Source organism: Streptomyces cynarae (assembly GCF_025642135.1).
Classification (GTDB): domain Bacteria; phylum Actinomycetota; class Actinomycetes; order Streptomycetales; family Streptomycetaceae; genus Streptomyces; species Streptomyces cynarae.
This window is the reverse complement of sequence record NZ_CP106793.1, coordinates 7,508,134-7,564,817: the sequence shown is the minus strand read 5'-3', so window position 1 is coordinate 7,564,817 and position 56,684 is coordinate 7,508,134. Positions and strand designations below refer to the sequence as shown.

At 70.8% G+C, this 56,684-nt stretch carries 49 protein-coding genes and 2 pseudogenes (1 of these 51 running past the window's edge); 31 read left to right on the top strand and 20 right to left on the bottom strand.

Annotation, left to right across the window (positions count from 1 at the left end):
• Positions 1-17: 17 nt before the first annotated feature.
• Complete coding sequence (locus N8I84_RS34100; protein ID WP_263233331.1) at positions 18-341, bottom strand: plasmid stabilization protein; 324 nt, start codon at positions 339-341, stop codon at positions 18-20.
• A gap of 289 nt (positions 342-630) precedes the next feature.
• Here N8I84_RS34100 and N8I84_RS34095 point away from each other — a divergent pair, with 289 nt between their 5' ends.
• Positions 631-1,047, top strand: coding sequence for a spore wall synthesis regulator SsgD (locus tag N8I84_RS34095; protein WP_263233330.1), 417 nt, complete (start codon positions 631-633; stop codon positions 1,045-1,047).
• A gap of 111 nt (positions 1,048-1,158) precedes the next feature.
• Here N8I84_RS34095 and N8I84_RS34090 read toward each other — a convergent pair whose 3' ends face one another.
• The gene (locus N8I84_RS34090) at positions 1,159-2,001 is read right to left on the bottom strand and encodes an isocitrate lyase/PEP mutase family protein (protein WP_263233329.1); all 843 of its coding nucleotides are present in this window, start codon (positions 1,999-2,001) and stop codon (positions 1,159-1,161) included.
• 370 nt (positions 2,002-2,371) lie between these two features.
• On the opposite strand from N8I84_RS34090, the gene N8I84_RS34085 reads away from it, so the two are divergent.
• The 4 genes from N8I84_RS34085 (at position 2,372) to N8I84_RS34070 (ending at position 6,817) form a co-directional block, all read left to right on the top strand.
• Positions 2,372-4,000, top strand: coding sequence for an ABC-F family ATP-binding cassette domain-containing protein (locus tag N8I84_RS34085; protein WP_263233328.1), 1,629 nt, complete (start codon positions 2,372-2,374; stop codon positions 3,998-4,000).
• Between the two features lie 107 nt (positions 4,001-4,107).
• On the top strand, positions 4,108-4,884 hold the full coding sequence (ddaH, locus tag N8I84_RS34080; RefSeq protein ID WP_263233327.1) for a dimethylargininase: 777 nt from the start codon (positions 4,108-4,110) through the stop codon (positions 4,882-4,884).
• Positions 4,885-5,141: 257 nt separating this feature from the next.
• Entirely contained in the window at positions 5,142-6,116 is a 975-nt protein-coding gene (locus N8I84_RS34075; RefSeq protein ID WP_263233326.1) for an acyl-ACP desaturase, read from the top strand.
• 233 nt (positions 6,117-6,349) lie between these two features.
• Positions 6,350-6,817, top strand: coding sequence for a hypothetical protein (locus N8I84_RS34070; RefSeq protein WP_263233325.1), 468 nt, complete (start codon positions 6,350-6,352; stop codon positions 6,815-6,817).
• Positions 6,818-7,119: 302 nt separating this feature from the next.
• On the opposite strand, the gene N8I84_RS34065 is transcribed toward N8I84_RS34070, so the two are convergent.
• Together N8I84_RS34065 and N8I84_RS34060 are read right to left on the bottom strand one after the other, a co-directional pair.
• On the bottom strand, positions 7,120-7,335 hold the full coding sequence (locus N8I84_RS34065) for a hypothetical protein (RefSeq protein WP_181139054.1): 216 nt from the start codon (positions 7,333-7,335) through the stop codon (positions 7,120-7,122).
• Positions 7,336-7,388: 53 nt separating this feature from the next.
• On the bottom strand, positions 7,389-7,640 hold the full coding sequence (locus tag N8I84_RS34060; RefSeq protein WP_263234972.1) for a WhiB family transcriptional regulator: 252 nt from the start codon (positions 7,638-7,640) through the stop codon (positions 7,389-7,391).
• Between the two features lie 335 nt (positions 7,641-7,975).
• Between N8I84_RS34060 and N8I84_RS34055 the strand changes: the two genes are divergently transcribed.
• A complete protein-coding gene (locus tag N8I84_RS34055; protein ID WP_263233324.1) occupies positions 7,976-8,776 on the top strand; it encodes a VOC family protein in 801 nt (266 codons plus the stop codon).
• Positions 8,777-8,983: 207 nt separating this feature from the next.
• Positions 8,984-10,204, top strand: a complete 1,221-nt coding sequence (locus N8I84_RS34050; protein WP_263233323.1) for a glycoside hydrolase family 64 protein — start codon at positions 8,984-8,986, stop codon at positions 10,202-10,204.
• An 8-nt stretch (positions 10,205-10,212) separates the two neighbouring features.
• Here N8I84_RS34050 and N8I84_RS34045 read toward each other — a convergent pair whose 3' ends face one another.
• The 3 genes from N8I84_RS34045 to ligD form a co-directional block, all read right to left on the bottom strand.
• A complete protein-coding gene (locus tag N8I84_RS34045) occupies positions 10,213-11,250 on the bottom strand; it encodes a LacI family DNA-binding transcriptional regulator (RefSeq protein ID WP_263233322.1) in 1,038 nt (345 codons plus the stop codon).
• A 71-nt stretch (positions 11,251-11,321) separates the two neighbouring features.
• On the bottom strand, positions 11,322-12,269 hold the full coding sequence (locus N8I84_RS34040; RefSeq protein WP_263233321.1) for a multicopper oxidase domain-containing protein: 948 nt from the start codon (positions 12,267-12,269) through the stop codon (positions 11,322-11,324).
• A 210-nt stretch (positions 12,270-12,479) separates the two neighbouring features.
• Entirely contained in the window at positions 12,480-13,526 is a 1,047-nt protein-coding gene (gene ligD / locus N8I84_RS34035) for a non-homologous end-joining DNA ligase (protein ID WP_263233320.1), read from the bottom strand.
• Between the two features lie 75 nt (positions 13,527-13,601).
• Here ligD and N8I84_RS34030 point away from each other — a divergent pair, with 75 nt between their 5' ends.
• A complete protein-coding gene (locus N8I84_RS34030; protein WP_263233319.1) occupies positions 13,602-14,672 on the top strand; it encodes an ATP-dependent DNA ligase in 1,071 nt (356 codons plus the stop codon).
• A 243-nt stretch (positions 14,673-14,915) separates the two neighbouring features.
• Here the strand turns inward: N8I84_RS34030 and N8I84_RS34025 are convergent, their stop codons facing one another.
• Both N8I84_RS34025 and N8I84_RS34020 read right to left on the bottom strand, forming a co-directional pair.
• A complete protein-coding gene (locus N8I84_RS34025; protein ID WP_263233318.1) occupies positions 14,916-15,248 on the bottom strand; it encodes a hypothetical protein in 333 nt (110 codons plus the stop codon).
• A gap of 176 nt (positions 15,249-15,424) precedes the next feature.
• A complete protein-coding gene (locus tag N8I84_RS34020; RefSeq protein ID WP_263233317.1) occupies positions 15,425-15,889 on the bottom strand; it encodes a MarR family winged helix-turn-helix transcriptional regulator in 465 nt (154 codons plus the stop codon).
• A gap of 223 nt (positions 15,890-16,112) precedes the next feature.
• Between N8I84_RS34020 and N8I84_RS34015 the strand changes: the two genes are divergently transcribed.
• The 8 genes from N8I84_RS34015 to N8I84_RS33980 all read left to right on the top strand — a co-directional run bounded on the left by N8I84_RS34015 (position 16,113) and on the right by N8I84_RS33980 (position 23,490).
• Entirely contained in the window at positions 16,113-16,895 is a 783-nt protein-coding gene (locus N8I84_RS34015; RefSeq protein ID WP_263233316.1) for a CoA transferase subunit A, read from the top strand.
• Positions 16,895-17,539, top strand: a complete 645-nt coding sequence (locus N8I84_RS34010; protein WP_263233315.1) for a CoA transferase subunit B — start codon at positions 16,895-16,897, stop codon at positions 17,537-17,539. Before N8I84_RS34015 ends, N8I84_RS34010 begins: the two co-directional genes overlap by 1 nt.
• Positions 17,536-18,777 carry a thiolase family protein gene (locus tag N8I84_RS34005; RefSeq protein ID WP_263233314.1) on the top strand — a complete coding sequence of 414 codons (1,242 nt, stop codon included), beginning with the start codon at positions 17,536-17,538 and terminating at the stop codon, positions 18,775-18,777. Before N8I84_RS34010 ends, N8I84_RS34005 begins: the two co-directional genes overlap by 4 nt.
• A gap of 19 nt (positions 18,778-18,796) precedes the next feature.
• Entirely contained in the window at positions 18,797-19,570 is a 774-nt protein-coding gene (gene pcaH / locus N8I84_RS34000; protein ID WP_263233313.1) for a protocatechuate 3,4-dioxygenase subunit beta, read from the top strand.
• Positions 19,571-19,576: 6 nt separating this feature from the next.
• Positions 19,577-20,182: a protocatechuate 3,4-dioxygenase subunit alpha gene (gene pcaG / locus N8I84_RS33995; RefSeq protein ID WP_263233312.1), complete on the top strand. Its 606-nt coding sequence runs from the start codon at positions 19,577-19,579 to the stop codon at positions 20,180-20,182.
• Positions 20,179-21,510 carry a 3-carboxy-cis,cis-muconate cycloisomerase gene (gene pcaB, locus N8I84_RS33990; protein ID WP_263233311.1) on the top strand — a complete coding sequence of 444 codons (1,332 nt, stop codon included), beginning with the start codon at positions 20,179-20,181 and terminating at the stop codon, positions 21,508-21,510. The genes pcaG and pcaB overlap by 4 nt, the downstream gene beginning before the upstream one ends.
• Positions 21,507-22,634, top strand: a complete 1,128-nt coding sequence (pcaDC, locus tag N8I84_RS33985) for a bifunctional 3-oxoadipate enol-lactonase/4-carboxymuconolactone decarboxylase PcaDC (RefSeq protein ID WP_263233310.1) — start codon at positions 21,507-21,509, stop codon at positions 22,632-22,634. Before pcaB ends, pcaDC begins: the two co-directional genes overlap by 4 nt.
• A gap of 64 nt (positions 22,635-22,698) precedes the next feature.
• Positions 22,699-23,490: an SDR family NAD(P)-dependent oxidoreductase gene (locus N8I84_RS33980; protein ID WP_263233309.1), complete on the top strand. Its 792-nt coding sequence runs from the start codon at positions 22,699-22,701 to the stop codon at positions 23,488-23,490.
• Between the two features lie 61 nt (positions 23,491-23,551).
• Here the strand turns inward: N8I84_RS33980 and N8I84_RS33975 are convergent, their stop codons facing one another.
• A complete protein-coding gene (locus tag N8I84_RS33975; RefSeq protein ID WP_263233308.1) occupies positions 23,552-26,236 on the bottom strand; it encodes an ATP-binding protein in 2,685 nt (894 codons plus the stop codon).
• A gap of 423 nt (positions 26,237-26,659) precedes the next feature.
• On the opposite strand from N8I84_RS33975, the gene N8I84_RS33970 reads away from it, so the two are divergent.
• On the top strand, positions 26,660-27,709 hold the full coding sequence (locus tag N8I84_RS33970) for a DUF2510 domain-containing protein (protein ID WP_263233307.1): 1,050 nt from the start codon (positions 26,660-26,662) through the stop codon (positions 27,707-27,709).
• Positions 27,710-27,884: 175 nt separating this feature from the next.
• Here N8I84_RS33970 and N8I84_RS33965 read toward each other — a convergent pair whose 3' ends face one another.
• Complete coding sequence (locus N8I84_RS33965) at positions 27,885-28,499, bottom strand: TetR/AcrR family transcriptional regulator (protein ID WP_263233306.1); 615 nt, start codon at positions 28,497-28,499, stop codon at positions 27,885-27,887.
• Positions 28,500-28,702: 203 nt separating this feature from the next.
• Here N8I84_RS33965 and N8I84_RS33960 point away from each other — a divergent pair, with 203 nt between their 5' ends.
• Both N8I84_RS33960 and N8I84_RS33955 read left to right on the top strand, forming a co-directional pair.
• Entirely contained in the window at positions 28,703-29,530 is an 828-nt protein-coding gene (locus N8I84_RS33960; RefSeq protein WP_263233305.1) for a phosphatase PAP2 family protein, read from the top strand.
• Positions 29,527-30,474, top strand: coding sequence for a DMT family protein (locus N8I84_RS33955; protein ID WP_263233304.1), 948 nt, complete (start codon positions 29,527-29,529; stop codon positions 30,472-30,474). Before N8I84_RS33960 ends, N8I84_RS33955 begins: the two co-directional genes overlap by 4 nt.
• Before the next feature lie 67 nt (positions 30,475-30,541).
• Here N8I84_RS33955 and N8I84_RS33950 read toward each other — a convergent pair whose 3' ends face one another.
• From N8I84_RS33950 to N8I84_RS33935, 4 genes are all read right to left on the bottom strand, one after another.
• Positions 30,542-31,513, bottom strand: coding sequence for a phospholipid scramblase-related protein (locus tag N8I84_RS33950; protein ID WP_263233303.1), 972 nt, complete (start codon positions 31,511-31,513; stop codon positions 30,542-30,544).
• A gap of 53 nt (positions 31,514-31,566) precedes the next feature.
• Positions 31,567-33,618: a phosphocholine-specific phospholipase C gene (locus N8I84_RS33945; RefSeq protein WP_263233302.1), complete on the bottom strand. Its 2,052-nt coding sequence runs from the start codon at positions 33,616-33,618 to the stop codon at positions 31,567-31,569.
• Between the two features lie 248 nt (positions 33,619-33,866).
• Positions 33,867-34,943, bottom strand: a complete 1,077-nt coding sequence (locus N8I84_RS33940) for an NAD(+)/NADH kinase (RefSeq protein WP_263233301.1) — start codon at positions 34,941-34,943, stop codon at positions 33,867-33,869.
• A 544-nt stretch (positions 34,944-35,487) separates the two neighbouring features.
• A complete protein-coding gene (locus N8I84_RS33935) occupies positions 35,488-36,504 on the bottom strand; it encodes a zinc-dependent alcohol dehydrogenase family protein (RefSeq protein ID WP_263233300.1) in 1,017 nt (338 codons plus the stop codon).
• Here N8I84_RS33935 and N8I84_RS43225 point away from each other — a divergent pair.
• Both N8I84_RS43225 and N8I84_RS43220 read left to right on the top strand, forming a co-directional pair.
• Positions 36,433-37,422 (top strand): annotated as a pseudogene (locus N8I84_RS43225) (helix-turn-helix domain-containing protein); the annotation flags it as partial. The gene N8I84_RS33935 and the pseudogene N8I84_RS43225 overlap by 72 nt on opposite strands.
• Complete coding sequence (locus N8I84_RS43220; RefSeq protein ID WP_390899070.1) at positions 37,307-37,582, top strand: MmyB family transcriptional regulator; 276 nt, start codon at positions 37,307-37,309, stop codon at positions 37,580-37,582. The pseudogene N8I84_RS43225 and the gene N8I84_RS43220, both read left to right, overlap by 116 nt.
• A gap of 147 nt (positions 37,583-37,729) precedes the next feature.
• Here N8I84_RS43220 and N8I84_RS33925 read toward each other — a convergent pair whose 3' ends face one another.
• Positions 37,730-39,112: a condensation domain-containing protein gene (locus N8I84_RS33925; RefSeq protein WP_263233299.1), complete on the bottom strand. Its 1,383-nt coding sequence runs from the start codon at positions 39,110-39,112 to the stop codon at positions 37,730-37,732.
• Positions 39,113-39,850: 738 nt separating this feature from the next.
• Here N8I84_RS33925 and N8I84_RS33920 point away from each other — a divergent pair.
• The 9 genes and pseudogenes from N8I84_RS33920 to N8I84_RS33880 all read left to right on the top strand — a co-directional run bounded on the left by N8I84_RS33920 (position 39,851) and on the right by N8I84_RS33880 (position 52,102).
• Positions 39,851-42,202: a sialidase family protein gene (locus N8I84_RS33920; RefSeq protein WP_263233298.1), complete on the top strand. Its 2,352-nt coding sequence runs from the start codon at positions 39,851-39,853 to the stop codon at positions 42,200-42,202.
• Between the two features lie 136 nt (positions 42,203-42,338).
• Positions 42,339-43,055, top strand: a complete 717-nt coding sequence (locus N8I84_RS33915; RefSeq protein WP_263233297.1) for a GH12 family glycosyl hydrolase domain-containing protein — start codon at positions 42,339-42,341, stop codon at positions 43,053-43,055.
• A gap of 641 nt (positions 43,056-43,696) precedes the next feature.
• Positions 43,697-46,006 (top strand): beta-L-arabinofuranosidase domain-containing protein, encoded by a 2,310-nt coding sequence (locus N8I84_RS33910; protein ID WP_263233296.1) that lies wholly within the window; start codon positions 43,697-43,699, stop codon positions 46,004-46,006.
• Positions 46,007-46,105: 99 nt separating this feature from the next.
• Positions 46,106-47,527: a non-reducing end alpha-L-arabinofuranosidase family hydrolase gene (locus tag N8I84_RS33905; protein ID WP_263233295.1), complete on the top strand. Its 1,422-nt coding sequence runs from the start codon at positions 46,106-46,108 to the stop codon at positions 47,525-47,527.
• 96 nt (positions 47,528-47,623) lie between these two features.
• Positions 47,624-49,270: a glycoside hydrolase family 27 protein gene (locus tag N8I84_RS33900; protein WP_263233294.1), complete on the top strand. Its 1,647-nt coding sequence runs from the start codon at positions 47,624-47,626 to the stop codon at positions 49,268-49,270.
• A 188-nt stretch (positions 49,271-49,458) separates the two neighbouring features.
• Positions 49,459-49,656: pseudogene (locus tag N8I84_RS33895) on the top strand (LacI family transcriptional regulator); the annotation flags it as partial.
• Positions 49,657-49,926: 270 nt separating this feature from the next.
• Positions 49,927-50,991 (top strand): aromatic ring-hydroxylating dioxygenase subunit alpha, encoded by a 1,065-nt coding sequence (locus N8I84_RS33890; protein ID WP_263233293.1) that lies wholly within the window; start codon positions 49,927-49,929, stop codon positions 50,989-50,991.
• Positions 50,988-51,170 carry a hypothetical protein gene (locus N8I84_RS33885; RefSeq protein ID WP_263233292.1) on the top strand — a complete coding sequence of 61 codons (183 nt, stop codon included), beginning with the start codon at positions 50,988-50,990 and terminating at the stop codon, positions 51,168-51,170. Before N8I84_RS33890 ends, N8I84_RS33885 begins: the two co-directional genes overlap by 4 nt.
• A complete protein-coding gene (locus tag N8I84_RS33880; RefSeq protein ID WP_263233291.1) occupies positions 51,167-52,102 on the top strand; it encodes a PDR/VanB family oxidoreductase in 936 nt (311 codons plus the stop codon). The genes N8I84_RS33885 and N8I84_RS33880 overlap by 4 nt, the downstream gene beginning before the upstream one ends.
• A 40-nt stretch (positions 52,103-52,142) precedes the next feature.
• Here N8I84_RS33880 and N8I84_RS33875 read toward each other — a convergent pair whose 3' ends face one another.
• From N8I84_RS33875 to N8I84_RS33860, 4 genes are read right to left on the bottom strand one after another with little or no spacing between them, the layout of a single operon-like run.
• Entirely contained in the window at positions 52,143-52,958 is an 816-nt protein-coding gene (locus N8I84_RS33875; protein WP_263233289.1) for an ABC transporter permease, read from the bottom strand.
• Positions 52,959-53,007: 49 nt separating this feature from the next.
• Positions 53,008-53,898, bottom strand: a complete 891-nt coding sequence (locus N8I84_RS33870) for an ABC transporter permease (RefSeq protein WP_263233287.1) — start codon at positions 53,896-53,898, stop codon at positions 53,008-53,010.
• Between the two features lie 9 nt (positions 53,899-53,907).
• Positions 53,908-55,113 carry an ABC transporter substrate-binding protein gene (locus N8I84_RS33865; protein WP_313884312.1) on the bottom strand — a complete coding sequence of 402 codons (1,206 nt, stop codon included), beginning with the start codon at positions 55,111-55,113 and terminating at the stop codon, positions 53,908-53,910.
• Between the two features lie 41 nt (positions 55,114-55,154).
• Positions 55,155-56,192 (bottom strand): ABC transporter ATP-binding protein, encoded by a 1,038-nt coding sequence (locus tag N8I84_RS33860; protein ID WP_263233285.1) that lies wholly within the window; start codon positions 56,190-56,192, stop codon positions 55,155-55,157.
• A 104-nt stretch (positions 56,193-56,296) separates the two neighbouring features.
• Between N8I84_RS33860 and N8I84_RS33855 the strand changes: the two genes are divergently transcribed.
• On the top strand, positions 56,297-56,684 hold the 5' portion of the coding sequence (locus N8I84_RS33855) for a FadR/GntR family transcriptional regulator (protein ID WP_263233283.1). It continues 368 nt past the right edge of the window; the window shows 388 of its 756 coding nt (coding positions 1-388); the start codon lies at positions 56,297-56,299; the stop codon falls past the right edge of the window.

Below are 56,684 nucleotides of genomic sequence, written 5' to 3'. Positions count from 1 at the left end.
GACCCCCCGGACCGCCGTCACTTGCCCAGCGCGCGCTGAAGCTCGCTCTTGTTCATGTCCGAGCGGCCGCGGATGTTGCGCCGCTTGGCCTCCTCGTACAGTTGGTCGTACGTCTGCCCCTGGGAGCCCTTGCCCGAGCGCTGTCCGCCGCGCTTGGCGGACGACTTGTCCTGGGTGGACGTGCGGCTCGCGGTCTTGGACTCACCGGAACGGGCGCGCTCCTTGTTCACGGTCCGCGCCGCGATCTCCTTGGCGCGTCCCTCGCCCTCCCCGCGGTCGCGCGCGCTCTCCTTGATGTGCTCGTACTGTCGTTCCCGCTTGGGGCTCGAGCCGCGTGGCATGACCGTCACTTCCTCTCCGAATGCGGTGCTCCCCGAGTACCCCTTTCGCCGCGGTTCACCGCCACCACCCGCCCGGGAACCGAACGCGCGTACGCGGTGTCCTCTCCGGTGTCCCGGAGACCGCGGGACACCGGAGTGATCGCCCTCACCGTGCGCCGTCCGGTGGCATGGACTCGGTGACAGAGGTCACTCGCATTTCATGTGCACGGATTGGCCGATTCCATCGTCTCTTCAAGTGCCTGGCCTCATCCGCCCGAAGTCCGTCCAGCCGTCACAAGGGAGCAAGGCGTTGTCGACCGTCATCGAGCAGCCCGTGGAGGCCCGTCTCGTCGCTGCCGCGCCGCGCATGCAGAGCATTCCGGCCGTGCTCCACTACGACCGGAGCGACCCGTTCGCCGTCCGCATGACCTTCCCCGCCCCCGCCACCCTGGAGGGTGTGGAGGTGTGCTGGACCTTCGCCCGCGAACTCCTCGCCGCCGGCCTGGAGGGCCCGGAGGGGCACGGGGACGTCCGGGTGCGGCCGTACGGCTACGAGCGCACCGTCCTGGAGTTCCACGCCCCGGAGGGCACCGCCGTGGTGCACGTCCACTCGGACGAGATCGAGCGCTTCCTGCAGCGGACCACCGAGCTGGTGCCGGTGGGTCTGGAGCATCTTCAGGTCGACCTGGACCACGACCTCGCGGAACTGATGCGGGACGCGTGCTGAACTCCTCGGTGCGCCCGCTCGCCGTCCTTCGGTCCGACGTCGCGTGCGGGTCGTCCGTGGCCGGTCGCGCCCGGTCGGCGGAGCCGGACACGGTCACAACCCCGCATCCCTTCAGGCCTTCTGGCTGCTCCCGCCCAGCAGCCCGTTGAGCTCGCCGTAGTCGAGGCCGGCGGCCAGTGCGTCGTACGTTCCCGCGTCGAGCAGCTCCCTTGCGGCGCGGCGGACCAGGGCGTGGGCGGCCTGTGCGATGCCCGAGCCGACGCTGACCCGGGCGACGCCGAGGGCGGCCAGTTCGGCCACCGCGGGCGCGCCCGGGCCGGCCATCACGTTCAGCGGGCCCTCGATGCCCTCGGCGAGTGCCTTCACCGTCACCGGGTCGACGGCCCCGGGGACGAAGACGCCGTCCGCTCCGGCGGCGAGGAACGCGGCTGCCCGCTCCAGGGTCTCCTCCAGGCCTCCGGCGCCGCGCAGATACGTGTCGACGCGCGCGTTGACGAACAGAGGCACCCCGGCCGCCTCGGCGGCCTCGCGCGCGGCGGCGATGCGCGCCGCCTGCTCGGCGACCGGGCGCAGCGAGGCGCCGCCGCCGTACAGGCCGTCCTCGATGTTGACGCCGACGGCGCCCGCCGCCAGCACCGCCCTGATCGTGGCGCCGACGCCCGCGGCGTCATCGGCGTACCCGGTCTCGACGTCCGCGCTCACCGGGACGCGCACCGCGTCCGCGATCCGGGTAAGGGCCGCGAAGGCGTCGCCGCCGGAGAGGCGGTCGCCGTCGGCGGCGCCCAGCTCCCAGGCGAGCCCGGCGCTCGTCGTGGCGACGGCCGCGGCCCCCGCGTCCTCGACGAGCCTCGCGCTGGCGACGTCCCAGACGTTGGGCAGCACGAGCGGACGACCGGGCACATGCAGGGAACGGAAGGCGAGGGCCTGCTCACGCGGCGAGGTCTTGTTCGTCATGCGGACGAGTCAACCAACGGGCGGGGGCCGGTGGCTGGCGGAAATCCGACATGCGGGTAGGGCGGACGACAAGGGCGAGGGACCGGGGGCGCCCTCCGCGCATTTAATTGCGTTGACGCTCTCCCGAGCCCCTCGTACGGTGTTCAACGCTTCTGTTGCCGCCGGGAGGAGAAGGACGTTGCTCGTCTGAGGTCTTGAGACACCGCGTCGCACAGCACTGCCCGTGTCTGTGTGCGTCGCGTGCGACCTCGGCGTTCGAGCCGTCCTTTCGGTGCGGAGCTTCCTCTTCCCTCCGTTCGCGGACCGTCGCCTCATGCGGTGTCTCACACGCGTTGCCCGACACCCGCCCCTGAGCAACCGCGAGGCCCGTATGTCATCTTCCATCACCTGCACCTCCCTTTCCTTCTCCTGGCCCGACGGCACCTCCGTCTTCGAGGACCTCCAGGTCGCCTTCGCCGCCGGCAGGACCGGGCTCGTCGGAACCAACGGATCTGGGAAGTCCACCCTGTTGAAGCTGATCGCCGGCGAACTCACCCCGGCTTCGGGCACCGTGCGCGTCACGGGAGAGGTCGGCCATCTGCCGCAGAACGTGACGCTCGACACCGCCCTGCGGGTCGACGAGGCCCTCGGCATCGCCGCCCAGCGCGCCGCGCTCCACGCCATCGAGGCGGGCGACGTGGCGGAGGAGCAGTTCACGACCGTCGGCGACGACTGGGACGTGGAGGAGCGCGCCGAGGCGATGCTCGGTGAACTCGGCCTCGGTCACATCGGGCTGGACCGCACCATCGGCGAGGTCTCCGGTGGCGAGTCCGTCCTGCTGCGGCTGGCCGCGCTGCTGCTGCGCCGCCCGGACGTGCTGCTGCTCGACGAACCCACCAACAACCTCGACCTGTACGCGCGCAGACGGCTGTACGCGGCGGTCGAGTCCTGGCCGGGGCTCATGGTCGTGGTCAGCCACGACCGGGAACTCCTCGACCGGGTCGACCAGATCGCCGATCTGCGCGTCGGGGAGGTCACCTGGTTCGGCGGCACCTTCTCCGCGTACGAGGAGGCACTGGCCGTCGAACAGGAGGCGGCCGAGCGCATGGTGCGCGTCGCCGAGGCCGATCTGCGCAAGCAGAAGCGCGAACTGGTCGACGCGCAGGTGAAGCTGGCGCGCCGCAAGCGGTACGGGCAGAAGATGTGGGACAGCAAGCGCGAACCGAAGATCGTCATGGGGGCACGCAAACGGGCCGCACAGGAGTCGGCGGGCAAGCACCGTCTTCTGCACGAGGAGCGGCTCGCCGAGGCCAGGGAAAGACTGGACGAGGCGGTCGAGGCGGTCCGGGACGACGACGAGATCCGCGTCGACCTGCCGTACACGGCGGTACCGCCGGGGCGGTCCGTCCTGACGCTCCTGGACCTGGAGCTGACGTACGGCGCCCGTGTGCAGGGGGGCCTGGAACTGCGCGGTCCCGAGCGGATCGCGTTGATCGGGCGCAACGGCGCGGGCAAGACCACGCTGCTGCGCACCATCGCGGGCGAGTTGGACCCGGTGGCGGGCGAGGCGACGGCGCATGTGCCGCTGCGCTTCCTGCCGCAGCGACTCGACGTCCTGGACGACGGGCTGACGGTGGTGCAGAACGTGGCCCGGTTCGCACCCGCCGCCACCAACAACCGGATCCGGGCACGCCTGGCCCGCTTCCTGTTCCGCGGCACCCGGGCCGACCAGCCGGCCGGAACCCTGTCGGGTGGCGAGCGCTTCCGCGCCGCCCTGGCCGCGCTGATGCTCGCCGAGCCCGCGCCGCAGCTGCTCATGCTGGACGAGCCGACCAACAACCTCGACATGGCGAGCGTGCGGCAGCTCACCACGGCCCTGGAATCGTACGAGGGCGCGCTGATCGTGGCGAGCCACGACCTGCCGTTCCTGGAGTCGATCGGCATCACACGCTGGCTGCTGCTCGACGGAGAGCTGAAGGAGACCACGCCGGAGGCCGTCGGGGAGCCCGACCGGCCCTGACCGGAAAGGCACCTGGTCCGGACGGGGCCGAAACCCGGGGCTTTGTCCCCGGGTTCCGGCCCTGCATGATGGCGGGCGACATCATCAGCCGAGACGGAGTCCCGCACGTGCCCAGCAAGAAGGCCCTCATCCGCCGACCCAGCCCGCGCCTGGCCGAGGGGCTGGTGACCCACATCGAGCGGGAGAAGGTCGACGTCGATCGCGCGCTCGAGCAGTGGGAGGCGTACGCGCGGACGCTGCGCGAGCACGGCTGGGAGACGATCGAGGTCGAACCGGCCGACGACTGCCCGGACTCGGTGTTCGTCGAGGACACGGTGGTGATGTACAAGAATGTCGCACTGATCACGCGACCGGGCGCCGAGTCACGGCGCGAGGAGACGGCGGGCGTCGAGGAGGCCGTGGCCCGGCTGGGCTGTTCGGTGAACTGGATCTGGGAGCCGGGCACCCTCGACGGGGGCGACGTCCTGAAGATCGACGACACGATCTACGTCGGCCGCGGCGGACGCACCAACGCGGCCGCCGTCCGGCAGATGCGCGCGGTGTTCGAACCACTGGGCGCCCGAGTGGTCCCGGTGCCCGTCACGAAGGTGCTGCACCTGAAGTCGGCGGTCACCGCGCTGCCCGACGGAACGGTCATCGGCCATGTGCCGCTGGTGGACAAGCCGTCGCTGTTCCCGCGCTTCCTTCCGGTGCCGGAGGAGCCCGGGGCGCACGTCGTGCTGCTCGGCGGCGACAGGCTGCTCATGTCGGCCGCAGCGCCGAAGACGGCGGACCTGCTCGCCGACCTCGGTCATGAACCGGTCCTGGTGGACATCGGCGAGTTCGAGAAGCTCGAGGGATGTGTGACGTGCCTGTCGGTGCGGCTGCGGGAGTTGTACGGCTGACCGGCTGAAGCGGCCACCCTTTCGCCCGTGTTCATCCCTGTCCACCCCGTTACATCCCCGTCGACTTCGCGTCAGCGGGGACTTCCGCACGCCGGACGGAGTCCTCCCCTTGCGGTCTTCCGGGCGTACGGGCAGGGCTTTTACAGCGCCCTTAACCTACGGATTCGTAACCTACGGGTTCGTAGCCTACGATCCCGTAAGTTCCGGCACCGCTCGCCGGCTGCACCGCTGTTCCTCCCCGTCTCCCTGGAGTTCCTGTGACGATCACCTCTCCCCACCTCGGCAGCCCCTCCGTCTGGACCGACGCGCGGCTGCTGTACGCCCTGGAGGAAGTGGTCGAGAACGAGCTGAACCGGCATCTGAAGGTAGCCAGGGACTGGATGCCGCACGAGTACGTCCCCTGGGGCGACGGCCGCAACTTCCCGGGCTTCTTCGAGGACGGTGTGGCCTGGGAGAAGGAGCAGTCGAAGGTCACCGACATCGGCCGGATCGCGCTGGTCGTCAATCTTCTGACGGAGGACAACCTCCCCAGCTACCACCACGAGATCGCCACGCTGTTCGGCCGCGACGGCGCGTGGGGCACCTGGGTGCACCGCTGGACGGCGGAGGAGGGCCGGCACGGCATCGTGATGCGGGACTACCTGCTCGCCTCCCGCGCTGTCGACCCCGACCAGCTGGAACGTTTCCGCATGGCGCACATGAGTGAGGGCTTCGAGTCGGACAACCGGCACTCGATGCTTCACTCCGTCGCCTACGTCGCCTTCCAGGAGCTGGCGACCCGCATCTCGCACCGCAACACCGGCCACCAGTCCGGCGACCCGGTCTGCGACCGGATGCTGGCCCGCATCGCGACCGACGAGAACCTGCACATGGTGTTCTACCGGAACCTGCTGAAGGCCGCGTTCGAGATCGCACCCGACCTGACCATGCAGGCGGTGCGGGACGTCGTGGTGGGCTTTCGCATGCCCGGCCACGGCATCCCCGGCTTCGAGCGCGCCGCCGCGCAGATGGCGATCGGCGAGGTCTACAACCTGCGCATCCACCACGACGACGTGCTCCAGCCGGTGCTCCGCTTCCTGAAGGTCCTGCAGATCGACGGCCTGGGGCCCGAAGGCCTCCGGGCTCAGGAGGAACTCGGCCTGTTCATGGACGGCCTCGACAGCGAGGCCACGCGGTTCGACGAGAAGCTGGCCACCCGCAAGGCCCGGATGGCGGCCAGGGCCGAGGCGTAACCGCGTCGGTACCCGCATCCGAGTCCGTAACCGCGTCGGGTACCCGCATACGAGTCCGTATCCGCCTCCGGATCCGCCGCAAACGCCACGCCGCGCCACCCTGTTCGCCGCACTGGAGCATCCCTCAGGATGCATATGCCGGGTGGACGTCCCCGCGGGCCGACCCGCCCGGCCTGTCCCTGTCGTACGCCTGGTCGGGCCGGTCGGGCCGGGTGGCGCCCCTGGAGCGGGTCATGACGAATCCGATGTGGATGCGAGGCGTCCAGTGGCTGGCCGCCGCCGCACCGGACCCGCACGCCTGCGCAGAGCAGTGGGAGCGGGGCGAGGGCACGGTGCTGCTGGAGGCCGGACGCCACTGGGACGTGGTGAGCGTTCCGCGCCGCCTGGGGCTGCTCGCCCTGGACATTCTGTGGGACGACCCGCTGCGGACGCCCGGACCGACGCTGGTGGACTCGGCGGCGCTCAGGGTGGGTTTCCTCGTGCCGCCGGATCCGCCCGGCCACTGGGCCGGCGCCGGGGTCCGCCATGCGGGCAGGGGTGCCTGGGTCGCCGTGCCCCCGCCGTACCGGCCTGCCGGTTCCCTGGAGTGGATCGTCCCGCCCGACGGAAACGGGCTGCTGCATTCCCCGGTCGTCCTGCGGCGCGCGCTGCGCCTGGCGGGCGAGACGCTCGCCGTCCTGGCAACCGTCAGCGAGGACTGACCCCGGACCGCCCCGGGCCACAGGCTCCCGGGTCCCAGGGCCTCTCGTTCGGATCATGCCGGGCTCGCGGGGGCTGGCACGCACTCCCCCACTGCCTTGACGGCGTGGGGACACCCCCAGCGGCGTTGTCGTCACTCGCCGACTCCCCCACGCTCGAACACGCTCGCGCGGCGGGACCCCCGCCGCGGTAGCGGCTGATGTCACAGCCTCCTCCGCCTTGCAGCTGCACGCTCGAACACGCTCGCGCAGGGGCACCCCCCATGGCCCCGCTCACTGATCCCGCCTGAGCCAAACGAAAGACCCTAGGCGGCCTCGTAGTGGTGGGCGTCCGCGCCGCGCCACTTCACCCACGCCGGGTCGTCGAGCAGGTCCTCGGCGTCGGGCAGCCCGGCCCGGCCGAGGAACTCGATCACGTCCTCGTCGGAGAACGCCACCCCCAGGCTCTCCCCGCGCGCGGTCACCCGGCGGCCGCCGGTGCCCGACGGCGGATGAACGATGACAGGAGCCCGTCCGGACATGTCTCCAGCATCGTCCCGGGCGTCCGGCCGCGCATCCGGACGGGTGAGAGCTCTCACTTGCTGTCCGGCGTCCGCCTCAGTTGCAGCCGCTCCTTCTCGGACAGCCCGCCCCAGACGCCGAACCGTTCGTCGTGGGCGAGCGCGTATTCGAGACACGCGGCACGGCTCTCGCACAGCCCGCAGATACGCTTCGCCTCCCGCACCGAACTGCCCGGCTCGGGGAAGAAGAAATCGCCCCCCGTCTGCGCACAGAGCGCCTGGGCCTGCCAGGGGATGTCGGACGCGATGATCGCTTCGATGTGCATGGCCGAGATCGTGCCGCGCGGCGAAAAACGTTCGATCAACACGTGATCAACGGCGGACCGGCCGTCCCCGGGCCCACCGCGACCGGGGACGACAACTGACAACACACGGCCTCGCAGGGCACGACGTCGTGGGGCTCACGGCCTCGTGCGGCTCCCGATGATGTCCTCGCCTCACGGCGCCGCGCACGGCGGCGCGCCGAGAACTCCGTGACGAGAGCGCACGCTGCCGATACACGTCGTCACAGGAGCCCGCCGCGTCATTCCGGCGGCGATTGTCAGTGGGGGGTGGAAGACTCGGCAGAGCAGGCACCGGGAACCCTCGAAGGAGGGCAGAGATGCTCACCACCCGTTTCGTCAACGGCGCTCCGAACTGGCTCGACATCGGCACCCCGGACATCGACGGCGCCAACTCCTTCTACGGCGACCTCTTCGGCTGGCGGTTCCAGTCGGCGGGCCCCGACGCCGGCGGCTACGGCTTCTTCCAACTGTCCGGCAGGACCGCGGCCGGCGGTATGCAGACCACCCCGGAGCAGGGGCCGCCGTCCTGGACCGTCTACTTCCAGAGTGCCGACGCGGAGGCCACGGCCAAGGCGGCCGAGCAATCCGGGGGCAGCGTGCTCATGCGGCCCATGGACGTGATGGGTGAGGGTCACATGGCCGTCCTCGCCGATACGGCCGGCGTGCCGTTCGGCATCTGGCAACCGGGCCGCACCAAGGGCATCGAGGTGGCCGGCGACCCGGGCTCGTTGTGCTGGGTCGAGCTGTACACGCCGGACATCGCCCGCGCCGCCGCGTTCTACCGCCAGGTGCTCGGCTGGGAGACCGAGGGCGTCCCCTTCCCCGGCGGCACCTACACGTGCATCAACCCGGAGGGCGGCGGCCGGGACGACATGTTCGGCGGCCTCGTCCCGCTGGCCGACGACCCCACGGAAGCGGAGGTCGGTGCGCACTTCCTGCCGTACTTCGAGGTCGCGGACACGGACGCCACGGTGAGCCAGGCGCAGGAGCTGGGCGGCAGCGTCCAGGTGCCCGCGGCGGACATCGAAGGGGTGGGTCGTATCGCCCGGCTCGCCGACCCGTACGGAGCCCGCTTCGCGGTGATCAAGAGCGCACCGCCGCAGCCGCAGCAGAGCTGACGCCGGTCGGTTCCGGGCGCGGTGCCGACGTCCTGTTCGCACGCACGGCGCCCCATCCTTCTTCCGCCCCAAAAGCGGTCCCCGCGCTGTCACTTCTTGAACGCGAAAAATTTCTGAGAGCGCTCTCAGTCATAACCCTTGACGCTTCAACTCCTCCTGGGAACAGTGGGACCACTCCTCCTCCCCCCACATCCCAGGAGCCCCCTCGTGATATCGCGCCGAGCGTTTCTGTCGGCGGCCACCGCGGCCGCCACCTCCCCCGCCTGGTCGGCCGCCCTCGCCCCCAGCACCGCCCAGGCGGCCCCCGCCACCTGCCAACTCGCCCTCCGCAACGCCTCGTTGCCTGGCACCGTCCGGGCGTACGTCACGGGACACGAGCAGTCGACCGGCAACTGGATGCTCCTGCGCGCCGACGGCAGCGTCTACCGGCCGGGCTCCCCCTCCGCGCCGCACAGCCCGCTCCCCGTCGACTGCGCGATCCCCCTGGGCCCCGCGGGCTCGCCCCCCACCGTGCTGACGCTTCCCCAGATGTACGGTGCCAGGATCTACTTCGTGCGGGACGCCGCCCTCGACTTCTTCCTCAACCCGGGCCCGGCCCTGGTGGAGCCCGCCTTCGCCACCCCCGCCGACCCCAACTACGGCAAGACCTGGTCGTTCTGCGAGTTCACCTTCAACTCGGCGCAGCTGTACGCGAACATCAGCTATGTCGACCTGGTGACCGCCCTCCCGATCGGACTCACCCTGGAGGGCGACGCCACCCACACCGTCGCACCGCTCCCCGACGGCGCCGTGGACCGGATCGCCTCGGCCCTTTCGGCCCAGGCCGCGAAGGACGGGCAGCCCTGGGACAAGCTGGTCATCCACGGCTCGGACGGCAAGGTGCTACGCGCCGTCTCCCCGCAGAACCTGATGGCACCGTACTTCGGCCAACCCGACCGGATGCCGTTCCGCGAACTGTGGACCGCCTACATCGACCAGGTCTGGGACAAGTACCGCGCCACGGACCTGAGGATCGACCTCCAGGGGGGCCGGGGCGTGTTCACCGGCCGGGTCACCGGCGACACGCTCACCTTCACGGGCGGGCACACCTTCTCCAAGCCCACCTCCAGGGACGTCTTCACCTGCGACCACGGGCCGTTCGCCAACAACCCGGGCGACCCCGACGACAAAAAGGCTCTGCTCGCGCGTCTCGCCGCCGGCTTCAACCGCTCGCTGATGCTCACCCACCCGTACCAGCCGAACGGCCTGACCAGCGCGGACTACTACCGGGGCGCGGTGACCAACCACTGGGCGCGCTGCGTGCACGCGAACTCGCCGATCGGGTACGCGTTCCCGTACGACGACGTGCGTCCGGACGGTCAGCCGGACGTGTCGGGGGCGGCGTACGACGGGAACCCACGCCGGTTCACGGTGACGGTCGGTTCATGACCGTGCCGTCACGCCGACGCACGCCGTACCAGCGTCGTCGGCAGCACCACGCTCGACGGCACACCGCCCACTCCCGGATCTTCAGCGCGCCGGTCGAGGCCGCGCAGCAGGAGGCGGGCCATCAAACGCCCCATCTCCTCGATGTCCTGGCGGACCGTCGTCAGCGGCGGGTCGGTCTGTTCGGCGACCGGCAGCATGTCGTCGAAGCCGATGACGGCGACGTCGTCGGGCACCCGGCGGCCCTCGTCGCGCAGCACCCGCAGGGCGCCCGAGGCGCTCAGGTCGTTGGCGGCGAACACGGCGTCCAGGTCCGGGCAGCGGCCCAGCAGCTCCCGCATCGCCCGTTCGCCACCCGCCGGCGTGAAGTCCCCCTCCACGACGAGCCCCGGGTCGGCGTCGACCATCACGTCGCGGAACCCGTCGAGTCGGTCCACTGCGGACGTCTGGTCGAGGGCGCCGGTGATGTGCGCGATACGGCGGCGGCCGAGCCCCACGAGATGGCGCACGGCCTCGCGGGCACCGCCGCGGTTGTCGCTGTCGACGTAGACGGCGCTGCCGGTGCCGTCGCCCCAGCCCGGCCGCCCGCCGAACACGGTGGGCACCCCGGCCCGCTGCACCAGCTCGGGCAGCGGGTCGTCGAGGTGCAGCGAGAAGACGAGCGCGCCGTCGACGTGCCCGCCTGCGAGATAGCGGCCGACCCGGGCGTGGTCGGCGCGGCCCTCCGTCAGCAGCAGGACGAGCTGGGAGTCGTGGGCCGTCAGTTCCTTGCTGATGCCGCGTAGTTGCAGGGCGAAGAAGGGGTCCGCGAAGACCCGGGTCTCCGGCTCGGCGATCACGACCGCGACCGCGTCGTGCCGCTTGGTGACCAGGCTGCGCGCGGCCTGGTTCGGCACGTACCCGAGTTCCTCCACGGCTCGGCGCACCCGCTCGACGAGGGGTTCGCGCACTCCGTCGCCGCCGTTGACGACGCGGGACACCGTCGCCCGGGAGACCCCGGCCCGGGCAGCCACGGCCTCCAGCGTGGGGCGCGGCGCGGTCTCGGTCACGTGGGGCTCCTCCTCGGCGGTTGCCGATCAGGATAGCCCCGGCCGCCCCTGCGCTGAGAGCGCTCCCAGACCTAGTGCTTGTGTGACGAATCGTCGTATTCGGGGATCGTTCCGTCCTCTCTCCGCACGAGGAACAGCCCGGCCATCCCCTTGTCGGAGTGCCTTTGGACGTGGCAGTGGTACATCCACGCGCCCGCGCCGCCCGACTCGCCGGCGATGACCTGGAAGCCGAAGGAGGCACCGGGACCGACGACCCTGGTGTCGATGAGCTGGCTCGAGTCCTCGGGACCGGCGAGCAGTCCCGTGCGGTTGTCCGCCCACCGGTGACCATGCAGGTGGAACGTGTGGAAGTCGTCCCCGTGCGTGATCATCACGAACTCGACGCGCTCCCCCACGACGGCCTCGAAGGTGGGTCCGGCGTGCCCCTTGCCGTTGTTGATCGACGTCTCGTTGAACACGATGGTGTGCGTGGTGTCGGGGATGAGGTCGCCCTGACGGCGCACGATCAAGCCGCCGAACAGGCCCGCGCGCACGCCACCGGTGCCGTGCGAGGTGCCGATGGCATGGTCGTGGTAGTGCCAGTAGCCCGCGCTGCCCTCCCGATAGGTGCCGTCCTTGCGGCGGCCGGGGGCGTGCGTCTTCCACACGTAGGTGCGTTTGCGGCCAGGTTTCACGAGGCTTCCGGTGAGCTTCGTTCCGTCGTTGCTGATCGTGTAGTCCACCCCGTGCACATGCAGGCCCGTCGAGACGTCCAGCCGGTTCTCGAACTCGATGTACAGCGTGTCACCCTCGACCGCCTCGATCACCGGGCCCGGGATGGTCGCCTTCTTGCCTGCGAGGCCGTAGCCCATCCGACCTTTACCGAGCTCCGCGGCGAAGAGTTTGATGTGCCTCTCCTTGCCACCGGCGGGCGCCGTCCGCGGCCCACCGTCCGCGAAAGCCTCAGGAGCAAGTGACAACGATGTCGCAACGGCGGCGCCACCGATCAGCATCCGCCGGTGGAAGCTGCGTCTGTCCATGCGGAACTCCCCATCCTCGTACGCAATTCACGGAGAAGAGCCGCTGGGGCGAACAACGGACCGGTAGCGGCACAGCGCGAGCTTATCCGCATAAAGGACAGATTCTTCGTATTGCCGACATACCGACATATAAGTGTCGTGGGGAGGGTGACGTCCGCGCGGGTCAGGGAGACGTCGGAACAGGTCGGGTCACCGGGGACGCAGAACACGTCAGGAGGCGGCCGGCCCCTCGGGGGTCTCCCGCTTCCGCTCCCGCCGTGCCCGGCTCGGCTGCACGCGCTTCGGCTCGCCCGGCATCTTCGGATACTCGGGCGGATAAGGCAGATCACCGAGCCCGTGGTCGTGTTCGTCGCGGCGGGCGAGTTCGAGGAGCGCCTCGAGGGAGAAGGCGTGGTCGTCCATGTCCGCGTGGACGTCACCCAGTTCGGCGAACCGGCGGGGCATGGTCGCGAGGTCGAAGTCGCCGGGTTCGGCGTCGTCGACCTCCTCCCAGCGCAGCGGCGCCGACACGGGAGCATGGGGTCTCGGGCGTACCGAGTAGGCGGAGGCGACGGTGCGGTCGCGGGCGGTCTGGTTGTAGTCCAGGAAGATCTTCTCGCCCCGCTCCTCCTTCCACCAGGCGATGGTCACGTGCTCGGGCATCCGCCGCTCCAGCTCGCGCCCGACGGCGATCGCGGCGCGGCGCACCTGGGTGAAGGTCCAGCGGGGCTCGATGGGCACGAAGACGTGCAGGCCCCGGCCGCCGGACGTCTTGGGCCAGCCGCGCAGCCCGCCGTACTCGTCGAGGACGGCGCGCAGTTCATGGGCGGCACGCACGGCGTCGGCGTAGTCGGTGCCGGGCTGCGGGTCGAGGTCGATGCGCAGTTCGTCGGGGCGGTCGACGTCGGCGCGGCGCACCGGCCACGGATGGAAGGTGAGTGTGCCGTACTGCGCGGCCCAGACGACGGCGCCGGCCTCGGTCGGGCACATCTCGTCGGCGCTGCGGCCGCTGGGGAAGGTGATGTGCGCGGTGGGGATCCAGTCGGGCATGCTCTTGGGCGCCCGCTTCTGGAAGAACCACTCGCCGGTCACCCCGTCCGGGTAGCGCTCCAGGGTGGTCGGCCGGTCGCGCAGGGCGCGCAGGATGCCGGGCCCGACGGCCATGTAGTACTGCGCGAGGTCGAGCTTGGTGAAGCCGCGCTCCGGGAAGAAGACCTTGTCCGGGCTGGACAGCCGCACCGTCCGGCCCGCCACCTCCAGCTCCACCGCATCGCCCATGCGAGCCACGGTAGGCGTCCGCCCCCCTCCTCGCACACCGGGCGAACCGCCTCGCCGGGCAGCAGAATCGAAGGCATGGACCTGCCGGTGATGCCCCCTGTGAAGCCGATGCTCGCCAAGCCCGTGGCGGCGATCCCGCCCGACATGCAGTACGAGGCCAAGTGGGACGGCTTCAGGGCCATCGTGTTCCGCGACGGTGTGGAGGTCGAGCTGGGCAGCCGCACGGGGAAGCCACTGACCAGGTATTTCCCCGAGCTGGTGGAGGCGCTGCGGGAGCGGTTGCCCGAGCGGTGCGTGGTGGACGGGGAGATCGTGATCGCGCGGGAGGGCCGCCTGGACTTCGACGCGCTGACGGAACGGATCCATCCGGCGGACTCGCGGGTGCGGATGCTGGCGCAGAAGACCCCGGCGTCGTTCGTGGCGTTCGATCTGCTGGCGCTGGACGACGACTCGCTGCTCGACGTTCCGCTGGGTCAGCGGCGCGCCCTGTTGGAGCGGGCGCTGTCCGGAGTGCGGCCGCCCGTCCACCTGGCTCCGGCGACGACGGACCGCGCGGTGGCCGAGCAGTGGTTCGAGCAGTACGAGGGCGCTGGCCTGGACGGGGTGATCGCCAAGCCGCTCTCCCTGCCGTACCGGCCGGACGAACGCGTGATGTTCAAGGTCAAGCACGAGCGCACGGCGGACGTCGTGGTGGCGGGCTACCGCTTCCACAAGAGCGGCCCGGTCGTGGGGTCGCTGCTGCTCGGGCTGTACGACGACCGGGGCGCGCTCCAGCACGTGGGGGTGTCGGCCGCGTTCCCGATGAAGCAGCGGGAGCGGCTGGTGGAGGAGCTGGAGCCGCTGCGGATGGACGATGTCGCCGGGCATCCCTGGGCGGCCTGGTCGGACGAGGAGGCGCACGAGACGGCCCGGCTGCCGGGGGCGCCGAGCCGCTGGTCGGGGAAGAAGGACCTGTCATGGGTGCCGCTGCGGCCCGAGCGGGTGGCGGAGGTGGCGTACGACCACATGGAGAACGGCGAGCGCTTCCGGCACACGGCGCGTTTCCGCCGCTGGCGCCCGGACCGCATCCCCGAGAGCTGTACGTACGCGCAGTTGCAGGAACCGGTGCGCTACGACCTCGCGGAGATCCTCGGCGTCCGGGACTGACCTCCGGCCGACGCTGAACCTCCGGCGGACGCCGGACTCCGCGGCGGACGCCGACCCCCGCGGACGGCACTCGCGGACTTGGACGCGGCGGGTGCGGATGACGACCGCCGACGGGTGCGGATGACGAGCGCCGGAGGGTGCGATGACACCCGACGGCGGGGCCGGGTGCGATGACACCCGTCGGCGGGGGCGGGGCGGGTGCGTGCCGGTGCCTCCCGCCCGCGCGTGAGGGACTGTCCCCGTCTACGCCCTGCGCCCCAGCCGGCGTTCGATCGCCGCTCCCGCCTCCCTGCGGTCGGGGGCGAGCGCTTGGCGGGCCTCCTCGGGCGAGCCGAACCCCAGAGCGGCCGCGATCGCCTCCCAGGCGACGCCGCCCATGAGCAGCGCCTCCACCGCGGCACCGACGGCGACGCCCGCCTCATGGCGGGCCCGGTCCAGTTCGGTGAGGGTGCGCAGCAGGTCGGGTGCCGTCGCGGCGTCCGCGAGGCCGCTCTGGGCCGCGTGCCGTGCCTGGTCGGCGGTGACCCACCAGTCCGCGGAGGTGTGCGGGGGACGGGTGGCGAGGGTCCGGTCCACGGTGATGCCGCCTTCCTTCGCAGGTACGCGTCTGGGGTGCCGCGGGGCACCCAAGTCTAGGTCCGCAGGTCCGGAATGCGGTGGTCACCGTCCGCTGAACGGACCAGCGGGGCCGCGCCCGGGCCGCCCTCCGGGCGGGGACCGGCCACGTTCCTCCGACTCCTCGGAGTGTGGGGTCAGGCCTTGGCCGCGAGGGGTTCCGCCGGGTTGCGCAGGTCCTCGGCGGCGTCCGCGACACGCCGGATGAGGTCGAGGAAGAGGGTCTGTTCCTCGGATGTGAGCGGGGCCAGGAAGACCTGGTTCATCCGGGCCGTGCGCACGGTCAGCTTGCGGTGCGTCCGCACACCGTCCTCCGTCAGGCGCAGCAGGAAGCGGCGGCCGTCCTGCGGGTCGCGGACCTTGTCGAGGAGGCCCCGCCGGCCGAGCCGGCTGATCACCTCGGCGATCGTGGACCGGTCGAGGCCCACCCGCTCCCCAACCGTGCGCTGGTCGAGGCCCGGCTCGGCGACGAGCGCGTTCAGGACCGCGAACTGCGGCGAGGTGATCTCCTCCGAGACCATCGTGTTCCACAGCAGGTAGTGCGCCTGCTGCAGCCGCCGGGCCAGGTGCCCGGGGTGGGCGGAGAGATCCACCGCGGCCATGAGCGCTCCTCAGCGTCCGTCCGTCATGCTTCGGCCATTCCATCGGTGCACTGAACAATACCGCCTGCTCCCACCTAGGCCCATGGCGCGCATGTGCTGATCTCGCTGGACTCTTGACGACTCAAGCGTCGGGTGGCAGCGTGAGTGAGACCTCACAGAAATAGTCAGTGCGCTGAGTAATTCGGTGGTCCTCGTGGTTTCGAAGACGGATGGGGCTTGACGGATGGACAAGGTGGTCGCCACGGCCCTGGAGGCGGTGGCCGACGTGCCGGACGGCGCGTCGCTGGCGGTGGGCGGGTTCGGGCTGAGCGGTGTGCCGAACGCGTTGATCCAGGCGCTCCACGAGCGCGGGGTCAGCGGCCTGAGCGTCGTCTCCAACAACTGCGGGGCGATGGAGTCCGGTCTCGCGGTCCTGCTGGCCGCCGGACGGATCGCCCGGGTGACCGGCTCCTACATCGGGGGGAACAAGGAGTTCGCCCGCCAGTACCTGGCCGGGGAGATCGAGGTCGAGATGATCCCGCAGGGCACGCTGGCCGAGCGGCTGCGGGCGGGCGGGGCCGGGATCCCCGCGTTCTACACCCCGGCGGGTGTGGGGACGCAGGTCGCCGAGGGCGGGCTGCCATGGCGGTACGACGGGCAGGGCGGGGTCGCTCTGGCCTCTCCGCCCAAGGAGGTCCGGGAGTTCGACGGCACCGAGTACGTGCTGGAGCGCGGCATCCGCACCGACTTCGCGCTGGTGCGGGCGGCGAAGGGCGACCGGCACGGGAACCTCGTCTTCAACAAGTCCTCCCGCAACTTCAACCCCCTGGCGGCCATGGCCGGCGACGTCACGATCGCCGAGGTGGAGGAGCTGGTGGAGCCGGGAGAGATCGAACCGGACGCCGTCCATCTGCCGGGGATCTTCGTGCAGCGGGTCGTCGCGCTCACGCGCGAGCAGGCCGCGGACAAGAAGATCGAGCGGCGCACGGTCTCCGCGCCCGAGGCCCGAGGAACGGTGAGCGCGTGATGGCGTGGACGCGTGAGGAGATGGCGGCCCGCGCGGCGCGCGAACTGAAGGACGGGCAGTACGTCAACCTCGGCATCGGGCTGCCGACCCTGATCCCCAACCACCTGCCCGAGGGTGTGGAGGTGGTCCTGGAGTCGGAGAACGGCATCCTGGGCACCGGCCCGTATCCCCCCGAGGACGAGGTCGACCCGGACCTGATCAACGCGGGCAAGGAGACGGTCACGGTCCTCCCCGGCGCCGCCTTCTTCGACTCGGCGCTGTCGTTCTCCATGATCCGCGGCGGGCACATCGACGTCGCCGTGCTGGGCGCCATGCAGGTCTCGGCGAAGGGCGACCTGGCGAACTGGGCGATCCCCGGAAAGCTGATCACGGGGATCGGCGGGGCGATGGACCTGGTGCACGGCGCCCGCACCGTCATCGTCGTGATGACCCACACCGCGAAGGACGGCAGCCCGAAGATCCTGAAGGAGTGCGCGCTGCCGCTCACCGGCAAGGCCTGCGTCGACCGGATCATCACCGACCTCGGCGTCCTCGACGTCACCGACGACGGCCTGGTCCTCGTCGAGACCGCCCCCGGCGTGAGTGTCGAGGAGATCACCGCCAAGACCGACGCCCCGCTGACCGCCGCGGAGGAACGCAAGTGAAGACCGTCTACGTCGTCGACGCGGTCCGCACCCCGATCGGCCGCTACAACGGCGGCCTCGCGGGCGTCCGCCCGGACGACCTGGCCGCCCACGTCATCCGCGAACTACTGGTCCGCACGCCCGATTTGGACCCGTCCCGCATCGAGGACGTCTACTTCGGCAACGCCAACGGCGCGGGCGAGGAGAACCGCAACGTCGGCCGCATGGCCGCCCTGCTGGCCGGTCTGCCCACCTCCGTGCCCGGCGTCACCGTCAACCGGCTGTGCGCCTCCGGCCTGGAGGCCGTGATCCAGGCCGCCCGCGCCATCGCCGTCGGGGACGCCTCGATCGCGCTGGCGGGTGGCGTGGAGTCCATGACCCGCGCCCCCTATGTACTGCCCAAGAGCGGCAGGCCGTTCCCTGCCGCCCACACGGAGCTGTACTCCACCACGCTGGGCTGGCGCATGGTGAACCCGGAGATGGACCCGCAGTGGACCATCCCCCTCGGCGAGAGCGCGGAGCTGATCGCCGACAAGCACAAGATCAGCCGCGAGCAGCAGGACGAGTTCGCCCTGCACAGCCACCAGAAGGCCGCCAGGGCACAGCAGCAAGGCCTGTTCGACGCCGAACTCGCCCCCGTCACCGTCCCGCAGCGCAAGGGTGACCCGCAGGTCCTCGCCGCCGACGAGTGCGTACGCCCGGACGCCTCCCTGGCGGCGATGGCCAGGCTCAAGCCGTCCTTCCGCACCGCGAGCGAAGCGAGATGGGGGTCCCCCCGGCCGGAGGCTGGGGGAGGCACCGTGACCGCGGGCAACGCCTCCCCGCTCAACGACGGCGCCGCCGCCCTGCTGCTGGCCGACGAGGAGGGCCTGCAGGCCATCGGCCGCGAGCCGCTCGCCCGGGTCTCGGCGACCGGTGTGTCGGCAATCGACCCTCAGTACTTCGGCCTCGCCCCCGTCGAGGCGGTGGGCCGCGCCCTGGCCAAGGCGGGCAGGAGTTTCGACGACCTGTCGGTCCTCGAACTCAACGAGGCCTTCGCCGCCCAGGTCCTCGGCTGCCTCGCCGAATGGCCAGAGTTCGACCCGGCGATCCTCAACCCGCAGGGCGGCGCCATCGCCGTCGGCCACCCGCTCGGCGCCTCCGGTGCCCGTCTCGCCGGCACCGTCGCCCACCAGCTCGCCCGCCGGGGCTCCGGCACCGGCGTCGCCACCCTGTGCGTCGGCGTCGGCCAGGGCCTCGCCCTCGTCCTCGAACGCTAAGGAAGCGTTAGGAACCCCCATGGCTCTCACTCAGCAGGACATCGACCTCGAGATCGCGGCCGAGCACGCCGCCTATGAGAAGCGGGTCGCCGACGGCGGCCCCGTCGAGCACCACCCGCGCCGCGACTACGCGCCGTACCGCTCCTCGGTGCTGCGCCACCCGAAGCAGCCGCCGGTCACCATCGACGTCAGCAAGGACCCGGAGCTGGTGGAGCTGTCCTCCCCGGCCTTCGGCGAGCGGGACATCACGGAGATCGACAACGACCTCACCCGGCACCACCGGGGCGAACCCGTCGGGGAGCGGATCACCGTCTCGGGCCGCCTCCTCGACCGCGACGGACGTCCGATCCGCGGCCAGCTCGTCGAGATCTGGCAGGCGAACGCGGCGGGCCGGTACGCGCACCAGCGCGAGCAGCACGACGCGCCGCTCGACCCGAACTTCACGGGCGTCGGCCGCACCCTCACGGACGACGACGGCTTCTACCGCTTCACCACCATCCAGCCGGGCCCGTACCCGTGGCGCAATCACGTCAACGCCTGGCGGCCGGCCCACATCCACTTCTCGCTGTTCGGCACGGCGTTCACGCAGCGGCTCGTGACGCAGATGTACTTCCCGAACGACCCGCTGTTCCTCTACGACCCGATCCTGCAGTCCGTGACGGACGACGCCGCCCGGCAGCGGCTGGTCGCGACGTACGACCACAGCCTGTCGGTGCCGGAGTTCTCGCTCGGCTACCACTGGGACATCGTGCTCGACGGCCCGCACGCCACCTGGATCGAGGAAGGACGCTGACCTGCCATGACGAGGATCGACACGAGCAGGCCGGAGAGCGTGCCGCCCACCCCGTCGCACACGGTCGGCCCCTTCTACGGGTACGCGCTGCCGTTCCCGGGCGGCGGTGACATCGCGCCGGTCGGCCACCCCGACACGATCACCCTCCAGGGGTACGTCCTGGACGGCGAGGGCAACCCGCTGCCGGACGCCTTCGTGGAGCTGTGGGGCCCGGACCCGGAGGGCACGGTCCCGACCACCGACGGCTCGATCCGGCGCGACCCGGCGACCGGCGGCTACCTGGGCCGCAACGGGGTCGAGTTCACCGGCTGGGGCCGCGTCCAGACCGATGCCAACGGCCACTGGTACGCCCGTACGCTGCGGCCGGGCGCCCGCGGGCGCAGCGCCCCGTACATCAGCGCCTGTGTGTTCGCGCGCGGTCTGCTGATGCACCTGTTCACGCGGATCTACCTCCCCGGGGACGAGGCGGCTCTCGCCGCGGACCCGCTGCTCGCCCAGCTGGAGCCGGAGCGTCGCGACACGCTGATCGCGGTGGACGGGGGCAACGGCACGTACCGTTTCGACATCCGCCTTCAGGGCGAAGGCGAGACGGTCTTCCTGGAGTTCCGGTGACCTCTGAAGAGTCCGGCACCGGCCTGCTCGCCCCCGGGTGGGCCGGCTCCCCCGCCGCGTCCGCGACGAGCGACACCGCATATCTGCGGGCGCTGCTGGACGCGGAGTCGGCCCTGACCCGGGTGCAGGCCGGACTGGGGCTCGTTCCCGAGGAGGCGGCCACGGCGGTGGCCGCGGCGGCCCGGTCCGGTCGCTTCGACGTCCGGGACATCGCACTGCGGGCCAGGGACGGCGGCAACCCCGTGATCCCGCTCGTCGCCGACCTGACCGAGGCGGCCGGAGAGGAGTACGGGCCGTACGTCCACCGGGGCGCCACCAGCCAGGACATCCTGGACACGGCGACGATGCTGGTCGCCGTGCGCACGCTGGACCCGGTGCTGGCCGATCTGGAGCGCACGCAGGAGGCGCTGGCCCGGCTCGCCGCCCGCCACCGGGACACGGTGCTGCCCGGGCGGACGCTCACCCAGCACGCGGTGCCGACGACATTCGGGCTGAAGGCGGCCGGCTGGCGGTCACTGGCGCTGGACGCCCGGGACCGGCTACGGGCCGTGCGCGACGGGCTGCCCGCTCAACTGGGTGGTGCGGCGGGCACGCTGGCCGCGTTCACCGCATACGGTGCCGAGGATCCGACGGCGCTCGTGACCGCGTACGCACGGGAACTAGGCCTGTGCGCACCCGAGTTGCCCTGGCACACCCTGCGCACCCCCATCGCCGACCTCGCGGGCGCGCTCGCTTTCACGGCCGGGGCGCTCGGCAAGACGGCCACGGACGTCCTCACGCTCTCGCGTACCGAGATCGCCGAGGTCGCCGAGGGCGCGGGCGGCGGCTCCTCGGCGATGCCGCACAAGGCGAACCCGGTTCGGGCGACGCTGATCGCCGCGGCTGCCCGGCGGGCACCGCAGCTCGCGGCCACCCTCTACGGGTCACTGGCCGCCGAGGACGAACGCCCGGCCGGAGCCTGGCACGCCGAGTGGGAGCCGCTGCGCGATCTGCTGCGGCTGGTGGGCGGCGCCGCGCACGACGCCGTGCACTTGACCGAAGGCCTCCGGGTGGACGCGGACGCCATGCGGGAACACCTCGGCCTCACCCACGGGTTGATCGTCTCCGAGCGGCTGGCGGCCCGGCTGGCGCCCGTGCTGGGCCGCGCCCGCGCCAAGGAGCTGCTCACCGAGGCCGCCCGGCGGGCCCGCACCGAGGGCCGCACGCTCGCCGAACTCCTCGCCGAATACATCGAGTTGACGGACATCGACCTCGACGCCCTGACCGACCCGGCCCAGTACACCGGCTCCGCGGGAGCCCTCACCGACCGTGCTCTGGAGCGCTCGTGACCGACAAGCTGCTGCACCACCGCATCGAGGGTCCCGCCACCGCTCCCCCGCTGATACTCGGCCCCTCGCTCGGCACCTCGTACGCCCTGTGGGACCCGGTGGCACCGGAATTGTCGGTCACCCACCGGGTGATCCGCTGGGACCTGCCCGGCCACGGAGGCTCGGCCCCGGACCTCATCGGGCCGGGCGCGACGGTCGGCGACCTCGCCGAACTGGTCCTGGCGCTCGCGGACTCGCTGGGCGTCGACCGGTTCGCGTACGCCGGCGTGTCACTCGGCGGCGCGGTGGGGCTGCACCTCGCCGTGCACCACCCCGAGCGGATCTCGTCACTGGCCGTGATCTGCTCCTCCGCCCACTTCAACGGCTCCAAGCCGTGGGAGGAACGCGCCGCCCTGGTACGCCGCGAGGGGCCGGCACCGGTCGCCGCGACGGCCGACTCCCGCTGGTTCACGGCCGGGTTCACCGTGCCCCGGCTGGTGCAGGACCACCGGGACGCGGATCCGGACGCGTACGCCGCCTGCTGCGACGCGCTCGCCGCGTTCGACATCCGTGACCGGCTGGCATCGATCACCGCACGGACGTTGTTGATCGCGGGCCGCCAGGACCCGGCGACGCCGCCCGCGCATCTGCGGGAGATCGCCGACGCGGTGCCCGGCTCCGCGCTGGTCGAGATCCCGGGCGCCTCGCACCTGGCGCCCGCGCAGTGCCCGAAGGCCGTCCTGGCGGCACTGCGCACGCACCTGACCGGAGCGCCGGAGCGCGGCATGGAGGTGCGCCGCCAGGTCCTGGGCGACGCCCACGTGGACCGGGCTCAGGCGCGCCAGACCCCCTTCACCGCGCGCTTCCAGGACTTCATCTCCCGTTACGCCTGGGGTGAGATCTGGACCGACCCGACGCTGTCCCGCCGCGAACGCAGCATGATCACGCTGACGGCACTGGTCGCCCACGGTCACCACGAGGAGCTGGCCATGCACGTTCGGGCGGCCCGGCGCAACGGTCTGACACCGGAGGAGATCGGCGCGGTGCTGCTGCAGACCGCCGTCTACTGCGGAGTGCCGGCGGCGAACTCGGCGTTCGCGGTGGCACAGCGGGTGCTCGCGGAGGAGGAGGCCGCCGGAGGGTGACCCTGCTGGTCGTAGCTTCAGCAGCACCCCTCACAGCCCGCCCGCGCGTGCCTAGGGTGGAAGCATGTCGACTGTTCTCATCACCGGTGCCACCTCCGGACTCGGCCGGTACGTCGCCTTCGAACTGGCCCGTTCCGGACACGTGGTCCTCGCCCACGGGCGCGACGCCGGCCGCACCGACCGGCTCGTCGCGGAGTTGCGCACCGAGGGCGAGGCGCACGGCTTCGTCGCCGACCTCGCCTCGCTGGCCGAGGTGCGCCGGCTCGGCGACGAGGTCGCAGCGGCGCACCCCGGGCTGGACGTCCTGATCAACAACGCGGGGGTGGGCGGCGGCGCGCGTGGCTCCGGGCGCGAGGTCAGCGCCGACGGCCACGAACTGCGGCTCGCGGTCAACTACCTGGCACCGGTCGCCCTCACCCGCGCCTTGCTGCCGGTGCTGCGGCAGAACACCCCCGCCAGGATCGTCAACGTGGGCTCGGCGGGCCAGGAGCCCGTGGACTTCGACGACCCGGAGCTGACCCGCGGCTACAGCGGCGTCTCGGCGTACTGCCGCAGCAAATTCGCCCTGGCCGCGCACACGTTCACGCTGGCGGAGGAGCTCCGGGGCACGGGCGTGTCGGTGAACGTCCTGCACCCCGCGACCTACATGGACACGGCGATGGTCCGCGAGGCCGGGGTCACTCCCTGGAACACGGTGGCGGACGGGGCGGCGGGGGTGCTGGTGCCGGCGACGCAGGAGGTGGGCAGCGGCGGCTACTTCGACGGGACCAGTCCTTCACGGGCGCATGAGAGGGCGTACGACCGGGAGGTACGCAAGCGCCTGGAAGCGGTCACGGATCAACTACTGGCCCTCTAGGGCCTGTTGCGAACGTCCCGCGTGGGCCGTGACGCCCGGCACGCCCGCAAGGGGCGCGCGGTCACGGTGCTCCGACGGCCTCCAACGCGTCCCGGGCCCGGACGGCCAACCCGTCCGCCCCGCAGGACTCCGCCAGCGAAAGCCCCCGTTCGAGTTCGGGCACCGACCTCGTGGCGATCCCGTACTCGACCAGCGCGGCGGCGTGTTCGTACTGGCAGGGTGAGGCCTCGAGGTACGCCACCGCCTGCCCGGCCAGGCGCACCGCACGCTGCCCGGTCTCCAGCGCGGCAGCCACCCGCAGGGCCTCGCCGATGGCTGTGTCGGTGCCCAGGAGCTCGGCCTGCCGGCGGGCAAGAGCGGCCAGATCCGCCGCACGCCGCGGATCGTCGGCGGCCAGTGCCCGCGCCAGGTCCCCCGCCCAGGGGGCCAGCACCGGGTTGTGGCCGCGCCCCGCGCACGCCTTCTCCGCGGCCTCCAGCTCGCCCACGGCCTCCTCGGTCCGCCCGACGGCGAGAAGCAGCCGGCCGCGCACGGAACGGGTGTCGGGCAGCACGATCGTGGACGGGTACGGAGGTGCGAAACCGTACCGCTCGGCGAGGGACCAGGCCTCCTCGACGTGCCCGCGGGCGAGCAGCGTGTCGACGAGGCCGCAGGTCGCCGACCAGTACAGGGGCAGCCCGCGCCCGACGCGCTCGGCGAGGCGCAGCGACTCGCGCAGGGAGGTCTCCGCGTCCCGGAGCCGACCGCGCCTGCGGTGCGCGAGTCCGACGTAGGCGTGGGCCAGGGAGAGATGACCACCGCTCCAGCCGGCGGACTCGTATGCGCGCAGGCCCTCGGTGAACAGGCTCTCGGCCCGGTCGAGCCGGTCGCTGTAGGCGTACGCGCTGCCCAGCATGAGCAGCAGTTCGATGCCCCACTCGGTGTCGGTCCAGCCGAATCCCGGGGCGAGGCGGCCGTTGACGAGGGCCCGGTCGCACACTTCCACGACCTCTTCGGCGTTCTCGCCGTGGGTCATCGCGTCGAAGCCGCGCAGGATGAGCAGGGCGCGCTCGGAGTTGTCCCTGCCGGTGCAGGTGCGGGCGAGTTCGGCCAGCTCGCGGGAGCGTGCCGGGGAGTCCTCCTCGGCCGCGTGGATGCTCTCCCACATGTAGTGGACGGCCTGCAGACGCATCCGGGAGGGGCCCGGTTCCAGACGGGCGGCCTCCTCGTCGACGGTGCGGATGGCGTCGTCGAGCTGGTCGTTGTGCAGCAGGGCCTGGGACAGGCGGTGGACGGCATCCACCCGGTCGTCGCCTTCCAGGCCCGGCAGGGCCAGGGCGGCCTGGAGGTAGTCGATGGTGGTGGCCGGTGCGGTCAGCAGCGTGGCGCAGCCCAGTTCGTAGAGCACGTACGGGTGGGCCTCGGGCGTCGGCGGTTCGGCCAGGGCGCGCTCCAGGCAGCGGCGGGCCGCTTCGGGGGCGCCGACGGCGAGGTGTTCGCGCGCCGCCTCCCGCATCTGCTCGACCAGTTCCTCGTCGTCGTCCGGGTGGACTTCGAGGAGGTGGCGGGAGGCGGCCGCCGCGCCGAGCCCGGAGTCGGTGACGACCCGCGCGGCGATGCCGTGCATGGCGGTACGCAGGCCGTCGGGGATCGAGCGGTAGACGGCACTGGCGATCAGCGGGTGGACGAACTCCAGCTCAGCGCCGTCCGTCCGGCGGCCCGCTACACCCGGTGCGGTCAGGATGCGGGCCGCGCTGAGCAGTTCGGCGCAGCGGGCGGCCTCCTCGGGGCGCATGGTGGCGAGCTCGGCCACCAGGTCCAGGGTGATGCCGGTGCCGAGGATGGCCGCGGCCCAGGCGAACCGGGTGGCGTCGATGCCGAGGCCCTCCAGGCGGGCGACGAGGCCGTTGCCGCGGGCCGAGCGGTTCAGGTCGCGCAGCTCGGCGCACGAGGCCTCGACCGGGTCGAGCCGGCTGTCCTGCACCTTGGCGAGCAGTTCCACGGTCTCGTACGGGTTGCCGCCGGTCACGGCCCACACCTCGCGGCAGAACGGGGCGTCGGCGTGCGCGCCGACGGTGGCCCGGGTGAGTCCGGCGGTCGCCTCGGGGGTGAGCGCGCTGAGGGTGCTGACCGGGCGACGGGCGGCCGCGGTGATCGCGTCGAGGTGCCGGGCGCCCTCGCCGGACGCCTCGCCGGGGCGCAGGGCCACCACGAGGAGCACGCGCAGGTCGGCGAGGCGTTCGCAGCAGGCGGCCAGCCAGTGCAGGGTCTCCTGGTCGGCCCAGTGGGCGTCGTCGACGATCAGGACCAGCGGCCACTCCCGCCGGGCGAGCCGGGAGACGACCTCGACCAGTCCGTCGCACACGCCCTGCGGGTCGGCCTGCCGCTCTCCGGGGTCCGCTATGCCGAGGGCGGGGCCCGCGACCTCGTACCAGTCGCCCAGGTACTCCCGCGCCTCCTGAGGCATCAGGGACAGGAGCACGGGCTGGAGCAGTTGTCGTACGACGTTGAAGGGCACGGACGTGACGGTCTCGCCGCCGCGCGCCCACCAGACCGCGCAGCCGCGCTCGTCCGCGATGCGGCGTGTCTCGGCGAGGAGGGCGGTCTTGCCGATGCCGGCCTCCCCGCTGAACACCAGCAGACTCCCCGACTCCGAGGGCGACGCGTCGTCGCAGAGCGCGTCGACCGCCTCGGTGATGACGGTCAGCTCCGCGTCGCGTTCCCACAGGGAAGCCGAGGCGGCCGCGCCGGGCCGTGCCTCCGTCATCCCGGTACCTCCCCAGGTCGCCCAAACGACGTACGGACATCGAGCCTAGCCGTCCCCGTGCCCCGGTGGAGGGACGTCGGGGCACCTGTTGCCGTGACGGGTGACGCGAGGCACCCCGGGGCGACGCGATCCGGCGCCGACCAGCCGCGGCGCGGGTAATAGGACGTCAAAGTCCGTGCGGAGCAAGCGCATTCTCCCTCAAGTGCAATCTCCACCCTCGCGGCGACGGCCTGGTTCCGGCGTGTACGTGGTGCCGTGCGGCAGCTCCGAGTCCGGCACGACGGACCCGCGGCGCCGCGGGCCGGCCGGGCCGATCGGCAGTCGTCGGGCAGTCGGGCAGTCGGGCAGTCGACTCACCGTGGGCCGGGTGCCCAGGTCGGGCGCTCTCATCTGCCTTTCACTCCCGCCTCATACCGTGGGGGCATGACGCAGGTGACTCCTCCCGGGTGGTACCCCGACCCGGGGCAGACAAGTGACGGGCCCGCCACCGAGCGGTGGTGGGACGGCAAGGCGTGGACGGACCGGGTCCGCCCCGTGGACGCGGGCGCCTCGTGGGGTCCTCCGGAGCAGCCGCCGGTCGCCGGCGCGTATCCGGGCGAGCCGTTCGCCGCCGCCCCCTACCCCGGTGCCGCGCCCGCTCGGGCGCGGCACGGTGTGCGGACCGGGATAGCCGTGGCGGCGGCGATCGTGGTGCTGGCGGGCATAGGCGGCGGTGTCTACGCGCTCACGGCGCAGGACGGCGCGAGCGGCCGCTCCGCGGGTGCTCAGGGTCCGGGCGGCCCGGGCGGCTTCGGTGGCCAAGAAGGCCAGGGCGGTCAGGGCGGCCAAGGTGGTCAGGGCGATCCGTTCGGGGGGCAGGGCGGGCCCTTCGGCGGTGGTTCCGGGGGTTCGGGCGGTCAGACGCCCGCGCCCGGTCGGTCCGGGCAGCCGGGGACCGAGGACGGGTACGCCGCCGACCCGTTCAACGGCATCAGCATCCCGGTGCCCGCCGGGTGGACCGGCCAGACCGTCGAGGGCGGGGCGGCCGTCCAGTCGAACGACACCTACAAGTGCCCCGGTGACGCCTCGAAGACCTGCAACACCGGCGGGGCCTACTCGGCCTCCGCCGAGCAGCAGGGGCTGACGGCCACGACCGCTCGGGCGGCGGCCCAGCAGGACATCGCCAAGAACGCCGAGGAGTCCTACGGCGGCACGTCCTACGGCGGGATCACCTCGCACCAGGTGCTGGCCTCGGAGGCGGTGACCGTGGCCGGGCAGAACGGCTACATGGTCCGCTGGAAGGCGGTCACGGCTAAGGGCACGGACGGCTATGTCGAGTCGCTGGTCTTCCCGTCGCCCGCAGACTCCCGGCAGCTCGTCGTCGTACGCTTCGGCCTCGACGCCGGGTCCGGCGGGCCCAAGCCGTCCGTCCTGGACCAGATCACCAAGGGCATCAAGGAGTCGTCGGCGGGCGGCACCGGACAGAAGGTCTAGGGGTCCGTCCGAAGACGAAACACTCTTGCCGCCCCGGCCGATGCGATGCGGCCGGGCGGGGCTCCCCTCCGCTCTGGAGGAGCCCCGCCCGGCCGGGGATGCGCGCCGCCCCCGTCCCCACGGTGCGGCGCGGTCGGGCCGACGTCCGGTCATCCCACGGACGGCGACCCGGTCCTCAGGTGAGTCCCAGCGACGGGAGCACCACGGCCTCGACGAAGCGCGTGAGGTACTCCTCGTCCGCGTACTCCCCCTCCAGGAGGGGGCGGACCCGCAGCACGCCCAGCACTTGTGCGGGGACGTACTCCAGCGCCGGATGGCCGGCGGGCACCTCCTCGCGCTCCACACCACGCCGGACGATCTCCTGCAACGCCCTGACCTCGGGCTCGACCAGTGCTTCGCGCAGCGCCCGCGCGAGCTCCGGGTCCTGCATCGCGGCGTGGCCGAGGGCCTGGTGGAGCTTGGTGTCCCGGCGCGACCACTCGGCCGCGGCCCGCGCCACTGCGCGCAGGTCCCCGGCGAGCGAACCGGTGTCGACGCCCGCGAACCGCGGGCAGCGACTGGCCCTCAGGGCGGCGGCCACGAACTGCGGCTTCGTCTTCCACTGCCGGTACAGCGTCGACTTGCTGCATCGGGTGACGGCCGCGACGCCCTCCATGGTGACCGCGTCGTAGCCGCATTCGCGGATCTGCTCCAGCACGGCGTCGAAGAACTCCTGCTCGCGCTCCGGCGTGAGCTTGGAGCGGCGCGAGGCGGCCGCCGACTGCGGTACCTCCGCTGCCTGCGACGTCATGGCTTCTGCTCCTCGGTCGTGGTGCCGGCCGCGTGGGCCGCTTCACACCAGTGTATCGAGACGCCAGTGTACCGGTACGCGAGCGTATCGGTACACTGGCGTATCGATGAGCCTTGGACAGGACCCACTCCTCTGTCGAGTGGGTCCCCTCCTGGGCTCACCACACACCACCCCACACGTACTGTCAGCAAAGGGGGGCGGGGATGGATTCCCGCACCGAGCCCGAAGGGGAAGGGGCAGCCGCGATACACCGGCCGCCCCTCGTCCGCGAGCTCCTTCTCGTCGCCGGGCTCTTCCTGGTCTACAAGTTCGGCCGGCAGCTCGCGAACGGCCACACCGCGGAGGCGTTCCACAACGCGCACCGCGTCTGGGACTGGGAGCGCGCGCTGCGGCTGCCCGGCGAGGGCGCCGTGCAGTCCGCACTGCTGCACGGCGACACCCTCGTCCGCACCGCGAACCTCTACTACGTGGCCGTGCACTTCACGGCCACCGCGGCGTTCCTGGTGTGGCTGTACCTGCGGCGGCCGGACCACTACCTGTGGGCCCGCCGGATCCTCGCTCTGGTCACCGGCGCGGCGCTGGCGCTGCACCTCACGTTTCCGCTCGCCCCGCCGCGAATGCTCCACATGGCGCACCTGGTGGACACCGGGCAGCTGTACGGGCCGACGGTGTACGGGGCCGAGCCCGCGACCGACTCGATGGCGAACCAGTTCGCCGCCATGCCCTCGCTGCACTTCGGCTGGGCGCTGATGGTCGCGGTCGGCCTGATCGCGGCGACCCGGTCCCGGTGGCGGTGGCTGTGGCTGCTGCATCCGCTGGTGACGCTGCTCGTGATCGTCGGTACGGCGAACCACTACTGGCTCGACGCGGTCGTGGCGACGGTCCTGCTGGGCATCGCTCTGGCCGTGGTCCCGAGCCCGTCGGCGAAGCCGCAGCGAATCGCCCCGGCGGTGCGGCGCGCGGTGCCGTCGGCGAGGTCCGCGGAGGCCAGGACCGCCGACGGCCACGGCCTGGTGGGGGCCGGGCGATGAGCGCCGCCGTCCTCGCGATCGTCCTGTCCCTGTTCTCCGCGGTCGCGTACGCGGCGGCCGCCGTGGCTCAGGAGCGACTCGCCGCCCGGGAGAGCGGGACGGGTGTGGTCCGGCTGCTGGCGTGCGGCGCCTGGTGGTGGTCGGTCGCACTGAACGCCTCCGCCGCGCTGCTGCACGTCGCCGCTCTCAAGTTCGGTCCGCTGACGCTGGTGCAGCCGCTCGGCGCGCTCACCCTGGTGGCCGCGGTGCCGCTGGGGGCGCGGGCGGCGGGGCGCCGGGTCCGCGCGGTGGAGTGGCGGGGCACGGCCCTGACGCTGCTCGGTCTGGCAGCGCTGCTGGTGACGGCGTCCGGGCCGGAGCCGGACGAGGTGCTGAGCCTGCCCGAGGCGCTGGCGGTGGCCGGGGCGACCACCGCCGTGATCGGCGTGCTCTCCCGGCCGGGCGCCCGCCCCGGGCTTCGGCACGCGACCGCTTCGGGCTTCGCGTCCGGTGTCGCCTCGGCGCTCACCCAGACCGTGACGGTGGCGGCGACGGACCGCTCCGAAGCGCCGCTGAGCGCGCACGTCGTCGTGGTGGCGCTGCTGGTGGCGCTGTTCGCGACGGCCGGTCTGCTGCTGTCGCAGACCGCGTACCGGGACGGCCTCGGCGCTCCGCTCGCGCTCGTCACCCTCGCCAACCCGGTCGCGGCGGCGGTCATCGGTCTCAGTCTGCTGGGCGAACGCCTCCAGGGCGGCGCGGCAGGTCTGCTCCTCGCGGCGGCGGGCGCGGGCCTGGCGTCCTGGGGCGTGGTGACGCTGGCGCGGTCCGGCCCCGCTGCCCTCGCCCCGGTCGACGACGACCACCCGGTCGCCGCGGTGCTGGCTCTGGAGCCCGGGCCGGCCCCCTTCGAGCCGTCCTTGCCCGCTCAGCGGCCGGCCGCGCCGGAGCACCTGACCACCCTGTGAACACGCCGGTGGCCGGCACTGTACGTACGTGCCGGCCACCGCCGTTTTCCGTCTTCTCTCCCGCGGCTCAGCCGAGACCGCGGGAGTCCTGCTTCAGCGCCGTGTCCACGGTCAGTGCGGTCGCCACCACCAGGCTCAGCAGCGGCTCGGGCAGTTGGTAGTGGATCTGCAGGACGTAGTTGTCCGCGGTCGTGAACATGGTCTTCGCCAGGCCCTCCCAGGTCTTGGTGATCCGGGCGACCTCGTTCTCGGCGTGGTCGACGATCGCGAAGTTCCAGGCGCGCCAGTTCTCCGCCTTGATCGCGCCGACCTGCCGGCCGTCCGCGTTCATCGCGAAGTGGATCTTCCCGATCATGTTCTGCTGGACGATCTCGCCCACGACCTGACCGTCCGGGCGCTCCACCACCACCCGCGACTTGAAGACCTTCGCGGGCCGGGTCAGCACCAGCTGCGGCTGCCCGTAGCTGTCGCGGATCTCCAGCTTGTGGGTCATGAACTGGTCGAGACTGGAGACGAAGCGCACCGCCTTCTTCAGCGCGCTCTGCCCGACCTCCGTGACCGATCCGATCTGGTTGCCGTTCTGGTCGAAGACGCTGTACTCGTTCGTCAGCTCGATCAGCTTGGCCTTCTGGTTCACGACCAGCACCGGTTCGGTGAACAGCGTGCCGCCGCCGGGGCCGCTCGGCGCGACCCCGGCCTGCTGCTGCACCTGGTGCTGGACGCGCTGATCGTGGGCCGCGGCCTGGTGACCGTAGGGCTGCTGACCATGGGGCTGCTGACCGTAAGGCTGCTGGCCATAGGGCTGCTGACCATGGGGCTGCTGACCACGGGGCTGCTGACCGTAAGGCTGCTGGCCGTATCCCTGCGGACCCTGCGCCTGCTGCGCGGGCACCTGCTGCGGCGCCTGCTGCGCGGCCTGTGCCTGCTGCTCGGCGTGGGTGTGCTGCGTCCACTGCGAGCCGTCCCAGTAGCGCAGCGTGTGCGGTGCGCCGTGGGGATCGGGGTACCAGCCTGCAGGCGTGTTCGAATGCGTGGTCACCGGGGCACACTACCGCGAGCCGGCCGGAAAACCACGGACACCGGATCCTCCCGTCATTCCGTCACGATCGCGGGGTCGCTCACACCCGGCCGCCCGTTCTCCACGTGCCCGGCGAAGCGGCGCAGGAAGGACGGGTCGGCGTCGGAGGTGACGGTGAGGTCGTACCAGCGCCTGCTCGACCCGAGGTCGACGGTGTGCTTCACCGTGGCACCGGGGCGCACCGTGACCGTCTGCGGGCGGCCGCCGTAGCCGCTCGTGACCTTCAACTTCACCGTGCCGGAACCCTTGTTGGTGAACGTCAGCGCGAGGTCGTCACCGGTGTGCCGGGCGGTGACCTCGGGACCGGCGGCCTTGCCATGGCCCTCGAAGACGCGCAGGGAGCCGTTCGGGCCGTGCACGGTCAGATCGTAGGAACCGCCGGAGTACGCCGAGTTCCAGGTGTCCGAGACCGACGTGCCGGCCTCGGTGGTGTAGTTCCAGGGGCCGTCGGTGCGGTTGCCGGAGGTGACCAGGAAGGCGGCACCGGCGTGCGCGCCGGAGGCGAAGGTCAGGGTGAACGTCCCGGCCGCGGTGTCCGCCGAACCGTCCACGGACGGCGCGTACTTCAGCGGGCGGGTGGGTCGCAGGCCGCGCTCCTGCTTGGGCAGGGTTCCGTCGGCGGGCGGGGTCGGCACATAGTCGGGGTGGCGGTCCCGGTCCGGCGGCTGGTAGCCGTCGGTGGACGGCAGCGCTACCGGCTCGGTGTCCTTGCGGGAGAAGTCGAAGGCGGAGGTCAGGTCGCCGGATATGGCGCGCCGCCAGGGCGAGATGTTCGGCTCGTGCACACCGAAGCGGCGCTCCATGAACCGGATGACGGAGGTGTGGTCGAGCGTCTCGGAGCAGACGTAGCCGCCCTTGCTCCACGGGGAGACGACCAGCATCGGCACGCGCTGCCCGAGCCCGTAGGCGCCGGCGACGTGGCCGCCGTCGCCCTTGAAGAGGTCCGGTCCCACGTCGACGGTGGACCTGCCCTGCGCGGCGGAGGCGGGCGGGATGGGGGGTATCAGGTGGTCGAAGAAGCCGTCGTTCTCGTCGTAGGTGATGAACAGGGCCGTCTTCGCCCACACCGCCGGGTCGGAGGTGAGCGCGTCGAGGACCTGTGAGATGTACCAGGCGCCGTAGTTGGCGGGCCAGTTGGGGTGCTCCGTGAAGGCCTCGGGGGCGACGATCCAGGATATCTGCGGCAGCTCGCCGGACTTCACGTCGGCCTTGAGCTGGTCGAAGAAGCCCTCGCCCTTGCGGGCGTCGGTGCCGGTGCGGGCCTTGTCGTAGAGCGGGTCGCCGGGCTTCGCGTTCTGGTACTGGGTGAAGTAGAGCAGCGAGTTGTCGCCGTAGTTGCCGCGGTAGGCGTCCTGGATCCAGCCCCAGGAGCCGTTCGCGTCGAGGCCGTCGCCGACGTCCTGGTAGATCTTCCAGGAGACCCCCGCCTTCTCCAGGCGCTCGGGGTAGGTGGTCCAGCTGTAGCCGGCCTCGTCGTTGCCGAGGACCGGGCCGCCGCCCTGGCCGTCGTTGCCGGTGTAGCCCGTCCACATGTAGTAGCGGTTCGGGTCGGTGGAGCCGATGAACGAGCAGTGGTACGCGTCGCAGATGGTGAACGCGTCGGCGAGCGCGTAGTGGAAGGGGATGTCCTCACGCGTCAAGTACGCCATGGTCGTGGAGCCCTTGGACGGCACCCACTTGTCGTACTTGCCCCCGTCGAAGGCGGCGTGCCCGTCGTTCCAGCCGTGCGGCAGGTCCTGGATGAAGGCGAGGCCCAGGTCGTCGGCGTCGGGGTGGAACGGCAGGATGTCCTTGGTGCCGTCCGACTGGTGCCAGACCGTCTTGCCGTTCTGCAGGGTCACCGGGCGCGGGTCACCGAAGCCGCGGACGCCTCTGAGGGTGCCGAAGTAGTGGTCGAAGGAACGGTTCTCCTGCATCAGGACGACGATGTGCTCGACGTCCTCGATGGTGCCGGAACGGTGGTTGGCGGGCAGGGCCGCGGCGCGCTCGATGCTGCTGGAGAGGGCGGTGAACGCGGCGGTGCCGCCCGCGAGTTGGAGGAATCGGCGCCGATTCACTTCAGGCATGACGGGGGGACCTCTTGTCCTGACGGGGCGCGATACGCCCAATGGTGAGGGAACCTGCGCGAAGGGAGTGTTCCAGGAGCACCGAACGTCAGGAAAGGGTGCGGTGGCGCCCATGTGAAAGTCGGCGGTACGGGAGATGTGGGGCGCGCCAAGGCCTGATGCGGGGTGTGCCAAGTCCCGGTGCAGGAGCCGTCAAGAGCTGCCCAAGGGGTCGCTCACGGCGCGGGGCCGCGGCCAGGCCGGCTCGATCAGGGGTGCCGTCCGCCGTCCGCCGTCGGGCCGATGGGCAGTGCCAGGTGCGCCAGGTCGTCCGGCCGGGGGGTGGTCACCGGCCAGAGCGGCGCGGGCGTCCCGTCGACGACGGCCGCCGGGGCGTCGGTCAGTTTCATCCGCTCGCGCAGGCGGCCGTAGAAGTCCATCGGCCCCAGCCGGATGGCCCTCAGGCGCCGTGGGGCGGGGTACACACCGATCCAGTCCCCCGGGTACAGGACGCCGCGCAGTTGGCCGTCGATGCTGACAGCGGCCTGGCCCGACCTTTCGAGCACCTTCAGCGCGACGGGTTCGTCGGGGGCCGCCACCACCGAGCGGTTGAAGGCCATGTGCGGGGCGACCGGCGTGAAGACCAGGGCCTCCGCGCGGGGTGAGACGACCGGGCCGCCGGCGGCGAAGCTGTAGGCGGTCGAACCCGTCGGTGTGGCCACCAGCAGCGCGTCGGCGGAGTACGAGGCCAGCAGCCGCCCGGAGAGGTAGACGCCGACCGACACCTGCCGGTCCCGTGCCAGCTTCTCCAGTACGACGTCGTTCAGCGCCATGACGTTCAGCGGGATGCCCCAGTCGTCGCACACCTCGCAGTGGGCGCGCACCTGCGGAGGCGGCAGGAGCGGTCCGCGGCCGTACCGGGTGAGCGCCTCCATCTCCGGCGGCACCTCCAGACGGCGCGAGGCACGCAGGGTGAGCAGCATGCGGTGGTCGACCGAGAACCGGTTCTGCCGGACGGCGTCGAGTGCCTGGCGCACCAGCGTGACGGGCACCTCCGTCAGGAAGCCCACCCGGCCGATATCGACCCCCAGGACCAGGGCGTCGTTCTCGGCGGCCAGCCGGGCGCCCCGCAGGAAGGTCCCGTCCCCTCCCAGGGTCACGATGAGGTCCGGGTCGCCCGCTGAGTCGACCTCGTCCCGGGCATGGCGCCGCCCACCGTCCTGCCACACGTCGATGTCGGCGCACTGCACGCCGTGCTCGGCGCACCACGTACGCACGGTCCGAGCCGCGTCCACGGCTTCGGCGCGGCCGCCGTGGACGACCAGACCTATACGTCCCACGGTCACGTCTCCGCCTCCGTCACCTCGCGGATGATCACCTGCTGCGCAGGCCCGGGCGTCTGCTCACCATGCCCACCTCCAGTCTGGCGGCGTTCGGTCCCCACGTCAGCGCGGGAGGCGCTCGGACATGGACGCCCGCGGCGCGGAGCACAAACGGAAACGACCGGGCACGCCTCTCTGGGTGAGCGCCTTCTCGTCGATGTGGCGACCGGTCGGCCCGAGGTCCTCTCCGGTGCTTCTGACCCGGATCAGCGGTGTGACGAGGCCGGGACGGTTTCGTCGTGCCGTGGCCGGGCGGGGACGGCGCCCCGGGGCACGATACGGAAGGCGAGCGGGGTGTCGCGGACGGCGAGCGCGATCAGCGGGAGCAGGGTGAGGGCGGCGGTGAACCTGCCGACCAGGGGCGGGCCGGTCAGACCGACGGAGGAGCCCAGGGCCGTTCCCGAGAGCCGGCGTCCGGCGGCGACTCCGACGTTGAAGGCGGAGGGGCCGCCGACGGTGTGGGGGCCGGGCCGTGAAGGCCCGGCCCCGGCGTGGGATCGGCCGGCGATCAGGGCTTCAGCAGCGTCTTGATGGCGCGGCGCTCGTCCATCGCCTTGTAGCCCTCGGCGACCTGCTCCAGGGGCAGGGTGAGGTCGAAGACCTTGCCGGGGTTGATGCGGCCTTCGAAGACCCGCTGGATGAGGTCGGGCAGGTAGCCGCGCACCGGGGCGGGGCCGCCACGCAGACCGACATGCGAGAAGAACAGCTCCTGACCGTCGATCGCGACGTCGTGCGGGACGCCGACGAAGCCGACGTTGCCGCCCGGGCGAGTGGAACGCAGGGACTGCTGCATCGCCTCAGGCGTGCCCACGCACTCCAGCACGCTGTCGGCGCCGACACCGCCGGTCAGGTCCTTCACGCGGGCGATGCCTTCTTCGCCGCGCTCGGTGACGATGTCGGTGGCGCCGAACTCCAGGGCCAGCTTCTGCCGGCTCTCGTGCCGGCTCATGACGATGATCCGTTCGGCGCCGAGCTCCTTTGCGGCGATCACACCGCACAGGCCCACCGCGCCGTCACCGACCACCACGGCGGTGGAGCCCGGCTTGACCTCGGCGGCCTTCGCGGCCCACCAGCCGGTACCCATGACGTCGGACAGCGCCAGCAGGCTGGGCCAGAACTGCTCAGCCGGATGCTCGTCGGTGGCGACGAGGGTGCCCTGCGCGTTGGGGATGCGCACGTGGTCGGCCTGGCAGGTGCTCATGAACTCGCGTCGCACGCAGTTGGACTGGTAGCCCGCCCGGCAGTTCGCACACGTGTTGTCGGAGGTGGCGAAGGAGCCGATGACGAACTGCCCCGGCTTCACCGAGGTGACCTCGCTGCCGACCTCCTCCACGATGCCGACGTACTCATGACCCATCGGGTGCGGCTGGTCGACGGGCTCCGCGCCGCGGTAGGGCCACAGGTCCGTGCCGCACACACAGGTGACCGCGGTACGGATGATCGCGTCGGTCGGATGGATGATCTTCGGATCGTCGAGCTCCTCGAAACGGACGTCGCCGGGGGCATGGATGACTGCTCCGCGCATGAGGGTGCTTCTTTCAGGTGTGAGACGTCTCTTGCAGCCAGTCCGAGGGGGAGCGAACGATGTCCGTCCTCCCGGGCTGCTCGTCATCGAGGCTCGCACGCGGGGCCGAGCACGGAAAGCGGAGAAATCCCTCCGGGGAGGGCCGTATCCCGGGAGAAGACTCTCCCCCCTTGTCGGGGCATGATCAATGCCATGCTGGGAACCATGAGCGACAACGCCACCGCCAATGAGCTGGGAGAATTCCTCAAGAAACGCCGCTCGGAGCTGAGCCTGCGCACGGTCGGACTGCCGGAGACGGGCGGCCCCCGCCAGGTCGCCGGACTGCGCCGTGAGGAGGTCGCCCAGCTCGCCTCCATCAGCACGGACTACTACACCAGACTCGAACAGGGCCGTATACAGGCATCCGCTCCCGTGCTCGAGGCCCTCGCCCGCGTCCTCCACCTGGACGACGACGAGCGGGGCTATCTCTTCCAGCTCGCGGGCAAGACCACGCCCCGCACGCGGCGGCGCGGCAGGCAGCAGGTCCAGCCGCAGCTCCAGCGCGTCCTGGACGACCTCACCGCCACCCCGGCCATCGTGCAGGGCCGGCGCGGAGACATCCTGGCGTGGAACGCGCCGGCCGCCGCCCTGGTCATCGATTTCTCCCGCATCCCGGAAAAGCACCGCAACTATCCCCGGATCCAGTTCACCGAGCCGGCGATGCGCACCCTGTACGCCGACTGGGAGACCTCGGCCGCAGATCTCCGTGGCGCAACTGCGGATGGAGGCGGCCAAGTATCCCGAGGACCCGCGTCTGATCGAGCTGGTCGGCGAACTGTCCACACGCGACCAGCAGTTCGCCAAGTGGTGGGGCGACCACAAGGTGGCCGCGCGCACCGTGGGCACCAAGACCCTCAACCACCCGGTCGTCGGCGAACTCGTCCTGGACTGGGACACCTACACCGCCAACACCGATCCCGATCAACACCTGACCGTCTGGACCGCCGTCCCCGGATCCCCCACACACGAGCGGCTGCGCATTCTCGCCTCCTGGGCTGCCGACCAACACCTGTCGGCCTCGTCCGCCCTCAGCCGATGACGACCGACGTGCCGGTCGCCCGGGACGCACCCGGATTCCGTCCCGTACCGCAGGGCGGGCCCTGACACCGAAGAACACCCTCCACCTCGAACCGCCGGGACCGCCCTGCTGGAGCTCGACGTCGACCATACGCACCCCACCGCGTCTCTACGCGTCGGCGAAGGAGCCGCTCCGTGCGGCGTGAGGGCCGATCGCGGCTCCGACCAACCGCTTCTCGAAGGACCGCAGTATCTGTTCGAGATCCGTCGCGTCGAACGACGTCGCATCCGTCCCCAGACTGATTCCGGCCGTCTCGGACATACCCCACACACTGAAGGAGAGCTTTCCGGAGTACGGATCGACGGGTTTGGGGAACCGTCTGTACCGGCTGGACGCCATGGCTCGCTCGATGTCCTCCTGTGCCCTGTCCGCCCGAGCCCGGATCAGCGTGCGGGGCGCTATGGGGCGGATGTTGACCACGTACGGGTTGTGTGCGGAGCGGCCCAGTTCGGCGGAGACCTCGTCCAGGGATCTGGCGTAGCGGTCGGGCTCTCGCAGGCTGACGGAGGAGGATCTGACGAGTGCCGCGTCGACGGCCCGGCACAGCGCCGGGAACCGGTCGATGCCGAGGGACGTGTCGACCGGGACGAGGGCCCTGCCGGCGATATGGGCCACCGCCTCGCGGGCCAAGGTGGTCTGCCGGTTGGCCATCACGGTGTTGAACATGCAGTTGACGACGCCGAGGTGCTCGGCGAGCGCGCACGCGTATGCGGATTGCAGGACGGCGGCCACGGATGTCCGGTACTGCTTCGCCAGACCGGCGGCCGCGAGCGCGACCGCCGCCGAGTCGAGGCATACGAAGTTGTAGACGGCGTCCCTGTGGCTCGCGGGCGCCCGGAGTTCGGGCATGACGGACTGACGGAGCATGGCCCGGTCATGGGTGTCGACACGATGGGCGTGCCGCAGCCCCGAGGGACTGGCCTCGAAGTTCGCGATCTGCCGCGGCTGCCACCCCGGACCGAGGTCGGCGCCCGGATCGGCGGCCAGTCGGGCTATGTGCTCGGCCACGATCCGGGCGGCCGTCGTGTCCGCCGAGAAGTGGTGCAATGACAGCGCGATGTGGATGGGTCTGCCGTCCACGGTGATGACGGCCGCCCGCAACGGCAGGTCGTCCGGGGCGAATCCGGGCTCGGCCAGTCGGAGGGTGAAGGCGCTCAGCTCGTCGTAGGTCGGCGGGGCGTCGGAGGCGTACTCGTCGACCCGGAGCACGCCGGAAGCCACGACGACCGCGCGCGGTTGTCCGTCCGCGTCACGTGGATACAGCGTGCGCAGCGCCTCGAAGTGGGACATGACCGCGGCGAAGGCACGCAGCACCGCGGCCATGTCGGGTCGGCCGTCCAGTGCCCGCCCCATCCGTACGTTCCTGTTGCGGGGTCCGTGGAGATGGGGGTGGCATCCTTCGCGTGCGTGGGCCTTCTGCGACCAGGTGAGTTCATGCTCTCCGGCGAAGCCGGCGACGAAGACGACGTCATGGCGTGCGATCTGTCGCATATCCACCCGGCCCTCCTTCGGTACGTCGACGGCGCGCCACCTCGATCGCACTCTCATGCAGTCGAAGCGCTTCGACGTTGGCATGACGCTGAGTCGTGTGTCAATCACAGGTCGCCCAGCCGTCGCAAGTCGTTCGTCCAGCACTGGCGTTCCACCGAGAGTTCGCCCGGAGGAGCAGTCCACCTGGGGAAAGGGCAGCATGGAGGGCGGAGCGCACCGCCACCCTCGACCGCGCCTGTTACCGGAAAGTGACCTGGACGGCCCGTTGTCGTGCCCGGAAACACGGCCTTAGTGTCACCGAAACGTCGAAGCGCATCGACTCGGATTCCTCCCGCCCTCCCGAGATCAGACCACCGGACGACGCAGCGTCGGCCCGCCCGCCGGTCGGATCCACGAAAACGAAGGGCCGCAACGACATGAGCATCGAGGTGAACCGCCGAGCCGTCCTGCGAACGGCCGCCGGTGGTGGTCGTGGGCCTCGGCGGATACGACCAGTACTGGCATCTGGCCAAGGGCATGCTCACCGGCGCGATCAAGGGCTGACGGGACGCCCATGATTCACCGCGTCACCGACCGCCTCGGGGGTCTCCCGACTCCGGCTGCGCCACCGGTTCGGCACCCTCGACGCGCGGGACGGGGCACCGTCCACCCAGCCCTCCCCGACCACACCAGAGCCGACCGGACTGCTGCTTGTACGCAGGCCCGTACGGACCCGCACCCGAAAGGCAAGGACGCATCATGACCCATGTCCCGCACCTCTCCCGCCGAGGACTGCTGGCCGCCGGTGCGGCCGCGGCCGCACTCCCTGTGCTCGCCCCCTCCGCTGCCTCCGCCGCGTCCGCCCGTGCGGCCGGGACCGTCCGACGCACGCCCTACACCTTCCGCAACGCGGAGATAGTCGGTGGCGGTTTCGTCACCGGCATCATCTTCAACCAGAGCGAACCGGGACTGGTGTACGCCCGGACCGACATCGGCGGCGCCTACCGCCTCGACACCGTGTCCCGGCGGTGGATCCCCCTCACCGACTGGATCGGCTGGGACGAGTACGGACACACCGGCATCATCAGCGTCGCCACCGACGAGGTGGACCCCGACCGCGTCTACCTGGCCGCAGGCACCTACACCCTTCCCGACTGGGACCCGACCATGGCGGCGATCCTGCGGTCGACCGACCGCGGCCGCACCTGGAAGGCAACTCCCCTGCCGTTCCGGCTTGGCGGCAACATGCCCGGCCGGGGCATCGGCGAGCGGTTGGTGATCGACCCCACCCGCAACAGCATCCTGTACCTGGGCGTGCGCGGGGGCCACGGGCTGTGGCGCAGCACCGACCACGGCAAGACCTTCGCGAAGGTGACCGGCTTCCCCAACCCGGGCAACTTCGTCATCGACCCCACCGACCCCGACGGCTACAACGGCGACAACCTGGGCGTGCTGCAAGTCGTCTTCGACAAGCGCACCGGCAGAGCGGGCAGGGCCACCCGGACCCTCTACGTCACCGTCGCCGACAAGGACAACATCCTGTACCGGTCGACCGACGCGGGAGCGACCTGGGAACGCGTACCCGGGCAGCCCACCGGCTTCATCCCGCACCACGCGGTCTTCGACCACGTCGGCGGTTACCTGTACCTGGCGACCAGCAACACCGCCGGCCCCTACGACGGGTCCAAGGGCGATGTGTGGAAGCTGGACACTGCCACCGACACCTGGACCCGCATCAGCCCGGTCCCCTCCACCAGCGACGACAACCAGTACGGCTACAGCGGCCTGACCATCGACCGGCAGAACCCGGACACCCTGATGGTGTCCACCCAGGTCAAGTGGTACCCCGACTGCCTCCTGTTCCGCTCCACCGACGGCGGCGCGAGCTGGTCCCGCGCGTGGGACCTGGGCACGAATTCCGAGCGCACCCTGCGCTACGACATCGACATCTCCGCCGCCCCCTGGCTGACCTGGAACGCCTCGCCGTCGCTGCCCGAGATCGCCCCCAAGCTGGGCTGGATGATGGAGTCCGTCCAGATCGACCCCTTCGACTCCGACCACTTCATGTACGGAACCGGCGCGACGATCTACGGCGCCGACAACCTGACCGACTGGGACAGCGGCGGCACAGTGCACATCTCCGTGCGGGCCCAGGGCCTGGAGGAGTGCTCGATCGGCTGCGTGATCAGCCCACCCGTCGGTCCCGCTCACCTCTTCTCGGGCGTCGGCGACGTCGGCGGCTTCCGCCACACGGATCTGAACAAGGCGACGAAGATGTACGACAACCCGACCTTCGGCGCCACCCCGGCCCTGGACTACGCGGAGCTGGCGCCCCACACCATCGTGCGGGTCGGCAACCCCACCAGCGGCTGGACCCAGCACTTCGCCATCTCCACCGACAGCGGCAACACCTGGAAGCCGTCGGGCAGTGAGCCGTCCGGCGTCACCGGCCCCGGAGTCGACGACCAGGCCGTCGCCATCAGCGCCGACGGCAGGCGGATCGTCTGGGCGCCGGCGGGAGCCCCGGTCAGCTGGTCCGACGACCACGGAGCCACCTGGACGGCGTCGGAGGGCCTGCCGGCCGGGGTTTCGGTGCGCTCCGACCGGGTGAACCCGGCGAAGTTCTACGCTTACGGCTCCGGCGTCTTCCACCTCAGCACGGACGGCGGCAAGAGCTTCAAGGCCACGGCGGCGTCCGGTCTGCCCACTGCGGGGAACGTCCGGTTCAAGGCGGTACCGGGCCACGAGGGCGACATCTGGCTGGCCGGCGGCACCAACAAGCCCACCACCCCCACACCGTACGGGTTGTGGCGGTCGACCGACTCCGGAACGTCATTCACCAGGTTCGAGGCGGTGGACGAGGGCGACGTCGTCGGATTCGGCAAGGCCGCACCCGGGGCCACGTACCCCGCCGTCTACACCAGCTCCAAGATCGACGGCGTGCGCGGCATCTTCCGGTCCGACGACGCGGGCCGGACCTGGACCCGCATCAACGACGACCGACACCAGTACGCCTGGACCGGCAACACCATGACCGGAGACCCCCGGGTCTACGGCCGCGTCTACTTCGGGACCAACGGCCGCGGAGTCATCTACGGCGACCCCAAGTGAGGTTCGGCTCCCGGCCGCCTCGCTCCGCACCCGCCGTCCCGAGGGGGAGACCGACGTGGCCCTGCCGCCAGGGCAGGACGACCGACTTCTCCTCTCCTGTGTGATCCCCCCACTCAGCACACAATCCGGAGGGCTGATGAAATTCCGTCTCGGCTGGGCCGCGCTTCTCGCGGCTCTGGCTCTCGTCTTCACCCTGCCGAACTCGGCAGTGGCAGCGTCATCGACGTACTGGTTCAAGCATTACGCGACCGGCGGCAACGCCTCGACGTGGTACAGCGACGACAACAACTGGGGTGTGAACTCCTCGACCGGCACCGGCTTCGTCGCCATGGTCAACGGCAAGGACTGGGGCTGGACGTCCCCGGTGACCACACTCCCCAAGAAGATCCGCGACGTCAGCCCCGACAACAACACGTGGTTCAGCCAGTCGGCGTGGCCGAAGTCCGGCTCGTACTACGACGCCACGTACGACATCTTCATCGACCCCTACCCTGCGCCGACCGACCGCAACTCCAAGACCGAGCTGATGATCTGGCTCAACTGGTACAACACCAAGCCGCTGGCCGACCACTACGACGCGAACGGCAACGCGATCCCGGCCGCGACCAACGTCAGCCTGGGCGGCCGCACCTGGGACATCTACGAGTACACCTGGAGCAACGGCGGCCACACCCTCAGCTTCCTGGACAGGAGCAGGTCCGGCTGGTGGTCCGGCAGCCTCACCCCGTTCTTCAACTACGGCATGAACAGGGGTTTTTACACCGGCGACCACTACCTCAACAGCATCATGGCCGGCTGGGAATTCGGGCCGGGTGACTACACCGCCCACTCCTGGGGCACCGCCGGCTTCTGACACCGCGACAAACCGAGAAGGCGAACCGGTGACCGACACCTGAAGCAGGGGGTGGGGCGGATGCGCCCCACCCCCTGCCCCGGACCCGGACGGCGTCCGGTCCCCGGGCTCGACGCGGAGGATCTCTTCGGCGGTGTGCCGTTCCAGGCCGCCTGCACTCCTCACACTCCTCACAGCACTCCAATGTCTGGCTCGACGTCAGGGCACAGGTCGGACGCACATCCCCAAGTAGCCAAGTAATGCGTGTCGCAAGACTAGACATGGGCAACGTTCGTGTCCGTTAATCCATCCCATGTATCAGTGGAGAGGGGTGATGGGACGGAGACCCCTGTGAATCTTCGGCCTCGTTGCCCAGCAGGGCTGCCACCCGGCCTCCAGCCGCCGACTCCGGGCGGAGTTCCGACGAGCGGAACAGGACCGACCGCAGTACCGGAGGAGTCTCACGCGCATCGGTTCTCGCCGCATGGCGGCCGGGGCGGTGGCCGTCACCCACGGCTCCGCTGTGATGTCGTCGGCCTGCTGGACGTATGGGACCACGTCGGCAGCAGACAAGCCCGTGACGTGCTGCACCTGACCGTGGGACATGTGAGCGAATGCACTGACGACCAAGCCGTCACTCCCCCCTCACCGAAAGGCTCAAGATGTCTTCCTCCGTCAGCAGACGGCGCCTGCTGCAAGTAGCCGGGGCCACCGCCGCCGCCTCTGCCACCGGATCCTTCATCGGCGCATCTCCCGCCCACGCGGCCATCCCTCCCGCAAGGGCCGACATCGGGGTCTCCGCACACCCCTTCGGACTCGGCCAGGTCCGGCTCACCGCGAGCCGGTGGCTGGACAACCAGAACCGCACGCAGAACTACCTGCGGTTCGTCGATGTCGACCGGCTGCTGTACAACTTCCGCGCCAACCACAAGCTGTCCACCAACGGCGCGACCGCCAACGGCGGCTGGGACGCGCCGAACTTCGGCTTCCGCACCCACATCCAGGGGCACTTCCTCACGGCATGGGCACAGTCGTACGCCGTCACCGGGGACACCATCTGCCGGGACAAGGCCACCTACATGGTCGCGGAGCTGGCCAAATGCCAGGCCAACAACAGCGCCGCCGGTTTCAGCGCCGGGTACCTCTCCGGCTACCCCGAGTCCGACTTCACCGCTCTCGAGCAGCGGACCCTGAGCAACGGCAATGTGCCGTACTACACCATCCACAAGACCCTCGCCGGCCTGTTGGACGTATGGCGCCACATCGGCAGCACACAAGCCCGGGATGTGCTGCTCGCCCTGGCGGGATGGGTCGACTGGCGCACCGGCCGGTTGAGCAGCCAGCAGATGCAGGCCATGCTGCAAACCGAGTTCGGCGGTATGAACACGGTGCTGACCGATCTCTACCAGCAGACGGGCGACGCGCGGTGGCTCACGGTCGCCCAGCGCTTCGACCACGCCGCGGTGTTCGACCCGCTGGCGTCCAACCAGGACCAGCTGGGCGGACTGCACGCCAACACCCAGGTTCCCAAGTGGATCGGCGCCGCCCGGGAGTACAAGGCCACCGGCACCACTCGCTACCGGGACATCGCCACCAACGCCTGGAACATCTGCATCACCTCGCACACCTATGCCATCGGCGGCAACAGCCAGGCGGAGCACTTCCGCGCCCCGAACGCCATCGCCGGCTACCTGAACAAGGACACGTGCGAAAGCTGCAACACCATCAACATGCTCACCATCACCCGTGAGCTGTTCGCGCTGGATCCGAACCGGGCCGCGTTGTTCGACTACTACGAGCGGGCGTGGCTCAACCAGATCATCGGCCAGCAGAACCCGGCCGACGACCACGGGCACGTCACCTACTTCACCCCGCTCAACCCGGGAGGCCGACGCGGTGTGGGCCCGGCGTGGGGCGGCGGCACCTGGAGCACCGACTACGGCACTTTCTGGTGCTGCCAGGGCACGGGCCTGGACGTGCACACCAGGCTGATGGACTCCATCTACTTCCGCAGTGACAAAACCCTGATCGTGAACCTGTTCGTGCCCTCGGTGCTCAACTGGTCGGAGCGCGGTATCACCGTCACCCAGACGACGACCTACCCTGTCAGCGACACGACGACCCTGCAGGTCACCGGCAGCGTCAGCGGAACGTGGGCGATGCGCATCCGCATCCCGGGCTGGACCACCGGGGCCACCATCAGCGTCAACGGCGTCGCGCAGAACATCACCACCACCCCCGGCAGCTACGCCACCCTGAACCGCTCCTGGACCTCCGGCGACACGGTCACCGTCCGCCTGCCCATGCGGATCGGCATCCGACCGGCCAACGACAACGCGAACGTCGCCGCGATCACCTACGGCCCGGTGGTCCTGGCCGGCAACTACGGTGACTCCTCGCTCAGTTCCCTTCCGTCGCTGAACACGTCCTCGATCACCCGGACGAGCAGCAGTTCGCTCGCCTTCACCGCCACCGCCAACGGCTCCACCGTCAACCTGGGCCCATTCCACGACGCGCACGGCTTCAACTACACCGTCTACTGGAACACCACCGGCAATACCGTCCGTCTCGCCAACGTGGGCAGCGGTCTCGTGCTGGGCATCCAGAACATGTCCACGGCCGACGGTGGCCGCGCTCTGCAGTGGACGGACAACGGCACCGCCGACCACAACTGGCAAATGATCACCGACGGAAGCGCGGTCCGCTTCCGCAACGCCCACAGCGGCAAGGTGCTCGGCGTCCTGAGCATGTCCACGACGGACGGCGCGACCGTCCTGCAGTGGTCGGACAACGGCACCGCCGACCACAGGTGGACGCTGCTCGACCAGGGCGACGGGACCTACAAGATCCGCAACGAGAACAGCGGCAAGCTGCTCGCCATCGCGGACAACTCCACCGCCGTCGGCGCGTTCGCGGTCCAGGACTCGGACGACGGCACCGCCGACAACCGGTGGCGCATCTTGTCGAACTAGGCCTGCTGCGGAACTTGCCGTTCTCCCCCCTCCAGCTTGCTCGACGCTTCGACCATCGTTCGGTATGGCGAACACTACTCAAGGATGACGAGGTCCCCCATGCACCGACTTGGTTTCAGCCGCAGACGCCCGTCTGCGGTGCTCGCCGCCGCGATCGCGGCCCTGGTCTCTTTGGCGGCGCTGCTCGTCGCCACCCCGGCTCAGGCGGCCACCACCGGCACCCTGCGCGGTGTCGCCTCCGGCCGGTGTCTCGATGTGCCGGGCGCCAGCCAGACCGACGGCACGAACGTGCAGATCTGGGACTGCCATGGCGGGACCAACCAGCAGTGGACGCTGACGGACAGCAACCAGCTGACCGTGTACGGAAACAAGTGCCTGGACGTCCCGGGTCACGCCACCACGGCCGGGACCCGGCCGGTGATCTGGTCCTGCAACGGCGGCACGAACCAGCAGTGGCGGGTGAACGCCGACGGCACGGTCGTCGCCGTGGAGTCCGGGCTGTGCCTGGACGTCTCGGGCGGCGCCACGGCCAACGGCACGGCGGTGCAGCTGTGGAACTGCACCGGCGCAGGCAACCAGAAGTGGACCGGCCTGTCCGGCACGACCAACTCGTGTGCGCTTCCGTCGACGTACAAGTGGAGCTCGACCGCTCCGCTGGCGCAGCCGGCCAACGGCTGGCTCTCGCTGAAGGACTTCACCACCACGACGTACAACGGCAAGCACCTGGTCTACGCGACGTACTCCGACGGCAACTGGCACTCGATGGGCTTCAGCCCCTTCACGAACTGGTCGGACATGGCGTCGGCCGGTCAGACCGCCATGAGCCAGTCCGCAGTGGCGCCCAAACTGTTCTACTTCGCGCCCAAGAACATCTGGGTACTGATCTCAAACGGGTGGGGCACCAACTGGCCCTTCGTCTACCGCACGTCCAGCGACCCCACCAACCCCAACGGCTGGTCCGCGGCGCAGGCGCTGTTCACCGGCAGCCTCCCCGTGGGCGGCCCGATCGACCCGACCATCATCGGTGACGGCCAGAACATGTACCTGTTCTTCGCCAATGACAAGGGCGGCATCTTCAAGTCGACCATGCCGCTCGGGAACTTCCCGAGCAGCTTCGGCTCGTCGTACACGACGGTCATGACCGACACGGAGAAGAACCTGTTCGAGGCGCCGGAGGTCTACAAGGTCCAGGGCCAGAACCAGTACCTCATGATCGTCGAGGCGCGCGGTGTGAACGAGGACCGCTTCTTCCGCTCCTTCACGGCCACCAGCCTGGACGGCCCGTGGACCCCGCAGGCCGCCACCGAGTCCAACCCCTTCGCGGGCAAGGCCAACAGCGGCGCCACCTGGACCAACAGCATCAGCCACGGTGACCTGGTCCGCAACAACCCCGACCAGACCATGACCATCGACCCCTGCAACCTCCAGTTCCTCTACCAGGGCCTGGACCCCAACACCCCGCAGGGCACCCCCTACCAGAACCTGCCGTACCGGCCGGGCCTGCTCACCCTGCAGCGCTGACCCGAGCGCGCCCGACCACAAAGCTGGTGACCGTGCCTGGCAGGCACGGTCACCAGCGACTTCCGCTTTTTCTCTCCCCCCAGGAAGGAACCCTGCATGGTTTCCATGCACAGGCGACTGCTGCGTCTCCTCACGGCCACCGCGCTGACGCTCTCCGCCTGCGTCACCGCCTCCGCCGGCACGACCGCCGAGGCCGCGCCGGGCAGCCCCGCGCTCACCCCACCGCTGGGCTGGAACAGCTGGAACAGCTTCGGATGCGGGGTCGACGAGACACAGGTCCGCCAGGCCGCCGACGCGATGGTGTCGTCGGGCATGAAGGACGCGGGCTACCAGTACGTCGTCGTCGACGACTGCTGGTTCGACCCGCAGCGGGACGGCGCGGGCAACCTCCGGGCCAACCCGACCAAGTTCCCCAGCGGCATGAAGGCGCTCGGGGACTACATCCACAGCAAGGGCCTGAAGTTCGGCATCTACGAGGCGCCCAACGAGAAGACGTGCGCGCAGGGCGTGGCCACCTACCCCGGCTCCACCGGCAGCAAGGGCCACGAGGTCCAGGACGCCAACACGTTCGCCTCCTGGGGCGTGGACTACCTGAAGTACGACTGGTGCTCCGGTAGCGGCACCCTGGCCGATCAGGTCGCGCAGTTCACCGTCATGCGCGACGCCCTGCGCGCCACCGGCCGCCCGATCGTCTACAGCATCAACCCCAACAGCTTCCACGCCATCACCGGTGCCACCTACAACTGGGGCGAGGTCGCCGACCTGTGGCGGACGACCGAGGACCTGCTCGACGTCTGGCAGAACGGCAACACCAACAGCTACCCGATGGGCGTCGGCAACGTCCTCGACATCGACGCGCCGCTGGCCGCCCAGTCGGGTCCGGGGCACTGGAACGACCCCGACATGCTGGTGGTCGGCCGTCCCGGTCTGTCGCTGACCGAGTCCCGCTCCCACTTCGCCCTGTGGGCGCTGCTCTCGGCCCCCCTCATCGCGGGCAACGACATCCGGACCATGTCCGCCGACGTGAGCGCGATCCTGCGCAACCCGCGTCTGCTGGCGGTGAACCAGGACAAGCTGGGCGCGGGCGGGCGCCGGGTCCGCGACGACGGCGACACCGAGGTGTTCGCCAAGCCCCTGTCCGACGGCTCGGTCGCGGTCGGCCTGTTCAACCGGGGCAGCGGCACCGCCACCATCACCGCCACGGCCGCGCAAGTCGGCCTCACCGGAGGGCCGTTCACCCTCACCGACCTGTGGACCGGCGGCACGTCGAGCACCTCCGGCCAGATCTCGGCGAGCGTCCCGGCGCACGGTGTCGCCGTGTTCAAGGTGACCGGCGGCAGCCCGCTGGCCTCCACCACCGCACGTCTGCGCGGTACCGGGTCCGGCCGCTGCCTGGACGTGGACGGCGCCTCCACCGCGTCCGGGACGAAAACGCTGATCTGGGACTGCCACACCGCCGCCAACCAGCTGTGGACCACATGGGCCGGCGGCGAGATCCGCGTCTACGGCGACAAGTGCCTGGACGCCTCCAACCAGGGCACCACCAACGGCACGCCGGTCATCATCTGGCCCTGCAACGGCCAGGACAACCAGAAGTGGACCATGCAGTCCGACGGGTCGATCCGCAACGTCCACGCCGGGCTGTGCCTCGACGTCAACGGGGCCGCCACCGCCAACGGCACCCCGGTCATCCTGTGGACCTGCAACGGCCAGAACAACCAGAAGTGGACCACGCTCGCGTGACCCGCCATCCCTGCCACCGCGCCGGGAGTAGCCCGGTCGGTCGAGGCAGTCCCACGACAGCAGGCCATGCTGCGGCGACTGCTCTCCTGCACCGGGACCGGGCCTTCGAGCCCATCGCCGCAGGCACCGGCCAGGCACTCCCGTGGCAGGTCACGTCCGGTCCTTCAGCCGTGCGGGGCCGCGGGCCGTTGCGGCTGCGGCCCCGCACGGGCGCTGAGGCAACACGCCATGGGGGCCCGCACAGAGGAGTCATCAACAACGCGGCCGGTGTGAAGGAGTCGACACGGCGGGCCCTGCGGCGAGCCATCAAAAAGCTGGGGTGCGTGCCCAACCCCGCGGCCCGATCACTGGCCGGGCCGCGGGCCGACGCCATGGCCCTCGTCCTGGGCTCATTGCCAGATAATCACGGCAGCACCCCGATCCGACCTGTTCACCGAGCCCATCAGCGGCCACCTCAGGAGTGAGCCACCCAGCGGCGGTGCTGCGCAGACCTTGCCGCCGCTGGGCAAGAGGCATGGCAAGACCCTGACCAGCTCTTTCACAGAGACGCTTCCGCCTGACAGAAGCCGCCTTGCGCGGCAACCACACCCGTCACGACCCTGAGTCCAACCACGGCACGCGGGGCGACGGCGCCCCGCCGACAGGGACGGGAACCCATGCCTCACATGACCGCCTTCGCCAGGAACCAGTGGTACGTCGCCGCCTACAGCCATGAGGTCGGGCGCGAGCTGCTCGGCCGCACGATCCTCGGTGAGCCGCTCGTCTTCTACCGCACCGAGGACGACGGCACAGCGGTCGCCCTGGCCGACCGCTGCGTCCACCGCCGCTTCCCGCTCTCGGAGAGCCGGCTCGACGGGGACCGCATCGTGTGCGGGTACCACGGGTTCACGTACGACACGACGGGCGCCTGCGTGTACGTGCCGGGGCAGAAGCGCATCCCGCGTACGGCCCGCGTCGCCTCGTACCCGGTCGTCGAGCAGGACTCCCTGGTGTGGGTGTGGATCGGTGATCCGGCGCTCGCCGACGCGGGCACCATCCCGCGGGCGAAGCACCTCGACTCCCCGGACTGGGTCACGGTGCGCGGCATGGAGCCGATCGACGCCGACTACGGTCTGCTGGTCGACAACCTGCTCGACCTCTCCCACGAGACGTATCTGCACGGCGGCTACATCGGCACACCGGAGGTCGCCGAGACGCCGATCACCACCGAGGTCGACGAGGGCGCCGGCATCGTGCGGGTCAGCCGGCACATGGACGACGCCGAGTGCCCGCCCTTCTACGCCCGCTCCACCGGCATCGAGGGCCGCATCACCCGCTGGCAGGACATCGAGTACCACGCCCCCTGCCTCTACCTGCTGCACAGCAGGATCGCGCCGGTCGGCGTGCTGCCCGAGCCGGACGGCAGCGACCCGAACGGCTTCCACACCGAGATCACCTACGCGATCACCCCGTCCTCCGACGGCAAGGTCTACGACTTCTGGGCCGTCTCCCGGGACTTCGCGAAGGACGACGAGGAAGTCACCACGTTCCTGCGCGACTTCAACCACACGGTCGTCATGCAGGACGTCGACGCGCTCAACCTGCTGCAGAGGACGCTCGGCACCGAGCGGGCCGGCTACCAGGAGCTGAGCATCAACATCGACACCGGCGGTCTCGCCGCCCGCCGTATCCTCGCCCGACTGGTCGAGGAGGGCGACAAGCCGGTGGAGAAGGTCCAGTGAGCACGCCCTCCGGTTCTGCGCTGCGCGAGGTCTACCGCATCGACTGGCTCCCGGGCACCGACATCCTGCACGGCACCTGCCACTGCGGCGCCGAGCACACCGACCAGGACCCGGTGGAGATGTGGGAGTGGATGCTCGCGCACCCCGAAGGACACCAGCCCCGAGGAACCGTCTCATGACCGCGTACGAAACCGAACTCGTCGTCGACCGCCGCGAGCCGGCGGCCGAGGGCGTGCTCGCCCTCACCCTGCGCCACCCGCTGGGCGAGGAGCTTCCGGCCTGGGAGCCGGGTGCCCACGTCGACGTCCTGCTCGGGCCGGGACTGGAGCGGCAGTACTCGCTGTGCGGCGATCCCGCGGACCGGCAGGCCTGGCGGATCGCCGTGCTCCGCGAGGCCGACGGGCGGGGAGGGTCGGCCCACGTCCACGAGCAGGTGCGCGAGGGCGACAAGGTGCGCGTGCGGGGACCGCGCAACCACTTCCCCCTGCACCCCTCCCCCCGTTACCGCTTCATCGCCGGCGGCATCGGCATCACGCCCATCCTGCCGATGCTCGCCGCGGCCGAGGCGGCGGGCGCCGACTGGACCCTGCTGTACGGCGGCCGCACCCGCCGCTCCATGGCGTTCACCACGGAGCTGGAACGGTACGGGGACCGGGTCACCCTCGCCCCGCAGGACGAGAACGGGCTGCTGGACCTGGCCTCGGTGCTGGACGACGTGCCCGACGGCACGCTCGTCTACTGCTGTGGCCCCGGCCCACTGCTGGACGCGGTGGAGGGACGCTGCCCCGCCGGCACGCTGCGCGTCGAGCGGTTCCAGCCCAAGGAGCAACCGACGGGGGACGACGGCGAGTTCGAGGTCGTCCTCGCGCAGAGCGGCCGTACGCTCACCGTCCCGCCGCGCGTCTCCATCCTCGACACCGTGCGCGACGCCGGCGTCGAGGTGCTGTTCTCCTGTACGGAGGGCACCTGCGGCACCTGCGAGACCGACGTCCTGGAGGGCACCCCGGACCACCGGGACTCGGTGCTGACGGAGGAGGAGCGGGAGTCCGGCGAGACCATGATGATCTGCGTGTCCCGGTGCCGGGGCGGGCGACTGGTGCTCGATCTCTGACCGCGCGGACCCCTGGGCCGGGGCCGCGGTGGCCCCGGCCCTAGATCCGGCTCTCCGTCGCCGTGTCCGCCGAAAGTCGTTGGGCGACGTAGATCGGGATCACCGACAGCAGGACCAGCACCGCCGCCACCACGTTCACGACGGGCGCCTGCTGAGGGCGTGTCATGTTGTTGAAGATCCAGATCGGGAGGGTCTCGATGCCGGGGCCCGCGGTGAACGTGGTCACCACGATCTCGTCGAAGGACAGCGCGAACGCGAGCAGCCCGCCCGCGAACAGCGCCGAGCGCACCAGCGGGAACGTCACGTCGACGAAGGCGCGGAACGTGTCGGCCCCCAGGTCCATAGCCGCCTCCTCGTAGGAGCCGGAGGTGCGGCGCAGCCGTGCGACCACGTTGTTGAAGACGACGACGATGCAGAAGGTGGCGTGCCCGACGATCACGGTGAACAGGCCGAGACCGACGCCGAGCGGCTGAAGGACCGTGCCGAACGCCGAGTTGAGCGCGATGCCGGTGACGATGCCGGGCAGCGCGATCGGCAGGACGACCACGAACGAGATGGCGCCGCGGCCGAAGAAGCGGTGCCGGGCCACCGCGAACGCGATGAGCGTGCCCAGCACCAGCGCGATGGCCGTGGCACCGAGGCCCGCCTTCACCGAGACCCAGAGCGCGCTCCGGGCGCCCGTGTTCTCCCAGGCCACCGACCACCAGTGGAACGTCCACCCGGGCGGGGGCCAGCTCGCGCTGCGGTCCGGGTTGAAGGAGTTGACCAGGACGAGCGCGAGCGGGACGTAGACCACCGCGAAGCCGAGCCCGGCGGCGATGCGCAGCGCGATGCGCGCGGAACGGGACAGTTGCATGACGTGGGACCTCTTCTGGAGGCTGCCGAGTTGTGGTGGCTCGGGCGTTCTACAGGCTGCTGAGCGCGCCGGTGCGGCGCATCGCCAGCAGGTACAGCACGATGACCACCACCGGGACCGTGCCCAGCGCGGCGGCCATGGGCAGGTTGAGCTCGATGTTGGAGTAGACGAGGTTGCCGATCAGCTGGGTCTTGCCGCCGACGATCTGCACGGTGATGTAGTCGCCGAGGCTGAGCGAGAAGGTGAAGACCGAGCCGGCGGCGACGGACGGCAGCACCATCGGCAGGACGACCGAGCGGAAGGTGCGGCCGGGCCGCGCCCCCAGGTCGGCGGAGGCGTCCAGCAGGTTGGCGGGCAGCTGCGCCAGTGCCGTGTGGACGGGCAGGATCATGTACGGCAGCCACAGGTACGTCAGCGTGATGATCGCCGCCGGGAGGCCGAACCCGGGTCCGCTCAGCCCGAACGGCTTCAGCATCCAGTCGGCGAGCCCGCCCTCGGACAGGATCAGCCGCCACGCGTACACCTTGACCAGGTAACTCGCCCACAGCGGGGTGAGGATGGCGACGACCAGCAGCGGTCGCCACCTGGGCTTCGCCACGCGCGCCGTGTAGAAGGCGAGCGGGAAGGCGATCACCGCGCACAGGGCGGTGACCGAGAGGGCCACGACGATGCTGCGCCAGATGACCTGGCGGAAGACGGAGGTCGTCAGCAACGCGTGGAAGTTGTCGGTCGACCAGACCTTCACCACCTCGGAGGTGAAGGAGTCCGTCGTCCAGAACGCCGAGACGAACAGCACTGCGAGCGAGCCGAGGTAGAGCACGGCCAGCCACAACAGGGGGGCGGTGAGCAGCAGGGACAGCCGCAGCCGAGGGCGGCGGTGCAGCATCCCGGCGAGCCGCCGGACGGGGGCCCGTCCGGCGGCCTGCGCGGTGGCGGTCATCGTCGTGCCTCAGCCCTTGATCTCGGTCCAGGCCTGGACCCACTTGGCGTACGGCACGCACTTGACGTCGCTGCGGCCGTCGAGGCACTGCTCGATGGGGGTGTTCCAGAAGGCGATGTTCTTCCAGTACGCCGTGTCGGCGGCGTGGAAGGTGGTGCAGAAGTTCTTGTCGCTGGTCTGCTCGCACGCCTTGGCGTTGGCGGGGGCCTCACCGAAGTACTCGGCGACCTGCGCGTTGACCTTCGGGGAGATGATCCAGTTCATCCACTGGTAGGCGCAGTTGGGGTGCTTGGCCTTGGAGTAGAGCATCCAGGTGTCGGACCAGCCGGTCGAGCCCTCCTTGGGCACGGTGGCGTCGACCTTGGCGCCCTCGCTCTTCGCCAGGTTGGCGATGACCTGCCAGGTGGTGCCGACCACGGAGTCGCCGCTCTTGAAGGCGGAGACCTCCTTGAGGTAGTCGCCCCAGTACTCGCCGATGTTCGCGTTCTGCTTCTTCAGCAGGTCGACCGCCGCGTCGAACTGCTTCTGGTCGAGCGCGTACGGGTCCTTGATCTTCAGCTCGGGCTTGGTGGCCTTCAGGTACAGCGCCGCGTCGGCGATGTAGATCGGGGAGTCGTACGCCGTCACATGGCCCTTGTACTTGCCGGCGTCGTCGAAGACGGCGGACCAGGAGGTCGGCGCGGGCTTGACCTTGTCCGTGTTGTACATGAGCAGGTTGGCGCCGCGACCGTGCGGGATGCCGTACGCCTTGCCCTTGACGGAGTTCCAGGCCTGCAGCTTCAGGTCGCTGAAGACATCCTTGTAGTTCGGTACGAGGTCGGTGTTGACCGGGGCGGCGTCACCGGAGGCGATCAGGCGCAGGGAGGCGTCGCCGGAGGCGGAGACGGCGTCGTACTCGCCGGTCTTCATCAGCTTGACCATCTCGTCGGAGCTGGCCGCCACCTTGGAGTGGACCTGACAGCCCGTCTGCTTCTCGAAGTCGCCGACCCAGTTCACCTTGGGGTCGTTGGAGCCGTCCTCGACGTAGCCGGCCCAGGCGATCAGGTTGACCTGCCCCTCGTTCTTGCCCAGCTTCGACTGCGCCTTGAGATCGGGCGGGTTGAGGCCGGTGGACGACGAGGAGCCGCCCGAGCCGGAGCCGGACGAGCCGCAGGCGGTTGCCGCGAGCAGCACCGCGGCCGCGACGGTGGCTTTCAAGGTACGCGTGAGACGCACGACGTTCTCCATACGTGACGGTGACCTGGCGTGGGGGATGGTCAGCGGGCGGTGGGGACCTGGACGGCGTGGCGGCGGTGCCACGTGAGGCGCACCCGGGTGCCGCGGTAGGCGGCGACGTCCTCGGAGGAGGTCTCCAGGTTCTGCTGGAGCGCGGTGAGGCGGCCGCCCGCGTCGAGGTCGACGAGGAAGCGGGTGGCGTCGCCGAGGTAGACGACTTCGGCGACGGTGCCGGTGGCGCTGGAGCGCTCGGGCTCGTCGGCGAGGGCGGACTCCTTCAGCACCCGTATCTTCTCGGGCCGGATGCTGTAGGTGCCCGGGGTGCCGGTGACCCGCTCGGCGGCCTCGCCCTCCAGGAGGTTGGAGGTGCCGACGAAGGAGGCGACGAAGGCGGTCGCGGGGCGCTCGTAGATCTCGGCGGGGGTGCCGACCTGCTCGATGCGGCCCTGATTGAAGACGGCGATGCGGTCGCTCATCGTCAGGGCCTCCTCCTGGTCGTGGGTGACGAACACGAAGGTGATCCCGACCTCGCGCTGGAGCGCCTTGAGCTCGACCTGCATCTGCTCGCGCAGCTTGAGGTCGAGGGCGCCGAGCGGCTCGTCGAGCAGGAGGAGGCGGGGGCGGCCGACGAGGGCGCGGGCGAGTGCGACCCGCTGGCGCTGGCCGCCGGAGAGCCGGCTCGGCCGCCGCTTGCCGAAGCCTTCGAGGCGTACGTCGGCGAGCGCCTTGCGGGCCCGCTGGAGCCGTTCGGCCTTGGGCACCTTGCGGACCTTGAGGCCGTAGGCGACGTTCTGCTCGACGGTCATGTGCGGGAAGAGCGCGTAGTCCTGGAAGACGGTGTGGACGTCCCGCTCGAAGGGGGCGAGGCCGGTGACGTCCTGACCGGCCAGCTCCACGGTGCCGGAGGTGGGGCTCTCGAAGCCCGCGATCAGGCGCAGGACGGTCGTCTTGCCGGAGCCGGACGGGCCGAGCATCGAGAAGAACTCCCCGTCGGATATCTCCAGGTCGACCCCGGCCACGGCGGTGGTGCCGCCGAACTCCTTCCGCAGACCCTGCAGCCGGATCGCGCTGCCCTCCATGGACGGGAACCTTTCTGGAGCAGTCTTCCGTTCTTACCCAGGGTCGTAAAGATATGAAGTCATAGTTCAAAGCTCAAGACCCTCTTAAGGTAAAGGTTGAGTCAATGCACAAGGTGGTGGCCGTGAAGCAGAACAGGGACGGCGCCGCCCGGAGAGCCGTGTTCGCTCCGGTGGACACCCGGGCGCGCGTCGAGACGGTCGTCCGCCGGCTCGGCGACGCCATCGAGCTCGGGTTGCTCGCCGACGGAGAGCAGCTGCCCGGGGAGGCGGAGCTGGCCGGGCAGCTCGGCGTGTCCACCGTGACCTTGCGGGAGGCGCTGATGGCGCTGCGGCAGCAGGGGCTGGTCACCACCCGGCGGGGGCGCGGCGGCGGCAGCTTCGTCTCGCTGCCCGCGGACCCGGCGGAGGAGCGGATCAGGCAGCGGCTGGCCGGCTGGAGCACGGAGGAGCTGCGCGACCTCGGTGACCACTGGGCGGCCGTCTCCGGTGCCG

What these genes read in the sequence shown, in the direction of transcription:
- N8I84_RS33880 (WP_263233291.1), top strand. Translation starts at nt 51,167, where the DNA reads ATGACCGCGTACGAAACCGAACTCGTCGTCGACCGCCGCGAGCCGGCG.
- N8I84_RS33975 (WP_263233308.1), bottom strand. Translation starts at nt 26,236, where the DNA reads ATGACGGAGGCACGGCCCGGCGCGGCCGCCTCGGCTTCCCTGTGGGAA.
- N8I84_RS34030 (WP_263233319.1), top strand. Translation starts at nt 13,602, where the DNA reads ATGGACCTGCCGGTGATGCCCCCTGTGAAGCCGATGCTCGCCAAGCCC.
- N8I84_RS33970 (WP_263233307.1), top strand. Translation starts at nt 26,660, where the DNA reads ATGACGCAGGTGACTCCTCCCGGGTGGTACCCCGACCCGGGGCAGACA.
- N8I84_RS33925 (WP_263233299.1), bottom strand. Translation starts at nt 39,112, where the DNA reads ATGCGACAGATCGCACGCCATGACGTCGTCTTCGTCGCCGGCTTCGCC.
- N8I84_RS34055 (WP_263233324.1), top strand. Translation starts at nt 7,976, where the DNA reads ATGCTCACCACCCGTTTCGTCAACGGCGCTCCGAACTGGCTCGACATC.
- N8I84_RS33860 (WP_263233285.1), bottom strand. Translation starts at nt 56,192, where the DNA reads ATGGAGGGCAGCGCGATCCGGCTGCAGGGTCTGCGGAAGGAGTTCGGC.
- N8I84_RS34040 (WP_263233321.1), bottom strand. Translation starts at nt 12,269, where the DNA reads ATGGACAGACGCAGCTTCCACCGGCGGATGCTGATCGGTGGCGCCGCC.
- N8I84_RS33900 (WP_263233294.1), top strand. Translation starts at nt 47,624, where the DNA reads ATGGTTTCCATGCACAGGCGACTGCTGCGTCTCCTCACGGCCACCGCG.
- N8I84_RS33965 (WP_263233306.1), bottom strand. Translation starts at nt 28,499, where the DNA reads ATGACGTCGCAGGCAGCGGAGGTACCGCAGTCGGCGGCCGCCTCGCGC.
- N8I84_RS33935 (WP_263233300.1), bottom strand. Translation starts at nt 36,504, where the DNA reads ATGCGCGGAGCAGTCATCCATGCCCCCGGCGACGTCCGTTTCGAGGAG.
- N8I84_RS33955 (WP_263233304.1), top strand. Translation starts at nt 29,527, where the DNA reads ATGAGCGCCGCCGTCCTCGCGATCGTCCTGTCCCTGTTCTCCGCGGTC.
- N8I84_RS33905 (WP_263233295.1), top strand. Translation starts at nt 46,106, where the DNA reads ATGCACCGACTTGGTTTCAGCCGCAGACGCCCGTCTGCGGTGCTCGCC.
- N8I84_RS33870 (WP_263233287.1), bottom strand. Translation starts at nt 53,898, where the DNA reads ATGACCGCCACCGCGCAGGCCGCCGGACGGGCCCCCGTCCGGCGGCTC.
- N8I84_RS34060 (WP_263234972.1), bottom strand. Translation starts at nt 7,640, where the DNA reads ATGCACATCGAAGCGATCATCGCGTCCGACATCCCCTGGCAGGCCCAG.
- N8I84_RS33920 (WP_263233298.1), top strand. Translation starts at nt 39,851, where the DNA reads ATGACCCATGTCCCGCACCTCTCCCGCCGAGGACTGCTGGCCGCCGGT.
- N8I84_RS33910 (WP_263233296.1), top strand. Translation starts at nt 43,697, where the DNA reads ATGTCTTCCTCCGTCAGCAGACGGCGCCTGCTGCAAGTAGCCGGGGCC.
- N8I84_RS33890 (WP_263233293.1), top strand. Translation starts at nt 49,927, where the DNA reads ATGCCTCACATGACCGCCTTCGCCAGGAACCAGTGGTACGTCGCCGCC.
- N8I84_RS34015 (WP_263233316.1), top strand. Translation starts at nt 16,113, where the DNA reads ATGGACAAGGTGGTCGCCACGGCCCTGGAGGCGGTGGCCGACGTGCCG.
- N8I84_RS33960 (WP_263233305.1), top strand. Translation starts at nt 28,703, where the DNA reads ATGGATTCCCGCACCGAGCCCGAAGGGGAAGGGGCAGCCGCGATACAC.
- N8I84_RS33945 (WP_263233302.1), bottom strand. Translation starts at nt 33,618, where the DNA reads ATGCCTGAAGTGAATCGGCGCCGATTCCTCCAACTCGCGGGCGGCACC.
- N8I84_RS34070 (WP_263233325.1), top strand. Translation starts at nt 6,350, where the DNA reads ATGACGAATCCGATGTGGATGCGAGGCGTCCAGTGGCTGGCCGCCGCC.
- N8I84_RS33915 (WP_263233297.1), top strand. Translation starts at nt 42,339, where the DNA reads ATGAAATTCCGTCTCGGCTGGGCCGCGCTTCTCGCGGCTCTGGCTCTC.
- N8I84_RS33875 (WP_263233289.1), bottom strand. Translation starts at nt 52,958, where the DNA reads ATGCAACTGTCCCGTTCCGCGCGCATCGCGCTGCGCATCGCCGCCGGG.
- N8I84_RS34065 (WP_181139054.1), bottom strand. Translation starts at nt 7,335, where the DNA reads ATGTCCGGACGGGCTCCTGTCATCGTTCATCCGCCGTCGGGCACCGGC.
- N8I84_RS34090 (WP_263233329.1), bottom strand. Translation starts at nt 2,001, where the DNA reads ATGACGAACAAGACCTCGCCGCGTGAGCAGGCCCTCGCCTTCCGTTCC.
- N8I84_RS34020 (WP_263233317.1), bottom strand. Translation starts at nt 15,889, where the DNA reads ATGGCCGCGGTGGATCTCTCCGCCCACCCCGGGCACCTGGCCCGGCGG.
- pcaH (WP_263233313.1), top strand. Translation starts at nt 18,797, where the DNA reads ATGGCTCTCACTCAGCAGGACATCGACCTCGAGATCGCGGCCGAGCAC.
- N8I84_RS33980 (WP_263233309.1), top strand. Translation starts at nt 22,699, where the DNA reads ATGTCGACTGTTCTCATCACCGGTGCCACCTCCGGACTCGGCCGGTAC.
- N8I84_RS34010 (WP_263233315.1), top strand. Translation starts at nt 16,895, where the DNA reads ATGGCGTGGACGCGTGAGGAGATGGCGGCCCGCGCGGCGCGCGAACTG.
- pcaG (WP_263233312.1), top strand. Translation starts at nt 19,577, where the DNA reads ATGACGAGGATCGACACGAGCAGGCCGGAGAGCGTGCCGCCCACCCCG.
- N8I84_RS34100 (WP_263233331.1), bottom strand. Translation starts at nt 341, where the DNA reads ATGCCACGCGGCTCGAGCCCCAAGCGGGAACGACAGTACGAGCACATC.
- ligD (WP_263233320.1), bottom strand. Translation starts at nt 13,526, where the DNA reads ATGGGCGATGCGGTGGAGCTGGAGGTGGCGGGCCGGACGGTGCGGCTG.
- N8I84_RS34085 (WP_263233328.1), top strand. Translation starts at nt 2,372, where the DNA reads ATGTCATCTTCCATCACCTGCACCTCCCTTTCCTTCTCCTGGCCCGAC.